The organism is Pseudomonas lundensis, from assembly GCF_002269125.1.
In the GTDB taxonomy this organism is placed as follows: Bacteria; Pseudomonadota; Gammaproteobacteria; order Pseudomonadales; family Pseudomonadaceae; genus Aquipseudomonas; species Aquipseudomonas lundensis_A.
On sequence record NZ_NQKI01000030.1, the window covers coordinates 1 to 57,671 of the forward strand.

General features: G+C 57.6%; 49 protein-coding genes, 2 pseudogenes and 1 riboswitch. Of the genes and pseudogenes, 22 read left to right on the plus strand and 29 right to left on the minus strand.

Annotated elements, in window-relative coordinates; all coding sequences use genetic code 11:
- Both CJF39_RS23185 and CJF39_RS17005 read right to left on the minus strand, forming a co-directional pair.
- Positions 1-243 (minus strand): annotated as a pseudogene (locus CJF39_RS23185) (hypothetical protein); the annotation flags it as partial.
- 62 nt (positions 244-305) lie between these two features.
- A complete protein-coding gene (locus CJF39_RS17005; RefSeq protein ID WP_094994478.1) occupies positions 306-638 on the minus strand; it encodes a hypothetical protein in 333 nt (110 codons plus the stop codon).
- A gap of 290 nt (positions 639-928) precedes the next feature.
- On the opposite strand from CJF39_RS17005, the gene CJF39_RS17010 reads away from it, so the two are divergent.
- Positions 929-3,403, plus strand: coding sequence for an autotransporter outer membrane beta-barrel domain-containing protein (locus tag CJF39_RS17010; RefSeq protein WP_094994479.1), 2,475 nt, complete (start codon positions 929-931; stop codon positions 3,401-3,403).
- On the opposite strand, the gene CJF39_RS17015 is transcribed toward CJF39_RS17010, so the two are convergent.
- The 5 genes from CJF39_RS17015 to CJF39_RS17035 all read right to left on the minus strand — a co-directional run bounded on the left by CJF39_RS17015 (position 3,386) and on the right by CJF39_RS17035 (position 6,608).
- A complete protein-coding gene (locus CJF39_RS17015) occupies positions 3,386-3,922 on the minus strand; it encodes a hypothetical protein (protein WP_047274694.1) in 537 nt (178 codons plus the stop codon). The two genes, CJF39_RS17010 and CJF39_RS17015, sit on opposite strands and share 18 nt — an antisense overlap.
- Before the next feature lie 191 nt (positions 3,923-4,113).
- A complete protein-coding gene (hdeA, locus tag CJF39_RS17020) occupies positions 4,114-4,431 on the minus strand; it encodes an acid-activated periplasmic chaperone HdeA (protein ID WP_094994480.1) in 318 nt (105 codons plus the stop codon).
- Between the two features lie 319 nt (positions 4,432-4,750).
- Positions 4,751-5,788, minus strand: coding sequence for a zinc-dependent alcohol dehydrogenase family protein (locus CJF39_RS17025; protein WP_094994481.1), 1,038 nt, complete (start codon positions 5,786-5,788; stop codon positions 4,751-4,753).
- Between the two features lie 147 nt (positions 5,789-5,935).
- Positions 5,936-6,283: a hypothetical protein gene (locus CJF39_RS17030; protein WP_249275386.1), complete on the minus strand. Its 348-nt coding sequence runs from the start codon at positions 6,281-6,283 to the stop codon at positions 5,936-5,938.
- Positions 6,284-6,332: 49 nt separating this feature from the next.
- The gene (locus CJF39_RS17035) at positions 6,333-6,608 is read right to left on the minus strand and encodes a DUF2798 domain-containing protein (RefSeq protein ID WP_094994482.1); all 276 of its coding nucleotides are present in this window, start codon (positions 6,606-6,608) and stop codon (positions 6,333-6,335) included.
- A gap of 129 nt (positions 6,609-6,737) precedes the next feature.
- Between CJF39_RS17035 and CJF39_RS17040 the strand changes: the two genes are divergently transcribed.
- The 3 genes from CJF39_RS17040 (at position 6,738) to CJF39_RS17050 (ending at position 11,687) form a co-directional block, all read left to right on the plus strand.
- Complete coding sequence (locus tag CJF39_RS17040) at positions 6,738-7,670, plus strand: LysR family transcriptional regulator (RefSeq protein ID WP_094994483.1); 933 nt, start codon at positions 6,738-6,740, stop codon at positions 7,668-7,670.
- A gap of 149 nt (positions 7,671-7,819) precedes the next feature.
- A complete protein-coding gene (locus CJF39_RS17045; protein ID WP_094994484.1) occupies positions 7,820-9,628 on the plus strand; it encodes a sensor domain-containing phosphodiesterase in 1,809 nt (602 codons plus the stop codon).
- Positions 9,629-10,100: 472 nt separating this feature from the next.
- On the plus strand, positions 10,101-11,687 hold the full coding sequence (locus CJF39_RS17050) for an ABC-F family ATPase (protein ID WP_094994485.1): 1,587 nt from the start codon (positions 10,101-10,103) through the stop codon (positions 11,685-11,687).
- 93 nt (positions 11,688-11,780) lie between these two features.
- Here CJF39_RS17050 and CJF39_RS17055 read toward each other — a convergent pair whose 3' ends face one another.
- Positions 11,781-12,812, minus strand: coding sequence for an alpha/beta hydrolase family protein (locus tag CJF39_RS17055; protein ID WP_094994486.1), 1,032 nt, complete (start codon positions 12,810-12,812; stop codon positions 11,781-11,783).
- A gap of 173 nt (positions 12,813-12,985) precedes the next feature.
- Entirely contained in the window at positions 12,986-13,597 is a 612-nt protein-coding gene (locus CJF39_RS17060) for an FMN-dependent NADH-azoreductase (protein WP_094994487.1), read from the minus strand.
- Positions 13,598-13,724: 127 nt separating this feature from the next.
- Between CJF39_RS17060 and CJF39_RS17065 the strand changes: the two genes are divergently transcribed.
- Together CJF39_RS17065 and CJF39_RS17070 are read left to right on the plus strand one after the other, a co-directional pair.
- Positions 13,725-14,633, plus strand: a complete 909-nt coding sequence (locus CJF39_RS17065) for a LysR substrate-binding domain-containing protein (RefSeq protein ID WP_094994488.1) — start codon at positions 13,725-13,727, stop codon at positions 14,631-14,633.
- Positions 14,630-14,989: an MmcQ/YjbR family DNA-binding protein gene (locus CJF39_RS17070; protein WP_249275387.1), complete on the plus strand. Its 360-nt coding sequence runs from the start codon at positions 14,630-14,632 to the stop codon at positions 14,987-14,989. Before CJF39_RS17065 ends, CJF39_RS17070 begins: the two co-directional genes overlap by 4 nt.
- Positions 14,990-15,006: 17 nt before the next feature.
- Here the strand turns inward: CJF39_RS17070 and CJF39_RS17075 are convergent, their stop codons facing one another.
- Together CJF39_RS17075 and CJF39_RS17080 are read right to left on the minus strand one after the other, a co-directional pair.
- On the minus strand, positions 15,007-15,405 hold the full coding sequence (locus CJF39_RS17075; protein WP_094994527.1) for a DUF1294 domain-containing protein: 399 nt from the start codon (positions 15,403-15,405) through the stop codon (positions 15,007-15,009).
- A 35-nt stretch (positions 15,406-15,440) separates the two neighbouring features.
- Positions 15,441-16,271, minus strand: coding sequence for an undecaprenyl-diphosphate phosphatase (locus CJF39_RS17080; protein ID WP_094994489.1), 831 nt, complete (start codon positions 16,269-16,271; stop codon positions 15,441-15,443).
- A 380-nt stretch (positions 16,272-16,651) separates the two neighbouring features.
- On the opposite strand from CJF39_RS17080, the pseudogene CJF39_RS23725 reads away from it, so the two are divergent.
- Positions 16,652-17,338: pseudogene (locus CJF39_RS23725) on the plus strand (cache domain-containing protein); the annotation flags it as partial.
- Between the two features lie 123 nt (positions 17,339-17,461).
- Positions 17,462-18,196, plus strand: coding sequence for a methyl-accepting chemotaxis protein (locus tag CJF39_RS23730; RefSeq protein WP_432760251.1), 735 nt, complete (start codon positions 17,462-17,464; stop codon positions 18,194-18,196).
- Positions 18,197-18,266: 70 nt separating this feature from the next.
- On the opposite strand, the gene CJF39_RS17090 is transcribed toward CJF39_RS23730, so the two are convergent.
- The 5 genes from CJF39_RS17090 to CJF39_RS17110 all read right to left on the minus strand — a co-directional run bounded on the left by CJF39_RS17090 (position 18,267) and on the right by CJF39_RS17110 (position 24,787).
- The gene (locus CJF39_RS17090; protein ID WP_094994491.1) at positions 18,267-19,631 is read right to left on the minus strand and encodes a TolC family outer membrane protein; all 1,365 of its coding nucleotides are present in this window, start codon (positions 19,629-19,631) and stop codon (positions 18,267-18,269) included.
- Positions 19,632-19,644: 13 nt separating this feature from the next.
- Positions 19,645-20,976, minus strand: coding sequence for an HlyD family type I secretion periplasmic adaptor subunit (locus tag CJF39_RS17095; RefSeq protein ID WP_094994492.1), 1,332 nt, complete (start codon positions 20,974-20,976; stop codon positions 19,645-19,647).
- Positions 20,973-22,727: a type I secretion system permease/ATPase gene (locus CJF39_RS17100; protein WP_094994493.1), complete on the minus strand. Its 1,755-nt coding sequence runs from the start codon at positions 22,725-22,727 to the stop codon at positions 20,973-20,975. Before CJF39_RS17100 ends, CJF39_RS17095 begins: the two co-directional genes overlap by 4 nt.
- Positions 22,728-22,881: 154 nt before the next feature.
- Positions 22,882-23,202, minus strand: a complete 321-nt coding sequence (locus tag CJF39_RS17105; protein WP_170942698.1) for an AprI/Inh family metalloprotease inhibitor — start codon at positions 23,200-23,202, stop codon at positions 22,882-22,884.
- Positions 23,203-23,335: 133 nt separating this feature from the next.
- On the minus strand, positions 23,336-24,787 hold the full coding sequence (locus tag CJF39_RS17110; protein WP_094994495.1) for a serralysin family metalloprotease: 1,452 nt from the start codon (positions 24,785-24,787) through the stop codon (positions 23,336-23,338).
- An 818-nt stretch (positions 24,788-25,605) separates the two neighbouring features.
- Here CJF39_RS17110 and CJF39_RS17115 point away from each other — a divergent pair.
- The 5 genes from CJF39_RS17115 to CJF39_RS17135 all read left to right on the plus strand — a co-directional run bounded on the left by CJF39_RS17115 (position 25,606) and on the right by CJF39_RS17135 (position 30,795).
- Positions 25,606-26,631, plus strand: coding sequence for a LacI family DNA-binding transcriptional regulator (locus CJF39_RS17115; RefSeq protein ID WP_094994528.1), 1,026 nt, complete (start codon positions 25,606-25,608; stop codon positions 26,629-26,631).
- 75 nt (positions 26,632-26,706) lie between these two features.
- The gene (locus CJF39_RS17120; RefSeq protein ID WP_094994496.1) at positions 26,707-27,489 is read left to right on the plus strand and encodes a sugar phosphate isomerase/epimerase family protein; all 783 of its coding nucleotides are present in this window, start codon (positions 26,707-26,709) and stop codon (positions 27,487-27,489) included.
- Positions 27,482-28,441 (plus strand): sugar kinase, encoded by a 960-nt coding sequence (locus CJF39_RS17125; RefSeq protein WP_094994497.1) that lies wholly within the window; start codon positions 27,482-27,484, stop codon positions 28,439-28,441. Before CJF39_RS17120 ends, CJF39_RS17125 begins: the two co-directional genes overlap by 8 nt.
- Before the next feature lie 54 nt (positions 28,442-28,495).
- Positions 28,496-29,791 carry an MFS transporter gene (locus tag CJF39_RS17130; RefSeq protein ID WP_094994498.1) on the plus strand — a complete coding sequence of 432 codons (1,296 nt, stop codon included), beginning with the start codon at positions 28,496-28,498 and terminating at the stop codon, positions 29,789-29,791.
- A 20-nt stretch (positions 29,792-29,811) separates the two neighbouring features.
- Positions 29,812-30,795, plus strand: a complete 984-nt coding sequence (locus tag CJF39_RS17135; protein WP_094994529.1) for a 2-hydroxyacid dehydrogenase — start codon at positions 29,812-29,814, stop codon at positions 30,793-30,795.
- Here CJF39_RS17135 and CJF39_RS17140 read toward each other — a convergent pair whose 3' ends face one another.
- From CJF39_RS17140 to CJF39_RS17155, 4 genes are read right to left on the minus strand one after another with little or no spacing between them, the layout of a single operon-like run.
- Positions 30,796-31,875: a polyamine ABC transporter substrate-binding protein gene (locus CJF39_RS17140; RefSeq protein ID WP_094994499.1), complete on the minus strand. Its 1,080-nt coding sequence runs from the start codon at positions 31,873-31,875 to the stop codon at positions 30,796-30,798.
- A gap of 54 nt (positions 31,876-31,929) precedes the next feature.
- Positions 31,930-32,271, minus strand: coding sequence for a cupin domain-containing protein (locus tag CJF39_RS17145; RefSeq protein WP_094994500.1), 342 nt, complete (start codon positions 32,269-32,271; stop codon positions 31,930-31,932).
- Positions 32,272-32,297: 26 nt separating this feature from the next.
- Positions 32,298-33,704, minus strand: coding sequence for an NAD(P)/FAD-dependent oxidoreductase (locus CJF39_RS17150; RefSeq protein ID WP_094994501.1), 1,407 nt, complete (start codon positions 33,702-33,704; stop codon positions 32,298-32,300).
- A gap of 48 nt (positions 33,705-33,752) precedes the next feature.
- Positions 33,753-34,571 carry a helix-turn-helix domain-containing protein gene (locus tag CJF39_RS17155; RefSeq protein ID WP_094994502.1) on the minus strand — a complete coding sequence of 273 codons (819 nt, stop codon included), beginning with the start codon at positions 34,569-34,571 and terminating at the stop codon, positions 33,753-33,755.
- 258 nt (positions 34,572-34,829) lie between these two features.
- On the opposite strand from CJF39_RS17155, the gene CJF39_RS17160 reads away from it, so the two are divergent.
- The gene (locus tag CJF39_RS17160) at positions 34,830-35,108 is read left to right on the plus strand and encodes a DUF1652 domain-containing protein (protein ID WP_094994503.1); all 279 of its coding nucleotides are present in this window, start codon (positions 34,830-34,832) and stop codon (positions 35,106-35,108) included.
- 143 nt (positions 35,109-35,251) lie between these two features.
- Here CJF39_RS17160 and pssA read toward each other — a convergent pair whose 3' ends face one another.
- On the minus strand, positions 35,252-36,595 hold the full coding sequence (gene pssA, locus CJF39_RS17165) for a CDP-diacylglycerol--serine O-phosphatidyltransferase (protein WP_094994504.1): 1,344 nt from the start codon (positions 36,593-36,595) through the stop codon (positions 35,252-35,254).
- 87 nt (positions 36,596-36,682) lie between these two features.
- Positions 36,683-37,819: a glycerate kinase gene (locus CJF39_RS17170; RefSeq protein WP_094994505.1), complete on the minus strand. Its 1,137-nt coding sequence runs from the start codon at positions 37,817-37,819 to the stop codon at positions 36,683-36,685.
- Positions 37,820-38,015: 196 nt separating this feature from the next.
- Between CJF39_RS17170 and CJF39_RS17175 the strand changes: the two genes are divergently transcribed.
- Together CJF39_RS17175 and CJF39_RS17180 are read left to right on the plus strand one after the other, a co-directional pair.
- A complete protein-coding gene (locus tag CJF39_RS17175) occupies positions 38,016-39,071 on the plus strand; it encodes a tetratricopeptide repeat protein (RefSeq protein ID WP_094994506.1) in 1,056 nt (351 codons plus the stop codon).
- A 171-nt stretch (positions 39,072-39,242) separates the two neighbouring features.
- Complete coding sequence (locus CJF39_RS17180) at positions 39,243-40,916, plus strand: response regulator (RefSeq protein WP_094994507.1); 1,674 nt, start codon at positions 39,243-39,245, stop codon at positions 40,914-40,916.
- A 22-nt stretch (positions 40,917-40,938) separates the two neighbouring features.
- Here CJF39_RS17180 and CJF39_RS17185 read toward each other — a convergent pair whose 3' ends face one another.
- From CJF39_RS17185 to CJF39_RS17205, 5 genes are all read right to left on the minus strand, one after another.
- The gene (locus CJF39_RS17185) at positions 40,939-41,316 is read right to left on the minus strand and encodes a response regulator (protein ID WP_047274461.1); all 378 of its coding nucleotides are present in this window, start codon (positions 41,314-41,316) and stop codon (positions 40,939-40,941) included.
- 68 nt (positions 41,317-41,384) lie between these two features.
- Complete coding sequence (locus tag CJF39_RS17190; protein ID WP_094994508.1) at positions 41,385-42,581, minus strand: hybrid sensor histidine kinase/response regulator; 1,197 nt, start codon at positions 42,579-42,581, stop codon at positions 41,385-41,387.
- A complete protein-coding gene (locus CJF39_RS17195) occupies positions 42,575-43,177 on the minus strand; it encodes a chemotaxis protein CheB (protein WP_094994509.1) in 603 nt (200 codons plus the stop codon). The genes CJF39_RS17190 and CJF39_RS17195 overlap by 7 nt, the downstream gene beginning before the upstream one ends.
- On the minus strand, positions 43,177-43,992 hold the full coding sequence (locus tag CJF39_RS17200; RefSeq protein WP_094994510.1) for a CheR family methyltransferase: 816 nt from the start codon (positions 43,990-43,992) through the stop codon (positions 43,177-43,179). The genes CJF39_RS17195 and CJF39_RS17200 overlap by 1 nt, the downstream gene beginning before the upstream one ends.
- On the minus strand, positions 43,993-47,490 hold the full coding sequence (locus CJF39_RS17205; protein ID WP_094994511.1) for a response regulator: 3,498 nt from the start codon (positions 47,488-47,490) through the stop codon (positions 43,993-43,995). It lies immediately after the preceding gene.
- 257 nt (positions 47,491-47,747) lie between these two features.
- On the opposite strand from CJF39_RS17205, the gene CJF39_RS17210 reads away from it, so the two are divergent.
- The 5 genes from CJF39_RS17210 (at position 47,748) to cobM (ending at position 50,586) form a co-directional block, all read left to right on the plus strand.
- Positions 47,748-48,107 carry a response regulator gene (locus tag CJF39_RS17210; protein ID WP_094994512.1) on the plus strand — a complete coding sequence of 120 codons (360 nt, stop codon included), beginning with the start codon at positions 47,748-47,750 and terminating at the stop codon, positions 48,105-48,107.
- Positions 48,108-48,142: 35 nt separating this feature from the next.
- A riboswitch (cobalamin riboswitch) is annotated at positions 48,143-48,357 on the plus strand.
- Positions 48,358-48,452: 95 nt separating this feature from the next.
- Positions 48,453-48,641 carry a CbtB domain-containing protein gene (locus CJF39_RS17215; protein WP_094994513.1) on the plus strand — a complete coding sequence of 63 codons (189 nt, stop codon included), beginning with the start codon at positions 48,453-48,455 and terminating at the stop codon, positions 48,639-48,641.
- A gap of 11 nt (positions 48,642-48,652) precedes the next feature.
- Positions 48,653-49,354 (plus strand): CbtA family protein, encoded by a 702-nt coding sequence (locus CJF39_RS17220; RefSeq protein ID WP_094994514.1) that lies wholly within the window; start codon positions 48,653-48,655, stop codon positions 49,352-49,354.
- Positions 49,351-49,764 (plus strand): cobalamin biosynthesis protein, encoded by a 414-nt coding sequence (locus CJF39_RS17225; protein ID WP_094994515.1) that lies wholly within the window; start codon positions 49,351-49,353, stop codon positions 49,762-49,764. Before CJF39_RS17220 ends, CJF39_RS17225 begins: the two co-directional genes overlap by 4 nt.
- A gap of 75 nt (positions 49,765-49,839) precedes the next feature.
- Entirely contained in the window at positions 49,840-50,586 is a 747-nt protein-coding gene (gene cobM, locus CJF39_RS17230; RefSeq protein WP_094994516.1) for a precorrin-4 C(11)-methyltransferase, read from the plus strand.
- Positions 50,587-50,679: 93 nt separating this feature from the next.
- Here the strand turns inward: cobM and nfuA are convergent, their stop codons facing one another.
- Together nfuA and CJF39_RS17240 are read right to left on the minus strand one after the other, a co-directional pair.
- Entirely contained in the window at positions 50,680-51,264 is a 585-nt protein-coding gene (gene nfuA, locus CJF39_RS17235) for a Fe-S biogenesis protein NfuA (protein WP_094994517.1), read from the minus strand.
- A gap of 110 nt (positions 51,265-51,374) precedes the next feature.
- Positions 51,375-53,672 carry a fatty acid cis/trans isomerase gene (locus CJF39_RS17240; protein ID WP_094994518.1) on the minus strand — a complete coding sequence of 766 codons (2,298 nt, stop codon included), beginning with the start codon at positions 53,670-53,672 and terminating at the stop codon, positions 51,375-51,377.
- Between the two features lie 153 nt (positions 53,673-53,825).
- Here CJF39_RS17240 and metH point away from each other — a divergent pair, with 153 nt between their 5' ends.
- The gene (gene metH / locus CJF39_RS17245; protein ID WP_094994519.1) at positions 53,826-57,536 is read left to right on the plus strand and encodes a methionine synthase; all 3,711 of its coding nucleotides are present in this window, start codon (positions 53,826-53,828) and stop codon (positions 57,534-57,536) included.
- Positions 57,537-57,671 lie beyond the last annotated feature (135 nt).

The window sequence follows — 57,671 nt, forward strand, 5'->3', positions numbered from 1 at the left end:
CGTTTTGAGCAAATAGCGCTGCGTGCCGTGCAAATTACGACTTGCCGCCGCCGCGCAGCAAGTTGATCGGAGCATCCCTAGAGGCATGCCTTCGTGTTCGAAAAAACAGGTTATACGCTCTTCCTCAATCTCAGTCGCGATACGGACGCCATTGTAAAACCGTTGAGACGAGTGAGCACCTGTCAAACGGTCCAGCGGGTCATACAGGTAACGGTTAGCGATGTATTTGCGTGAACTGTTCATCTGTCTCGCTCCAAATAGGTTACCAGCAGGGTTTTCTTCAGCATCTGCCAACCCTTGTGTGATTAACGCGCGTTTTGCCGTTGCAGTGACGGCGCCGTGGGCTTGAGTGTCGCGGGCGGTGTCGTGGGGCGCGGATAACCGTTGCGGATCTGGCCATTTTCGAGGCTTGGCACAGGGTACGTTGGCAAGGTAGTGGCTCCGCGCACGGGGGGAGCGCTGGAGGTGCTGCCCTGGCGGCTATTGGGGTTGATACGTCGTAGGGTGTTGTCAGGGGGCGCCAGGGTGGTCTGTACCGTGTTCTGCGCAAATACCGGGGCGCGACTGCCAGATTCGGCCTGTGCTGTGACGCCACAGCTGGTCAACAACAGCAAAAGACCGTAGACGAGGGGTTTCATGAGGCGCTCCTTTAGCCGTGAACCGATGACACTTGGATCATCCCCAAGCAAGAGGGTTCCTTTTAAACGCCTTAGCACAGCCCGATAGCCTCGTCAATCTGGCCTGCTATCGCTGATGGTTGAGCAGGTTGATCGAGCCTGCCAGTAAACAGCGCAAACATGAGCACCACAAGCTGTCACTTTTGACAGCTTATCCGGGACATTCATTGGGTTTATAACCCCATTAAATTCGACCATCCGCAGAGATGGTGCGTTTCGATGGAACCTTGAATCGTTTCAGGACGGTGCCCATGACCCGCAGCCTAAAATGCCAGCTTTTCACCCTCTCGCTGCTCAGCCTTGCTGTGCATGACGCCCATGCCGCCTGCACGTTCAGCCCCACGGCCGGTGACGACAGCTTCGTCTGTGACAGTGGCACGGCGCCTTCGCTGATCGATTTGTCGGGTAACAACGCGCTGGTACTGCCCGCCAACAGCACGGGCAGCATCAATGGCCCGGTGACCTTCGGGGCGGGGGCTGACAGCATCACGGTGCATGGCGGGCTGATCACCGGCGTCGTCAATCAAGGCGATGGCATTGATGACTTTGTGATGAGCGGCGGGCAGATCCAGTCGGTTGCCCAGGGCGACGGCCGGGATACCTTCCTGATGACCGGCGGCACCATCGTGGGGGCGTTTGAAGATGGGGATGTGGCCAAAATGATCGGCGGCAGTATCGGCCGGGTCGACATGAAGCTCGACAACAACATTTTCAACATGTCTGGCGGTCAAATCATCGGCAACCTGGTCACCGGGTTTGGTCGAGATTCGATCATCCTGTCGGGGGGCAGCATCGGGGGCAATATCAGCGTCAGCGGTGGCGAAGATGACGTCACCGTGACGGGCGGCACAGTCGGCGGGGAAATTCGCCTGAGTTTCGGCAATGACCGCTTCGTCTGGCGTGACGCAGGCCTGATCAAGGGCGCCGTCTTGATGGGCGAGGATAACGACACAGCGTTACTGGCCAACCTCAGCGAAACGCTCCTGTCTTCCACCCCCGCCCTTGATGGCGGGCTCGGTACCGACAGCCTGAGTTTTGAGAACAGCGCCCCTGAGACCGGCGCCCGTTATATCAATTGGGAAACCATCAACCTCACCCGCGATTCGCGCCTGACACTTAACGACACCCTGACGCTGGGCGACAGCATGAGTGGCACGGGCGTGTTCAACCTTGATGCCTCCAGCCGGGTCGAGTCCAGCCAGGGCGTGATAAAAGCGTTTGCCAGCGGGCAAAACGTTACGGTGAACAGCGCCGGATTGATTGACCTGACAACCAATGGCACATCGACATCGGACCGTTTGACGATTGTAGGCAACTACACCGGCAACGGCGCGCGACTCAATCTGCACAGCGTGTTGGCCGGCGACAACGCAGCCTCGGACGCACTGGTCGTCTCCTCAGGCACCCTTAGCGGCACCACGTCGATCAACGTGACCAATGTGGGCGGTACGGGCGCGTTGACGGCAGCCAATGGCATTCAGGTTGTAGAAGCCAATCAAGGCGCCGTGAGCAGTGCGAGGGCGTTCACCTTGGGCCAACCCCTGTCGGCAGGCGCCTATCAGTACTACCTGTTCAAGGGTGGAGTTACGGCGGGCAGTGAAAACAGTTGGTTCCTGCGTTCTTCAGTCGTCACTCCGCCTGCTGTGGCCGCCGTGCCGGAGCAACCGGTGCCTGGACAACCGACCCCACAACCCCCTTTACCGCCTGTGGCGCCAACCCCCGCGATGGGCACCCCGCCCCTGCCGGTTGCGGCACCCGGTGAAAGCATCGTCTTGTACCGGCAGGAAGTGCCGCTGTATGCCGTGGTGCCCCCTGTGGCTGCTTTATTGGCCCAAACTACGCTGGGCACGTTTCATGAGCGTCAGGGTGATCAGAACCTGCTGAGGGAGGACGGTGCCCTGCCCGGCGGATGGGTGCGTGCCTTTGGTAACTCAATGCGCCAGAGCTGGTCAGGTACTGTTACACCCAGTTTCGACGGCTCAATCAATGGCTATCAGGTCGGTCATGACCTTTATGGCTATAGCCATGCCAACGGCTACCGGCAGCGCGCTGGCCTGTTCGTCAGCCATGCACGGCTAGACGGCGATGTTCGAGGGTTCAATCTGGGCTTTAAGGACAACAAGGCCGGCGATGTTCGACTGGACGGCGACAGCCTTGGCGCTTACTGGACATTGATCGGTCCGCAGTCCGCCTACCTAGACGTAGTGGCCTTGGGTACCCGTTTTGATGGACGCAGCCGTTCAGAACGAGGCGTCAAACTGGATCTGGACGGCCATGGTGTCAGTCTGTCGGTAGAAGCCGGTTACCCCCTCGCCCTTACTGATCGCTGGAAAATCGAACCTCAAGCTCAAATCATCGGCCAACGGGTGAAGATGGACAGCGCGCAAGATGGCATTTCAAACGTGGGTTTCGACACCCAGGACTATCTGAAAGGCCGTGTAGGAGCACGTCTAAAAGGCGCCTATGAAATCGCCAACGTGCCCGTCGAACCTTACGTACGCACCAACCTGTGGCGCAGCTTCGGCGGCAATGACACCACCCGTTACGACGCGCAACCGGTAACCCGCACGGACCACACCTCCAGCACCATGGACATTGGTGCTGGCATCGTCGCCCGGCTTCATCCCGGCGTCAGCGTGTATGCAAGTACCGATTACAGCGCCAACATCGACAGCCGTAACCAAGAAGGACTCAGCGGGTCCCTGGGTTTACGGGTGAGTTGGTGAATCAACGTGGCGGTAATCCTCGGGGCCGATTTCAATCACCGTGGATTGCTTGGCCTCGTCAAGCAGCGCCTGACGACAGACTTGATAGCAATCCTCAATGTGGTCGTTGCCGACCATTTTCATGACCCCAAAGCTGATGGTAGCTGCCACGGCCTGTCCAACCAAGGGAATGAAGCGAGTGATGGACTTGGTGGCGACTTTGACGCCCATCTTGCGCAGCAGCGACATCACCAGGGTCCGGCTGACAAACTTGCCGATAATCTCGCTGCCGATGCCCGAAGCCGCTACGACGATCAGTCGTTTGGAGCGCGTATCCAGTTGCTCGATTTGCTGGGGTGTAAGCCCGAACTTGCTGTTAATGGCGGGTAGCATTTCCACCAGCAAAGCCACATCGGTGCCGATGTCGAGCCCGGGGATGGGGACGGCCGCAGCACCCGCAGAGACCGCAGAGCGCTTGGTGACCATGGACTTGCATTCGTCCCGAATGCGATCAAGCTCGGCCAATGACCTGATTAACATAAGATTCCCCTGACAAATAAAAACGCATGCGGGCAGTCTACTACGGGCTGAACCCGCTGAAGACCGGCTGCAAGGATGTAGAACGTCAGCAGCCAGAGAAATTCAAAGAAGATTGAGTGCGCGGGGCGCGAATGCTACGGGCAGGCACAAGAGGGAAAGCCTGTACTCACAGCAAGTACAGGCCGGGACTGTTACATGTCTTTTTTAACTTTCGACCATTCTTCCTTAAGTTTTTGCACGAAGCTGGCTTTCTTGTCCTTCTCGCAAGCCGTGACGATCAGTGGGGTAATTTTCTCGACACCTGCAACGTCGAGCACTGCATCTTCAACCTTGCCGGACTTATTGACTGCTTCGCCCAACCCCACTGCGGTGGGTCGGAAGCTTTCATCAACGGCCAGGAAACTTTCACACGTCCACTGAGAAACAGGTTGTTTGGTATCAGCAGCCTGCGCCAGTGTCGACAGTGCAACCAGGCTTGCAGTACCGAGAATCAGGAGGTGCTTTTTCATATGAATAATTCCCTATTATCAAATTGGCAATGACGTTAGTTCCGCCGCATGGAACATAGTTGTGGTTGGGGAACCTGTCAAAAAAGCGCGTCACAAAACCCGCCTTCTAACACTGTTTTGAATTAAATAAGCGCTGTAAATCAACAACTTAAAGAAATAACCAAAACTGTATAAATCACGTCTTTCATCTGACTTGGCCGGACTTTTCGAAAGCGCACACATGCCATGCCGTGAGCCTGATTTACACAGGCTCACGGCGCTGCCTCATTCACCCAAACAGCCCTGCTTATTAACGGCAACAGGCACCTGAAGGTTTAAATTATTGCGAAAGAATGACTTTCATGGCTTTTTCCTTGGCGGCGTTACCGAAGACTTCGTAGGCGTGAAGAATGTCGTTAAGTGCAAAGCGGTGAGTAATCAGTTTCCCCGCGTCAACTTTGCCGGACTGCACCGTTTTCATCAGCAGTGGTGTGGTGTTGGTATTCACCAGTCCCGTTGAAATAGTGATGTTCTGAATCCATAACTTTTCAAGGTGCAACTCAACACTTTTACCGTGCACCCCGACATTGGCTATATTGCCTCCCGGCGCGATCACTGACTGACACGTGTCAAAAGATGCCGGGATGCCGACAGCCTCGATGGCGACATCCACCCCCACCCCGCCGGTCAATTCAAAAATCCGCTCAACGGCGTTTTCCGTCTTGATATCGATGACGTGGGTTGCGCCAAACCGCTTGGCCACTTCAAGGCGGTTACTGTCTGCGTCGACCATGATTAATTGGCCGGGGGAGTAAAACTGGGCCGTTAATAACGCTGCCATGCCCACTGGGCCCGCCCCGACAATCACCACGCTGTCGCCCGGTTTGACCTTGCCAGCAATCACGCCGATTTCAAAGCCGGTCGGCAGAATGTCACTCAACATCACCAGCGCTTCTTCATCGGCGCCTTCAGGCACGGGATACAGGCTGTTATCGGCATGGGGGATTCGCACGTATTCGGCCTGCGTGCCGTCGATCAGGTGCCCGAGGATCCAGCCACCGTTGGCGCAATGGGAATACATCTGACGCCGGCAGTTCGGGCAACTGCCGCAGGACGTTACACAGGAAATCAGCACATGGTCGCCGGGTTTGAAATTACGGATGGCCGGACCAACGGCTTCGACTACCCCGACCCCTTCATGCCCGAGCACGCGGCCGGGGGTCACTGCCGGCACATCGCCTTTAAGGATGTGCAGGTCTGTGCCGCAGATGGTGGTGTGCAAAATTCGCACAATGGCGTCGGTGGGTTTATCGATAATGGGCTTGGGGATGTCGGCCCAGGCTTTTTCGCCGGGGCCTTGATAGGTGAGCGCTTTCATAGTGGCCTTCCTTTATCCGAATTGAAATCTGTTGCACCCGTCCTGACGGGCAGGAGGACCGGGTGCCCAAACGTCATGCGGACCAGTAAAGCAGTCTTTGGCCGTTATGCCGTTGCCGCAGGTCATAAAACCTTGGCGCCATAGCGATCAACGCTGTGGCAACACCGAAAAGTCTGTTTCGCCTCTGGCATCCGAGCGCATCTCAACCGTGTAGGCCTTGGACACCCCGCACCCGGTCACGTCCCAGGTTTCGCTGGCGCGCTCCACTGCCCCTGATGGCAATTGATGGATCCCTGTAATGGAGGTGTTTACCGCGTCAATAGAGCGGCATTGCGTCATGGCCGAAAATAGCAGCTCGACGTTTTTCATCACATCCTGGCGCAGCACTGGATCGGTAACGGATTGCCCCGAAAATTGCGGATTATGGGCACAGCCTGTTAAAGCAACCGCCGCGAAAGCGCAATGAAGGATGGCGAAGCGATGTTTGCCCTGCATGTTCACTCCTTGAAACGGCTCCATGCCGTGCGTCAAGCAATAGCACATATCAGCGCTGGGGATGAACCGTGAGGGCCACCAACTTCCCCACCACGGGGCGAACCACCAGAATGCACAGGAAGGCCACGGGCATGGCCAATCGATACGCGTGCAAAGCATTACTAAGGTAGTTCGGCCCTATTCCGGAATTGGCCGCCGTAATCACCAACGACATCAAGAACGCCATGATAGACGACATGTAAAAGGCGAACACGTACGGCGTGGCGCGAGCCGTCAACCGTGAGGGTTTAAACATAAGGGTGTAGGAGCGGGATTTTGAATTCATGGTGTGCCTCTGAGGATTCTGTACCGGAGCAGTGACGCACCTTACCAACACACCCGCCTGTTCAGTAGACGGTCTGGCGTGCATGCTTTATAAACAAAAACTTACGAATCGATACGCAGGGATGTGCACATGAACCTGTTGGCTGCCATCGACAGCTTTATCAAAGTGGTTGAGACAGGCTCGGTGGTAGGCGCAGCCAAGCGACTGGGCGTGAGCGCTGCTGCCGTGAGTCAAACCCTCAATCGGCTTGAAGCCCACCTCGGCACACGGCTTTTGCAGCGCACCACCCGCAGCATGGCGCTGACCGAACGTGGTGCACTGTATTACGCAAAGGTGCAGCGCATTGCCTTTGATCTTGAGTCGGCTCAAGCCGCTATCACCCAGGCTGACGAAGACTTACAAGGACGTCTGTGCGTTGCCTCTACATCGGCGTTCGGCCGTCATGTATTGGCCCCGCTGATTGCAGAGTTCGCCACCCGCTACCCGCGCCTTACCCTCGAACTGTGCACCACGGACGGCAAAATCAATCACATTCAAAGCGGTTTTGACGTGAGCCTGCGCATCAGGCCCCAACTGGAAGATGGCATCGTGGCGCGCAAGTTGGTCTGCGTTCCGTTTATTGTGTGCGCGGCCCCGGCCTATCTGGAGCGTGCAGGCTGGCCAGAGTCGTTCAATGCGCTGGCCCATCATGCCTGCCTGGGCTTTCGGTATCCCCTGGATGGGCGTTTTCTGCGCTGGGGATTTTTCAGCGAGGGTCAGCATCAGTACGCAGCACTAAATATCACGGCCATCAGTGACGACATTGATGCACTCGCGCAAATGGCCATTCACGGCGCTGGCATTGCGCGCCTCGCTGAATTCGTGGCCAGACCTTACATCGACGCTGGCCAGTTGATCCCGTTGCTGCAACGCACGCATGCCCCCAGCGAGTCCTACGCCGAGCCATTGGACATTTATGCCTGCGTGCAAAGCCGAGAAGCCATGACCCCTAAAGTCAGGGCCTTTCTGAGCTACCTGGATGAAGCCCTCACACACCGATGGCCGTCACTTACAGCGCCCTGACGGGCAACCACTGGATGACGCGAGAACGGCAGCCGCCACTGTCCCTTGCGCCCAGCCAACGGCGCGTTATTGACAAAAGTCATCGCCTTTGCTCTGGGGTCACGGTAATTTATGAACCTTGTACAAGTCGCGGGTACGGAGCGAACGTGATGGATGAGCATGCAGGGCTGGATCCGTATGAACTCAGGCGTCTCAGGCGTGTAGCCGAGCTTTGTCCTCCTCAGGAAGCGGCAGACGAGGTGTTCGACAAAATAGTCGCCATGACCTCTGCTTACTTCCACGTGCCCATTGCATTGATCTCCATCGTAGAAGAACACCGGCAATGGTTCAGGGCGTATGTCGGGCTCGACAGGCGCGAAACCCCGCGAGACTTGTCTTTTTGTGCCCATACCCTTACGCACAACACGCTCTTTGAGGTCCTCGATGCCACCCAAGATCCCCGTTTCGACGCTAACGAGCTGGTCTCAGGCAGCCCATATATTCGTTATTACGCCAGCGCCCCGCTGATAACGGCTGAAGGGTTTAACCTGGGAAGCCTTTGCATTATCGACACGTGCCCCCGAGCGCCAATGAGCTCGGCCCAGAAGGCCATGTTGTTGGATTTTGCAGAGCTGACCATGATGCGAATTCTGAGCGTCCGTTCGCGCAATTTTGTTGATCAACCCACCGGGCTCTTCAATCGCCTGCGCTTTGAAGAAGATATTCGGCAATCCATCGCCAGTGATAAAAAGTGCCAGGTGTATTCAGTCGACGTGATCGCCCCCCAATCACTCAACGATGTGGTCAAAGCGCTGGGGTATAGCTTTGCGCAGGACCTGATACTGGCCATCAAAGCACGGTTGCAACACCTCATACCGGCCGGCACGCTGCTTTATAAAATTAGCCCGACCCGTTTCGGTTTCATTCTTGGCGAACACACCTGCATAGACAGTGTGTGCCAAAAAATCATTGACGACTTCAAAACGCCAGTTGAGTGCCAGCATATCCCCATCCTGATGCAAATCGGGATGGGGGTGCTGCCCATCGTTGACGCATCGCAAAAAGATCAAGACTGGTTACGGCTCGTTGTCAGTGCTGCGGATCTTGCCAGGGACCAGAACACAGGCTGGTCGCTCTATGAGCCTAAACTGGACGCAGCGCAACGCCGTGCTTTCATGATTTTGAGCTCGCTTAATGAAGCCCTTTGTAGCGATCATCAGCTCAGCCTGGTGTATCACCCAAAAATAAAACTGCCCGATTTGGCCTGTGACAGTGTTGAAGCCCTCATAAGGTGGAACCATCCCACGCTAGGCGCGATCGGTCCTGCGGAGTTCATTGCGCTGGCTGAAAAGACCGCTTTGATGCAGTCCATCACTTTTTGGGTTTTAGACGCACTCATCCAGCAAGCACGCGCATGGGCGTCTGAAGGTTTACAGATACGCATTGCGATGAACGTGACGGTGAGCGACTTACAAGACACCAAGTTTGTCGACACGATAGAAGACGCCATCACAACAGGACGCCTCGCGCCCCACATGATCGAGCTGGAACTGACTGAAAGCATTTTGATGTCAAAACCCGCGTCCGTCATGCACGAACTGGAGCGCGCGCGAACGTTGGGCCTGCACATCGCCATTGATGACTTTGGCACGGGCTACAGCAATTGGGCGTACCTGCGAAAACTGCCTGCGCAGACGGTCAAACTTGACCAGTCGCTGGTCAGGACACTTCTGACCAGCCCTCAAGACCGACGCTTGGTTAAAACACTGATCGAGCTGGCCAAAGGATTGAATTACCGCGTGGTGGCTGAAGGCGTTGAAAATCACGATATTTTGCGCCTGATCACCGAGTGGGGTTGCTCAGAAGCTCAGGGGTATTTGATCACCCACCCCCTAACCGCCAGTGAACTTGCACAGTGGTTAGGCTTGGGAGGATTCAACCCCAGCCATGCCCTAGCCGTGCGGGCCAGCCCCGGTTGAACCGGGCGCAGCACGAAATCGGTGGGTAATAAACACGCGCTGAAGTGTCAGGCTTTCAAGCCCTGCGCGCCCTACCAATAAACCCCTAAACTGCCACGGCATCAGAAGGCTGAACGGGACACAACAGGCGTGCCAATGCTTATCCCCTGTTCAGCCACCTTCCCCCGTTGTAAAACCTGAACGATCGCGTTTTCCAGGCAATCAACGATTGCCCCTTGAAAACTGGGTCTTGCGCGACCGGCCGCAGTGCATCTGGCGTCCCACCTATGCGACAATGCGCGGCATGTCTGGCATGAAACCCCGCATTCATTTCTCAGCAGCTTGGCCACAGTGTCCCAATGTTGCTGTCGACTTATGCGCGTTGGATCGACTCAAGCCCCGACCGGCGTGAGCCTGAGTCACTCCAAATGGGTACCACTTGTTGGGCCCCAGCCCAAATACGCGCTCTCTAAGCTATTGATAGGTAAAGTAATTGATCTCCACAGCTAACATCACGATGCAATTCGGCGCCAAACCGCTTTTCGAGAACGTTTCAGTCAAGTTCGGCGCAGGCAACCGTTATGGTTTGATCGGTGCCAATGGTTGCGGCAAGTCCACTTTCATGAAAATCCTCGGTGGCGATCTTGAACCGTCGGGCGGCCAGGTGATGCTCGAGCCGAATGTGCGCCTGGGTAAGTTGCGTCAGGATCAGTTCGCGTACGAAGAATTCACCGTGATCGATACCGTGATCATGGGCCACGAAGAGCTGTGGAAGGTCAAGGCTGAGCGTGACCGTATCTACTCGCTGCCTGAGATGACTGAAGAAGACGGCATGGCGGTCGCGGAACTCGAAACCGAGTTTGCTGAAATGGACGGTTACACCGCTGAATCCCGTGCGGGCGAATTGCTGCTCGGTCTGGGCATTGGCATCGAACAGCACAACGGTCCGATGAGCGAAGTCTCGCCGGGCTGGAAACTGCGCGTTTTGTTGGCTCAGGCACTGTTTTCCGATCCCGAAGTGCTGCTGCTCGACGAACCGACCAACCACCTGGACATCAACACCATCCGCTGGCTGGAAAACGTGCTTACCCAGCGCAACAGCCTGATGATCATCATCTCCCACGATAGACACTTCCTGAACAGTGTTTGTACCCATATGGCCGACCTGGATTACGGCGAGCTGCGCCTGTTCCCGGGCAACTACGATGAGTACATGACGGTTGCCACGCAGTCCCGTGAGCAACTGCTGTCGGACAACGCCAAGAAGAAAGCCCAGATCAACGAACTGCAATCGTTCGTGAGCCGCTTCTCGGCCAACGCCTCCAAAGCCAAGCAGGCAACCTCCCGTGCCAAGCAGATCGACAAGATCCAGCTGGCCGAGGTCAAGCCTTCCAGCCGTGTGAGCCCGTTTATCCGCTTTGAGCAGACCAAAAAGCTGCACCGTCAGGCGGTCATCGTTGAGCACATGGCCAAAGGCTTTGACGGCAAAACGCTGTTCAAAGATTTCAGTTTCACCATTGAAGCCGGCGAGCGCGTCGCGATCATTGGGCCGAACGGTATTGGTAAAACCACGCTGCTGCGCACACTGGTTAACGAACTTACTCCGGATGCGGGCACTGTGAAGTGGACCGAAGCCGCTGAGTTGGGTTACTACGCCCAGGACCATGCCCACGACTTTGAAGATGACATGACCCTGTTCGACTGGATGGGTCAGTGGACACAAGGCGAGCAAATGGTGCGTGGCACCTTGGGCCGCATGCTGTTCTCCAACGACGAGATCCTCAAGTCGGTCAAAGTGATTTCCGGTGGTGAGCAAGGCCGCATGCTTTTCGGCAAGCTGATCCTGCAAAAGCCTAACGTTCTGGTGATGGACGAGCCGACCAACCACTTGGACATGGAATCCATCGAAGCCTTGAACCTCGCCCTGGAAAACTACCCGGGTACGCTGGTCTTCGTCAGCCACGACCGTGAGTTCGTGTCCTCGCTGGCCACGCGCATTATCGAGCTGAGCCCAAGCGGCGTGATCGATTTCAGCGGTACATACGATGACTACCTGCGCAGCCAGGGTGTGGTGTTCTGATTTCAGGCCTCCCCTGATTGAACCGCGTCGTGCAGAAAACCCGTCCCCGTGACGGGTTTTCTACGTCTGAGGCCCTCGCGGGCGCTCACCTCATCACGGGTCTGCCGTGCGCAATCCAGTGTAGGAGCGGCTCGTTAATGACTGGCGAAAAAAACGCCCGGCTTCATAGATAAGATCACGGTGAACGTCTTCGCGGTCGACACCCTCGGCATCGGTACACAAACCGGGCATGGTCGCCATCTGCTCATCCGTGCAGGGCGCCATAAACACAAAGTGCCCGGCGCCCGGTATGATTTTGAACTCGGGCGCAGTGGGTAATTTACGGGCAAGTGCATCAGAATTTTTGTCCGGAAAGACCAGTTTGTCGCCATCCCCGCTGTAAAGCAGCACGGGCACATGGACCTCGGACAGGGTGTCTCTCCCGAACATCAAGCTCAGCGGTGCCAGCAACAACAGCGCCTGAACGCGAGCATCCGCCACCGGAACAAGATCATCCCGGTCTGCAATCAATTCACCCTGCCTGGTACACGCATCGCGATCCTCCGGCCGTTCCTGGCAATAGCGCCGTAGACGCTCCAGATCAGGCTGCGCACCGCCCAGGATCAGCGCCGTCTCCCCCCCGGCTGAATAGCCAATCACCCCGACTTCATCAGGCACTGCATACCGCGACAGGCGCCTGTCACGCAGCGTCGCGTCGATCGCGGCGGATATCTGCATCGGCCTGCCATACAAGTTACTCAACGTGCCCAGGCGGCTGTGGTCCTTATAGTTGTCACCGGGGTGCAGCACCGCCACCACGACAAACCCTTTGCGCGCCAATGCCGTGGCCACGTCATGCAACGCCAGCGGCGTACCGGTGTTGCCATGGGAGAGCATCAACAATGGATAACGGCCCGTCGCTATGCGGGCGTTTTGGGTTGCATCAATTTGATAAGTGCCAATCCTGCTGCGCCCTTCTTTACCCGTTGATGGATAGAAGGCGATGGCATGCATCGGCCGTTCATCCAGCGGATCGAGAAACGTAAGTCGATGAAACCCGACACTCCAGTGGAGGGACGGCTCGGCCTGCACCGCCCAAGGGCTGCAAAACAAGAAAAGCATGAGAAGTGCACGCGCACGCACCATGATCGCTCACCGTTGAAGGCGTTTCGCCGGTATGCCTCAGGCCTGAACCCGAGTAGGTGTGGAATGCACGGTTCAGGCCAGGTTTTTGGCTCAACATGCAAAAAACTCCGTACCCGGGCCATTTGCTGACAGCCAGAATACAGAGTTTAGGGGGTGGCGCCGTGCCCGAAAGCTTACGCTGCGCTGAACAAGTCTTCAGTAATGTGCGCCTGAGCATCGTTCATGGCTTTGTTGCGAACGTCATCGCCATAAGCCAGCCCGTGGGCACGAACGAACTGAACATCGGTGATGCCCATAAAACCGAGCATGACCTTCAAGTAGTCTTCATGCGCAAGCCCGGTAGGCTGACCGGCGTGCAAACCGCCAGAAGTCGACACCACAATCACTTTTTTATTGCCGCACAGGCCTTCAGGGCCGGCGTCGGTGTAGCGAAATGTCTGACCGGCGACAGCGATGCGGTCAATCCATGCCTTGAGTTGGGTCGGAATAGTGAAGTTGTACATGGGCGCTGCAATGACCACGGCATCAGCGGCCAGAAACTGTGTCAGGGTATCGGCGCTCAGTTGCGCTTCGTGCGACTGCGCAGCATCGCGAAGTTCAGCCGGAGTACCGGCAGCCACCAGCGTAGCGGCTGAAAAGTGCCCGATGGCTTCGGCCGCCAGGTCGCGATAGCTCACTTCAATGCTCGGATCAGCCGCTTTCCAGGCATTGACCACGGCACGACTCAGCTGTCGCGAAGCCGAGTTGTCGCCCAAGATGCTCGAATCGATATGCAAAACGTTCATGGTGATCTCCAGAGGTGAGGACCGCCGCCCGGCGATCAAGTGGTGTGGATGCTACCCATGAAAGCAATCGACGATAAGTCGCGCCTCATGCGATAGTTCGTCCCACCTGTAGGACAGTGAGCACTTCATGCAAGACCTGAACGATCTGTATTACTTCGCCAAAGTGGTGGAGGCCGGTGGATTTGCTGCGGCGGGACGCGTATTAGGGATTCCGAAATCCCGGTTGTCGAGGCGCGTGGCCGAACTTGAAGAACGCCTTGGCGCGCGCCTGCTGCAACGCACCACCCGTCAGCTCAAACTGACAGCCGTAGGAGAGCGTTACCTGCGCCACTGTCAGGCGATGCTGCTGGAAGCGGAAATGGCAGACGAAGCTGTGGCCAGCATGTCGAGCGAACCGCGTGGCCCGCTGCGGGTTTCATGCCCTGTCGGGCTTGCCCATGAGTTCATGCCTGAAGTCATCAGCTCCTTTTTACACACCTATCCTCATGTGCAGCTAGAAATGATGCTGCTCAACCGCCGTGTGGACCTGATCACAGAGGGCATTGACGTGGCCCTGCGTGTGCGTGAGCTGGGGGACGAAGACCCGCTGCTGGCCACCCGCCGTCTGCGGCAGGCGCAAACCGTGATGGTCGCCAGCCCTGCATTTGCCCGGCAATGGCCAATCGAACACCCGGACGACTTGAAGGCAGTACCCGTGCTGGGCGCGCTTGAAGCCGACCGCATGGTCCACTTGCGCATGCTCGATGAGCTGGGCAGCCGCTGTGACCTGGTACTGGAGGCGCGCTTGGGCATTGATGATTTTATCGTGCGCAAAGCCTGCACCCTGTCGGGCCTGGGCTTTACCGTACTGCCCATGATGTATTGCGAGCAGGAGTTGCAATCCGGCCAACTTGTACAGCTGCTGCCCAACTGGTCATTACCGGGGGGTTGGTTACATGCCGTCTACCCGCATCGTCGTGGGGTGATGCCCGCCGTTCGCGCCTGGATGGAACACTTGGTTGAATCGTTCGAACGCTGTGGAGATAAGCTGCTATGAGCACCGACAGGATGAACAGGGAAGAGATTGCTGATTTTTGCCGTGGCTTGCCTGGTGTCAAGGAAGACATCAAGTGGGGAGGTGTGCAGGTGTTCTACGTTGACCAGAGCAAGATGTTTGCGCTGTTCAACCTGAATAAGGACGGGCTGTCGTTCAAGGTCGATCACACATTGTTTCTGGGCTATGTCGATCGGCCCGGCATACGCCCCTCCCCGTATTTGGCACGGGCGTACTGGATCAACATGCAGCCCCCCTACCCCATGGGCGCCGAGGAACTGCAAGACGCGCTGCGCCGCTCCCACCAACTGGTGGTGGCCAAACTGCCGAAAAAGCGCCAGATCGGGTTACTGCTCTGACGCGTTTTCACTCGGAGCTAAAGGTCCAGCAGGGTCATTTTCAAAAACAGCACATCGATCCAGATCGCCTGATGCACTGCCACAATCAGCCAGAACCAGAGTTGAAAGGAGACCTTGCGCGTCTTGTGCCGCAACAGTTGCTGCGCCACACACGCGCCGGGCCAGCCACCCAACAGTTCAACGCCGTGCAATACCTTCTCCGGTGTGCGCCACTGGCCGGCTTTGGCCTGCTGCTTGTCATACCAGTACAACCCGAAGGCCAGCATACTCATGACCAGATAAATCAGTAACGGTACGCGGCTGACACCGGTAACGAATAACGTTGCCGCGCCGCCCACCGGCAAGGCGCACAGCGCTGCAAAGAGGACCAGTTTTACCTTCAACCCACGGATCGGGCCGTTGCCACGCTCAGGCATGCCCACGTATTCGCGACGCTCTCGGACTGATTTGTTCACGCAGAAGCCGCCGTCCAGTTAATCCAGCCAAACTGCCAGGTGGCGAGAATCAACATCCCGAACGCGATGCGGTACCAGGCAAATGCCGCGTAACTGTGGTTGGAAATAAACTTCAACAACGCACGCACTGCAATCATTGCGAACACAAAAGAGGTCACAAAGCCAATCGCGAACACGGGCACGTCGTCAGGCTGAAACAAATGGCGGTATTTGTAACCCGAATACACCGCCGCGCCGACCATCGTCGGCATTGCCAGAAAGAATGAAAACTCTGTGGCCGCCTTGCGCGATAACCCGAACAGCAAGCCGCCAATAATCGTAGAACCCGACCGCGAGGTGCCGGGGATCATGGCCAGACACTGCGCAAAACCGATCTTCACCGCGTCTTTCCACGTCATGTCATCGACCGTTTCGGCGTGAATAACGTGCGGGCGACGTTCGGCCCAGAGCATGATCACCCCGCCAATCACCAGCGCCGCAGCCACAGTGATGGGGTTGAACAGGTACTCGTGAATCGTGTCGGCAAAGATGATGCCCAGCACCACCGCAGGCAACACAGCGATCATCAGGTTGACGGTAAAGCGGCGTGCATTGGGTTGGGTGGGCAACCCGGTGATGACATCCAGAATTTTGCGCCGGAACTCCCAGACCACGGCCAGGATGGCACCGAGCTGAATGATGATGTTGAACGCCATGGCTCGCTCACCACCGAAATTGAGCAAGCCTGCGACGATGATCTGGTGGCCTGTACTGGAGATTGGCAAAAATTCCGTCAGGCCTTCTACCACGCCGAGTATCAACGCCTGTGCGGCAGTCCAAAGATCCATTGTTCCCCCATAAAGCCCCGCATCGTGCCGGGCTGATTATTGAAAAGTAAGTGTCTGCAACCGCTGCCGCGGGGTGGGTTACAACTGTGGATTTTCGCCAGTGCGATGTGAAAAAAGTGTCGGAAATCAAGAAACTTACAGGTTTTCCCGTTTCGGCCGAGATCCTATCAGACACATTCGCTTTTCGCTGCTATGACATTAGACCCAAGTCGCATGGGCCGAGTCGTTAAAGCATGCTTGGATGCCAGTCAGTGTCGACTACAAGAAGAAAAACAAGGAGTGACCGTTCTATGAATACCTTACGCAAGTTGTCTATCAGCCGTCGGTTGTGGCTGATTTTGCTCGTGGCCATGGCCATGCTTCTGGCGTTGGGTTTGTTGATGCTCAAGCAGATCCATGACGACCTCTATCAGGGCAAAGTGCAGAAGACCCAACACGTCGTACAGACCGCCAGCGGCATCCTGAACTACTACCATGGGCTCGAAACCGCTGGCAGCCTGAGCCGCGACGCCGCTCAGCAGCAGGCGTTAGGTGTCATCAGCCAACTGCGTTACGACCACGACGACTACTTCTGGATCAACGACCTGCGGCCTTACATGGTCATGCACCCCACCAACCCCAAGCTCGATGGCAAAGACCTCACCGCGATCAAGGACCCGGACGGCTTTGCGATTTTCAGCGAGATGGCGTCACTGGCTAAAGCCAAAGGCGCGGGCATGGTGGATTACCGCTGGCCTAAACCGGGCTCTGAAGCCCCGGTGCAGAAAACCTCCTACGTGCAATTGTTTGAACCTTGGGGCTGGGTCCTCGGCTCCGGTGTGTACATCGATGACATGCAGGCCGAGTTCTGGGGCCAGGTCTGGAAAGCCTGCGGGGTCGGGCTGGGCATTGCGCTGATCATGGCCGTGCTGGTAACTGTGATCGCCCGCAGTATCGTGCGCCCTCTGGATGAAGCCGTTCAGGCCATGGCCAACATTGCCAGCGGCGAGAGCGACCTGACCCGCAGCCTGGACACCCATGGTCAGGATGAAGTCACCGCACTGGCTCAACACTTCAACGGGTTTGTTGCCAAATTGCGCAATGTGGTGAGTCATTTGCAGTCAACGGCTACGGCGCTGGATCAGTCGTCCACACAAATGGGACACGATGCCAGCGAGGCCCAGCAGCGTAGCCTGCAACAGGCCTTGCAGATGGATCAGGTCGCCACGGCGATCAACGAAGTCACTTATGCCGTGCAGGATGTGGCCAAAAACGCAGAGCATGCGGCCAGTGAAATGCGCGGGGCGCAGGATCAGGCCCAACAGGGCCAGCACAACATTGACAGCAGCTTGCAGCAAATCGACGACCTGTCCGGCACGATCAATCAGGCCGTGGACGTGATCCGAACGCTGGCCTCGCAAACCAGTGACATCAGCACAGTGCTGGAAGTGATCCGCTCGATTGCCGAGCAAACCAACCTGCTGGCCCTGAACGCGGCCATTGAAGCCGCGCGTGCGGGTGAGCAGGGTCGCGGTTTTGCGGTGGTGGCGGACGAAGTGCGTTTGCTGGCGCAGCGCACACAAAAGTCGACCGCCGATATTCAGGCCATGATCGAGGGGCTGCAAAAGCACTCTGAAGCGGCCGTCAACGTCATCGCCAGCAGCAGCCGTGCGTCTCAATTGACCATCGAACAAGCGACGCAGGCCGGGCAAAGCTTGAGCAGTATCGGTCAGGCGCTTAACAACCTGAACGGCCTTAACGCGTCGATTGCCAGTGCAACGCTGCAACAAGCCCATGTGGTAGAAGACATCAACCAAAACGTGACACAAGCTGCGGGCTTGTCGCAAAGCACTGCGCAGGCAGCCGAGCAATCAAGTATCGCCAGCCTGCACCTCAAGGAGCTGAGCGTGCAACTGGGTCAGTTATTGCGCCAGTTCAAGGTGTAGACACCAGCGCGGCGCAGGGTGTCCCTGCGCCGCTTTCCACACGCGTTGGCCCTTGAGCCGCTCATCGTCATTAGTGCGCCTGCCGCATGTCCCCACGGGGCACAAAGGCCTCATCGACCCGTGCCAGGTCCTGCTCACGCAACGTGCCCGCGTAAAAATGCAATTTGGTCCACGCCAGCAAGTAGTCATAGCGCGTCTGCGCCAGATCGCGTCGCGTGCTGTAAAGCTGCTGCTCTGCGTTCAGGGCATCGAGGTTGACCCGCTCTCCCCCAAGAATGCTTTGCCGGGTTGAGACCACGAGTGCCTCGGCCGAGGTCAGGGCTTTCTGATACGCCCGTAATTTGCTGACCCCCGACTGACACGCGTTGAACTGGCGCCGCAACTCGATCAGCGTCTCCCGGGTTTTACCTTCTAGCTCGTATTCGACCTGGGACAGGTTGCTGCTGGCTTGACGCACGGACGCCGATACACCACCGCCTGAATACAGGGGCAGGCTAATTTCAATGCCAATGGTGTTGGTGTCATAGCGCTGGTTGTAGGTGTTGCCGCTTTCAGACTCCATTTTGCGCACGCTGGCGTAGGCATTGAGTTTTGGCAAGTGTCCGGCACGGTTGCGTTCAACCTCGTAACGCGCAACGTCCAGTGCTTCGCGCTGGGAGGCCAGCACGGGGTTATTGGCCAGCGCTATGTCGTGCCAAGTCGAAAACTGAGCGGGCTCCAGCGCGAAGGTGCTGAAGCTGTGGGCTAAAGGGGTTAACTGATCGATGTCCACGGTTGGCTGACCAATCAGGGCGCCCAGCTCGCGCAACGCAGCGTCCTGCTCATCCTGAGCCTGAATTTCTTCGGCGGTGGCCAGTTCGTAGCGTGATTCTGCTTCAAGAATGTCGGTACGAGTGCCTTCACCCTGTCGAAACATGTGCTCGTTTTGTCGGAATTGTTGCTCGTAGGCTTTTTTCTTTGCGCGAGCATTCTCGATTTGGTCCTGCGCAAACAAAGCCTGGGTGTAGTGGGTCAAGACGCGCACCAAAAGTGCCTGACTCTTGCTGCGAAACGTCTCGTTGGCGAACAGCGATTGCGCGACCCCCTTGCGGTAGTTGGCGTAAGCCTCGTAGTCAATCAAGGGCTGCTGGAGCATGAACGTCGAACCATAGCTGTTGTAGTTGCGGTCCTCGTGGCGGTTACCCTTGTCATTCAAGTACGTGGCTTTGGAGTTGTTACGCCCCTTATTGTAGTTGTACGACAACTTGGGCAGGAGCCCCGCGCGACCGATGATGCGGTTTTCCAGCCCAGCGTCGCGTTCCTGAATCGCCCCGAGAAACTCGGGATCGTTGCGCAACGCTTGTTCATACACCTGAAACGGACCCATTGCCTGCGCGCTGGCAACCATTGCCGCCCATAACGCCCACCCCAGGCACACTTTTGAAGCTGCTTTCATACGTCGCAATTTCCTATCGCTCAGTCAACGCAGAACCTGCGCGATCCAACAGTGGTTTGAACAGGTAATTGAGCAGCGAACGCTCGCCCGTGCGTACAAACATTTCAGCCGGCATGCCAGGTTTGATCACCAGGCCGTTGAGTTTTTCCAGCGCCTGGTTGCTCACTGAACTGCGCAGCACGTAATACGGCATGCCGGTTTTCTCATCCAGCAACTGGTCGGCCGAGACCAGGCTGACTTCGCCCGAGACCCGGGGCGTACTGCTCTGATTGAATGCGGTGAACAGAATGTCCACCGGCAGCTCACTGCCCACCCGATCCACCAGATTCACTGGCAGGCGCCCTTCGACTTCCAGCCGCGTCCCTTGAGGCACGATTTCCAGCAAGGTTTCACCGGCACGGACCACCGCGCCTTCGGTATGCACCCCCAAATTCACCGCAATACCGTCAGCCGGCGCGGTAATTTCACTGTGCTGAAGGTCAAACCCGGCGGACGCCAATTGCTGTTCAAGGGTCAGGCTCTTGAGCTGCGCGTCGGCCAGTTGGGTGCGAACTTCCTTTTGATATTCGTCGATGTGTTGCGCCAGTTTGAGACGCGACTCAAGGATGCCTTGCTCGATGCGCCCGCTTTCCCCGGTGTTTTGCGCCATGTCTTGTTGTACTTGTGACAACTGACGTTCGTACTCCATCAGGCGGTTGCGCGGGATGTAGCCATTTTCAGCCAGCGGCCGCAGGTTGATCAACTGCTGACGCAGGGAGTCGGCTTGGGCTGCCAGATCTCCCCGCGCACGGCGCATGCCGGCCAATTGTTGGGTGGCGCCTTCGATGCTGGCCTTGAGCCCGGACTGTTCGCGGGCGAAGGCTTCGCGACGGCTACTGAACAGCTGCTGCTGACCTTCCAGCACCAGCGCCAGCCGTGGGTCCGGGTCGCGGCTCAACTCGGGCGGGAAACTCACATGCTGCAAGTTGTCACGCTCACTTTGCCAACGTGCCGTGCTGGCCCACGCCATGCGGTACTGCGCGCGTAACGATTGCACATCGGCTTCGACCTGGGTCCGGTCCAGCCGAAAAAGCGGTTCACCCTGATGCACCGCCTGGCCCTCGCGCACCAGAATTTGACTGACCACGCCCGCGCCCAATGACTGTACGGCCTTGCGTTTACCTGACACCACGACTGTGCCCTGCACCGGGATACCTTCATCCAGCGGCGCAAGGCTGGCCCAGGCAAAGAAACTGCCGGCGCCGACCAGGGTCAGGATCCAGCCGATGCGCACGTAAAACCCGGCGCCACGTTCCGCTGGTTGCGGCTGTTGTTGATTGTTCATGGTGCGTGCGTCCTTGCTCATGCGCCGCTGCTGCGCGCTTGTGCCTGATTCGGGGGTTGGATGCTGGTGGCGGCAGCCTGTTGTTGCTGAGCGCCAGTCAGAGCCTTGAGCACCTCGGCGCTCGGCCCGAACACCTGCGTGCGGCCTTCGTTGAGCACCAGCAATTTGTCGGCCTGCGCCAACGACGCAGAACGATGCGTCACCAGCACCACGGTGCAGCCTTGCGCCTTGAGCTGGGCAATGGCACGGGTCAGCGCCGCGTCGCCCACGGCATCCAGGTTGGAATTGGGTTCATCGAGCACCACCAGACGCGGACCGCCATACAACGCGCGGGCCAGCGCCACCCGCTGCTTCTGGCCGCCGGACAAGCCGCTGCCGTCGTCTCCCAGCAGGGTGTCGTAGCCTTGCGGCAGGCGCAGGATCATCTCGTGCACCCCGGCTTGCTGTGCGGCCGCCACCACCTGTTGCGGGTCGGCGTCACGGAACCGCGCAATGTTGTCAGCGATGGAGCCGCTGAACAGTTCAATGTCTTGGGGCAAATAGCCGATATAGGGCCCCAGCTGGTCGCGGTTCCATTGGTGGATATCCGCGCCGTCCAGACGCACCGTGCCCGCCAAGGTCGGCCATACACCGACGAGCACCCGGGCCAGTGTCGACTTGCCAGAACCCGAGGCCCCGAGCACACCCAACACCTCGCCCGCCTGCAGACTGAAACTGACCTGATGTAAGGTCGGCAGGCGGACGCCGGGAGGCGCCGCGCTGACCTGTTCAAAACTCAGGTGCCCGTTGGGCGCAGGCAACGCCATGTTCTCTTGCACAGCGGGATGCTCGCGCAACAAATTGTCCAGCCGCTGATAGGCCAGCTTGGCGGAACTCCACTGTTTCCAGACCGCAATCAGTTGATCGATAGGGCTAAGCACACGGCCCATGAGAATTGAACCGGCGATCATCATGCCTGCGCTCATGTCGCCTTGAATCACCAACAAAGCCCCCAGCCCCAACACCAGCGATTGCAGGCACAAGCGCAAGGTTTTACTCACCGAGCCAATGACTGCGCCCGTGTCGCTGGCGTTGTTCTGCTCGGTCAGGAAACGTGAGTGCACGTTGAACCAACGTTTGCGTAAAACACCCAGCATGCCCATCGCCTGAATGGTCTCGGCATTGTGCAGATGGCTGGTGGCCAACTGACTGGATTGTTGCGAATACACGCTGGCCTGGCTGAGAGACTTACGGGTCATGACTTCATTGACACAGGCCAGCGCGATCAACACGGCTGCACCCGCCGTGGCGAACACACCCAGCCAGGTGTTGAACAGATAGATGACAAACAGGTACACCGGAAACCACGGCGCATCGAAAAAAGCGAATAATGCCGGGCCGGTGACAAATTGACGAATCAGGGTCAGGTCGCCCAACGCCTGACCGGCATGGGCCTGACCGCTGAACAGGTTGCGCTCAAACGCTGCACGGTATACCTGCTGGTTGAAACGGCGTTCCAATTGGCTGCCGATGCGTATGACGATAAAACTGCGAACGGTTTCCAGCGTGCCGATAAAGATAAAAAAACCCACCACCATCAAGGACAGCATCGCCAGCGTGGTGGTGTTCTGTGATGACAACACCCGGTCATACACCTGAAGCATATAAATAGAAGGCACGAGCATCAGGATATTAATCAGGGCCGTAAAACACCCGACACTGATGAGAATTTTTTTATAGTCGGCCAATACATGTATCAGGGGCGCGACGGGACTGCTTTTCAGCCGCTTCATGAATCTTCCTTGATCAATAAACCACGTCCACAGGCACGGGCGAGTGTCTGTCAGCAGCCCTCGTTGCCGCTCACTGTTTTTATGTGTTCAAGCCTGATCCGGTCTTTACAGGAATAACTGATCCGGCCTGAATAACTTCATTCGCGTGATCGCATTAATTCACACTTTGTATGTGCGCCCTTTTCATTATCAGGGTCTTTGCACCGTCCACTGCACCTTCATAGAGACCCGCTTCACGCAACGCCAAGAACAATGACTGTGTTCCGTCCTTTGCGATTAACAAGATGCCGTCAGGCGTGGGCGACCAGGTGGTCGGCGTTCGGCCCAACCAGGCATGTAAACAACGCGCCTGCGCACTGAAGGTGCGGTCTTTTTTCAATTTAACCGTGCACGCGTCCTGCTCGGCCCCTTGCAGATAAAACGTCCAATTGCCCGCCACTTGCGCGGGGCTTAATAACATCAGCGAACTGGCCATGGCGCTCTCTGTGGTTGTAAACAGCACTGCAACTACGCAGGCCATTGCTTTTATGAAGCGGTTTGCAGTGTTCATGAGACCTCGGCGTAGTGCCAGAAGGCAGCGCTTGCGCGCTGCCCGTTTACCGACAGCCTTACGCAACGATGTCGTAAGTTGCCACCTGCCCGACCGTGGTAATCAGGAAGTCGGCTACGCCGTGCCCGCTAAAGTCCACCTGCAGCGAGCCGGCATTGCTGGCCTGGTTATAGCTGACGACCGCATCACCCGCCTGACCGGTGAACGCATTGACGAAATTCAAACCACTGAGATGAGTAATCCCTGTGAGATCGATTTTGTCGAGACCGGTCTGGAAATCCATGAGGGTGTCGGCCGCCTTAGGGGTCGAATCAGACACTTCACGGTACACAAACGTGTCCGAACCGCTGCCGCCCCACAGCTTGTCAGCCCCGCCACCGCCGTAGAGGATGTCGTTGCCGGCACCGCCCTTGAGGATGTTGGAGACGGCGTTGCCCAGCAACAAGTCGTTGCCCGAACCGCCAATGGCGTTTTCGATGGTCACACCTTGAGCGATGGATACGTTACCGGTCATGCCGCCAACGTCAGAGAACGAACCTGCGGCCAGGTTGATTTTCTGATTCTGGCTGAAACCCGAGAAGTCCAGGGTGTCATTCCCACCGCCATCCCACACCGAAAAAATCAGCTTGTCAGTGGCCGATGTGGCCGATGTGGCGCTGTAGTAGTCGCGGTCAGCCGTGGCGTTGAACCCGTAAACGGTGTCACCGGCGCGGGTTTCCATGTTCGCGCCGTACAGCTTTTGCACCGCGGCAATGTCATCGAGCAGTGGCGCCGAGGCGTAGGCACCTTCACCGGTCTTGGTGAACACTTGGCCGGTGTTCTTCTCACTCCAATAGCTCATCACGCTGTAAGCACGGGTATCTTCGCCATACACAGCATCGCGGTAGCTGGGGTTGCCATTACCCGCGTTGTAGTCGCCAGGGTGTGACAGGCCCAGGGTGTGGCCGATCTCGTGGGTCAGGGTCTGGCGACCGTAGTTGCCTTCACCCGGAGTTTTATTGACCTCGTAGTCCTTGTTGATCAAGTACCACGACTCGCCTTTGCGCGAGCTGTTCGGCAGGTAGGCAAACGCAGCCCCACCGTTACTGGCGCTGAAGTTGGCGAAGGTCATGTGACCATCGTCACCCCGGGCGGCAGGACCTTCAGTGAAGGTCACTTTGGCCACATCGGCCCATGATTCCAGCGACAGCTTGGCCTGTTCTTTTTGCAACGCGGAAAACGTACTGAATGTACCCAAACCGCGGGAGGCATAGCCCGGAGGTGGAGACGTGAGGAAGGTGTACGACAGATTGATCACACCGTCACCATTGAGGTCGTACCAGCTGGCGCCACTGCGGGTCAGTTGGTCAGCGGCTTGATCGACCGTAAACGATGGTTTGCCATTGACCAGGTGATTACCGCGGTCATAGAAATGACTGAAATTATCCACCTGGGTGAAGGCAGAACTGGTGCCGTTGGCCGCAAACGTCTGGTTGACGGACAGCGCTGCTTTCTCTTTAAGTTTCGACATGTAAACAGTTCCTTGTTTAGCAGTAGAAAAGTTTTAAACAGACAGAGACGATCCCATGGCGAGATCGTCCTATCACTCGCCGTATAAAGGCCGGGCGAAATTGACACACTTCGAAATATTCAGTCCAGCACTTTTTTGACGTCAATTAACGACTTTTCTGTAAGTAGCCGAAAACATTGAGTGTTTTGCTGAAAGGCTTTTCCTTAAACATGCAAAGACTATGGCTATATTCGCAGTAGGAATATCGCTACAAACAAAATGGTGCATTAAAGTTCATGGTATGACCAGCCGGTCACTTCAGGTTTATATAAACTTTTCGTCCACTCGTTCGTCTTACAAAGTTGGCCAGACGTTAACCCGCAACCGTGTAAGTGTTTGCCGATCAAAAGTCACTCGTCATATCACAACACACTCCCGGACGGAGTAAACGCTCGGGTGGCCATCCTGAACTCCACGCGTCGCTTTCTTATATACGTCGCTTATTTGAAAGTTTCAGACGCATCCACTGTTAACGATCGTCCACACATCTGGCCAATGTCAGCCCTGCATTTCATCAATAATTGTAAGCCGTCATTTAAATGCGATTAAGCCCGCCTGTTGGCCATTGACTGACGTGCGACGGCCAAGGAACTGATGCAGAACGGGTTGACTGAAGACGATGTGAGCCGTAGTCGCTTTGCCGTCACATGACGTGACCCGCCGACGCGTTCTCCTACAAACGGCACTTGACGATCAGAGGTGATTTGAGTTTTCCTGAAACCGGTTTCAGGCCCAGTGCCGAGATCGCCTGCGATAACACCAATAAAAGGTTTCAGGCCGTGAACAGTTTTTCAGCCGCTCAACGCTCCCGTGTCACCATGCTTGATGTTGCCCTGCACGCCGGGGTGTCCAAGGCCAGCGTTTCCCGCTTCATCGGCGAGGACCGTGCATTGCTCTCCGAAGCCACCGCGCAACGGATCGAGCGCTCGATCGAGGCGCTGGGCTACCGTCCCAATCAAATGGCGCGCGGCCTGAAACGCGGGCGTACGCGCCTGATCGGCATGCTGGTCGCGGACATTCGTAACCCCTACTCCATCGCGGTCATGCACGGCGTCGAAACCGCCTGCCGTGAGCACGGTTACAACCTGGTGGTGTGCAACACCGACCGCAGTGATGAGCAGGAAAGCCAGCACCTGGCCGCTCTGCGGGCTTACAACATCGAAGGTCTGATTCTTAACACCCTTGGTCATCAGCCTGACGTTCTGCAGGCGCTGCACCAGGAAATGCCCATCGTACTCATCGACCGTAAGGTCGAGCAGTTGTATGCGGATCTGGTGGGGCTCGATAACGCCGGAGCCGTGCGCACCGCGCTAGAGCACCTGCAAGCGCAAGGTTACCGCGACCTGCTAATGGTCAGCGAACCGGTTGATGGCACCAGCTCGCGTCTGGAGCGCATCGCCAGTTTTAATGCGCAACTCAACGACCGCCCTTCACTGCAAGGCACGCGGGTGGAAACCGGCCCCCATCTGCAGTCTCGCATCCAACACTTTCTGGATACCCCCGGCAGTGGCCCCAAGGCGCTGTTTTGCGCCAATGGCGTGGCCGCGCTGGCAGCCACTCAGGTGCTGCGTGACTTGAACCGCCATCTGTTTGAAGACATTGGCCTGATTGCTTTGGATGACCTTGACTGGTTCCCGTTGGTGGGCACCGGCATTAGCGCCTTGGCGCAACCGACCCAAGCCATCGGCGCCAGCGCCTTTGAGTGCCTGCTAAAGCGCTTGCGGGGCGACACCGCAGAACCTCTAGTCCTGGATTTTCCTGCGCAACTCATCGTGCGTGGTTCGACCCGACGCATTAACCCCTGACAGTTGTGCCATGACGCAATCCGATTGGCAGTCCTTAACGAATAAAAATGAAACCGGTTTCAGAGGTTAATAACAATGAACACATTCCCCGTTTCCATCAGCCTGTCGAGCTACGGAGCTGACCTGGTTCGCCAGCGTGGCCAAGGCAGTTTTATTGACTTACTGGCCAATGCCGGTGCCCGGCGCATTGAGCTGCGCGAAGAACTGCTGACCGACGAAGACCCGGCGTCCTTCGCTGCAGCGGTGGTGAGACAGGGGCTGGAATGCGTGTACTCATCGCCGCTCGAACTGTGGGAGGCAGGACAATCTCGGCCTAATCCTCAATTGCTGGCGACCTTGCGCAAGGCCCATGCGTTCGGTGCGGCCTGGCTTAAGGTCTCTCTTGGCTACTACACCGAACATTGCGATTTGTCGAACCTGGCAGCCTGCCTGAGCCAGCAATCGGTCAACCTGTTGGTGGAGAACGACCAAACGTCCCAGGGCGGACGTATCGAGCCTCTGCTGCGCTTCTTCGACGCAGTGGATCAACTGCAAGCCCCCATCAGCATGACCTTTGATATCGGCAACTGGCAGTGGCAGGACCAGTCCGCCAGTACCGCTGCCCGCTTACTGGGCCGTCATGTCACCTATTTGCACTGCAAAGGCGTCGCCCGGCGTCCGGATGGCAAGTTGATTGCTACGCCGCCAACGGCCACCGACCTGCAGATGTGGGAGCAATTTCTACCGCATATGCAGCCCGGGCTGACGCGCGCGGTGGAATACCCCCTGCAGGGCAGTGACCTGCAATGGCTGACGAAAGTCCATGTCGACACACTCGCTACGCTAGGCGCAGCGCAACGGGAGCTGAGCCATGTCTAAAGTCGATGTGTTGTCGTTTGGTGAAACCATGGCCATGTGGGTGGCTGAAGAGACCGGCGATCTGGCGCAAGTCGAACACTTTCACAAGCGTATTGCCGGGGCCGACAGTAACGTCGCCATCGGGCTGGCGCGACTGGGGTTCAATGTGGCGTGGCTCAGCCGGGTAGGCGCTGACTCGCTTGGGCGGTTTGTGCGTGCCACCTTGCAAGCCGAAGGCCTGAATTGCCAGCATGTGGAAACCGACCCGCAGCACCCGACGGGCTTTCAGCTGAAGTCCCGGGTGGACGATGGCAGTGATCCGCAAGTGGAATACTTTCGCCGCGGCTCGGCGGCCAGTCATTTGAACCGCAGCGCCATCACCGCGCAACTGCTCAGCGCAGGCCACTTGCACGCCACGGGCATTCCCCCTGCCCTGTCAGCCAGTTGCCGCGAATTGTCGTTCGCGCTGATGCAATCGATGCGCGCGGCCGGGCGCACGGTGTCGTTCGACCCCAACCTGCGCCCGTCTCTGTGGGCCAGCGAACAGCAGATGATCCGCGACATCAACGCACTCGCCGCCCATGCCGACTGGGTGTTGCCGGGCTTGAGTGAAGGCCGCTTGCTCACCGGTCGCGATGACCCGGCAGACATTGCCCGGTTTTATCTGGATCAAGGCGCAGAGGCGGTCATCATCAAGCTGGGCCCTAAAGGTGCCTATTACCGCACCACGGACACCGAAGGCTTCGTGCCAGCAGTGCCGGTGGACGTGGTGATCGATACCGTCGGCGCCGGCGATGGTTTTGCAGTGGGCGTGATCAGTGCCCTGCTGGAAAACCTCGGCTTTGAACAGGCGGTGCAACGTGGCAACTGGATTGGCAGCCGCGCCGTGCAAAGCCGTGGCGACATGGAAGGACTGCCGACCCGCGCCGAGTTGGAGGGCCGTGGCCTGACCGAATCTGTATTACCTGCCTAACGTGCTGCACCCGTGACCTGCTGCGACAAAAACAACAAGCTCAGGAGCTACGCCATGCAATCGCTAACACTCGCTGCCCGCCGGTGGTGGTACATCATGCCGATCGTATTCATCACCTACAGCCTGGCCTATCTGGACCGCGCCAATTACGGGTTTGCCGCCGCCTCCGGGATGGCCGAAGACCTGCACATCACCCCCGGCCTGTCGTCGTTGCTGGGGGCGCTGTTTTTCCTCGGTTACTTCTTTTTTCAGGTGCCGGGGGCCATTTACGCGCAGAAGAACAGCGTCAAAAAGTTGATTTTTGTCAGCTTGATCCTCTGGGGCGGACTCGCCACGCTCACAGGTGTTGTGTCCAACGCCTACAGCCTGATCGCCATTCGCTTCATGCTCGGTGTGGTGGAAGCCGCCGTCATGCCCGCCATGCTGGTCTATCTGTGCCACTGGTTTACCCGCGCCGAACGCTCCCGGGCCAATACGTTTCTAATTCTCGGCAATCCGGTGACCATGCTCTGGATGTCAGTGGTGTCAGGCTACTTGGTGCAGCATTACAGCTGGCGCTGGATGTTCATCGTTGAAGGTTTGCCCGCAGTAATCTGGGCGTTCATCTGGTGGCGACTGGCCGATGACCGCCCTGGCGAAGCCAAGTGGCTCAGCACTCAGGAAAAACAGGACCTGCAAAGCGCGCTCGATGCCGAGCAAGTCGGCATGACCCCGGTGAAGAACTACGCCGCGGCCTTCCGCTCGCCCAAAGTCATCCTGCTGGCCTTGCAGTTCTTCTGCTGGAGCATCGGCGTCTACGGGTTTGTCCTGTGGCTGCCGTCGATTCTCAAGCAAGGCGCGCACATGGACATGATCGAAGCGGGCTGGCTTTCGGCCCTGCCGTATCTGGCCGCCGTCATCGCCATGCTCGGCGTGTCGTGGGGGTCGGACAAACTGCAAAAACGTAAGCGTTTTGTCTGGCCGCCGCTGTTGATTGCCTCTTTTGCGTTCTACGGTTCCTACGCATTGGGTGCAGAGCACTTCTGGTTGTCCTACACGCTGCTGGTGATTGCCGGGGCATGCATGTACGCACCCTACGGCCCTTTCTTCGCGATCATCCCGGAAATCCTGCCATCCAACGTAGCGGGCGGGGCCATGGCCCTGATTAACAGCATGGGCGCGCTCGGGTCTTTTTCCGGCTCCTACCTGGTGGGTTACCTGAACAGCGAAACCGGCTCACCGGGGGCGTCTTACCTGTTGATGAGCGGCGCGCTGCTGATCTCGGTCGTGCTGACGTTAATGCTGAAACCCACGGCCAAAGACCCACTCGCGCCGACAGTCAGCACCACGTCGCGTCTGGCTCATTCTTGAATTTAACGTTGGTGATTACTTTGAAAAAACATGTCGTGCTCTACAAAACGCTGTCCGCGCCCTTGATGCAGCGCCTGCAAGATCGCGCCGAGGTCACGCTGATTGAACGGCTGGACGCTCAAGGGCTGGACCAATTGCGCGCCGCTTTACCCCAGGCTCACGGGTTACTGGGGGCCAGCCTGAAACTGGACGCGCACTTACTGGCCCTGGCGCCCAGGCTTGAAGCCATTGCCAGTGTGTCCGTGGGGATCGACAACTACGACCTGGACTACCTCAACGCGCGCCACATTCTATTGACCAACACCCCGGACGTGTTGACCGAAACCACAGCCGATACGGGGTTTGCACTTATTCTGGCCAGTGCCCGCCGCGTGGTGGAGTTAGCAATTCGTGTGCGCAATGGGCAATGGCAAAGAAACATTGGGCCGGAACATTTCGGCACCGACGTGCATGGCAAAACCCTGGGCATCATCGGCATGGGCCGCATTGGCGAGGCGTTGGCACAGCGGGGACATTTTGGCTTCGGCATGCCGGTGATCTACCACAGTCACTCGCCAAAACCGGCTGTCGAGGCTCGATTTGGCGCCCGCTACCGCAGCCTCAATGCGCTGCTGCACGAGGCGGACTTCATTTGCCTGACGCTGCCACTGACCGCAGAAACCCAGGGCCTGATCGGCGCAGAGCAATTCGCACTGATGCGTCCAGACAGTATTTTTATCAATATTTCACGGGGCAAAGTGGTTGATGAAGCCGCGCTCATCCACGCATTGCAACGGGGGCAGATTCGTGGCGCCGGGCTGGATGTGTTTGAGCGCGAACCGTTGGACCCAACTTCGCCTTTACTGACGCTGGAGAACGTTGTGGCCACCCCGCATATCGGGTCGGCCACCATTGAAACCCGTGAAGCCATGGCCCGCTGCGCCGTGGACAACCTGCTGGCAGCTTTGGACGGGCAGCGCCCGCCCAATTTGGTCAACCCGAGCGCATTGCAACCGGCTCGCTGATCATCCCCCAGCCTTGATCCGGGTCCACAGGCGTGTGCGCACCCGGTCAATGTTGAGCGGCATGGCTTCCAGGGCAAACAGCGTTTGCAGCATTTGCGGCGTCGGGTACACCGTGGTGTCAGCCTTGATCTCGGGGTTGACCAGCGCATCGGCCTGCAGGTTACCGTTGGCGTAATGCACGTAATTGCTGATGCCCGCCATTACGTCCGGCTGCAGCAGGTAATTCATGAAGCGGTAGGCCGCTTTTTCATCCGGCGCATCGGCGGGCATGGCCACCATGTCAAACCAGATGGCAGCGCCTTCTCTGGGGATCGAATAGCCGATATCGACGCCATTGTTGGCTTCTTTGGCGCGGGTTTGGGCTTGCAGGATGTCCCCGGAAAACCCCACGGCAACGCAGATATTGCCGTTGGCCAGATCGCTGGTGTACTTGGAGGAATGGAAGTAGCTGATATAAGGACGGACCTTCATCAGCATGGCTTGGGCCTTTTTATAGTCCTGCGCGCTTTTGCTGTGGTGGGGCAGCCCCAAGTAGTTAAGCGCAGCCGGTAAGACTTCCGGGCCATTGTCTAGAATCGCCACCCCGCACGTGCTGAGTTTTTCCATGTTTTCGGGCTTGAAGATCAAATCCCACGAGTCAACAGGCGCGTTGTCGCCCAACACGGCCTTGACCTTCGCGACGTTGTAGCCGATCCCCGTACTGCCCCACAAGTAAGGGAAACCGTGTTCATTGCCGGGGTCATTGACTTGCAGCGCCTTGAGCAACGCCGGGTTAAGGTTCTTCCAGTTCGGTAATTGGTCCTTATCGAGCTTTTTCAGCGCCCCGCCCTGGATCTGACGCGCCATAAAGTGGTTGGACGGAAACACCACGTCATAGCCGGACTTACCCGTCATCAACTTGCCGTCCAATGTTTCATTGCTGTCGTACACGTCATAGCTAAATGCAATGCCTGTCTCACGCGAGAAGTTTTTCAGTGTGTCGGGGGCGATGTAGTCAGACCAGTTGTAAATTTTTACAGTCTCGGCCGCCTGGCACAGCGAGCCAGCCACTATCAGGGGCAACAGGGCGATGCGGATCATGATTCGATTCCTTGCGTATTGTGTGTCGCTGTTTTTATGGGCAGGGTTCGGTGATCAAAGGATCAAAACATACGTTTTGCGCACGGTCTGCTGAATGTCCCAGACCCCCGTGCTGTTGGCAGGCAACATCAAGGCATCGCCCGCTTCTATGTGAATAATTTCCCCGCCATCGGGAGTGAACGTGCAGCGTCCCTGAATGAAGTGACAGAACTCTTGCGCCACGATTTGTCGCCGCCAGCGTCCTGGCGTGCAGGCCCAGATCCCGGTTTCAACGCCGTCGGTGCGCTCGACACACGTCACCGAGGTCTCGGCCACCGGGGTGCCAAGGGGCACGGCCACAGGTGAGGATGCATGCAACGCAACGTGGGCGGTGTTTTTGAAGTGAGTGATGCTCATGGATATATCCTGATGGGGCCAAAGGGTTACTGCATAAAACCTTCCATCACACTGGCCAGGCCACTGGCGAACCTGCGCCGCCAAGGGGCTGCCTCAGGGTTGGCGAGCGTCTGGTCTTCGTAGACAAAACTGCGGATAACGGCGTTGTAACCCAGCCAGCGGCAAGGCTCCGGTTCCCATGCCTTGAGCGCGCCAAGGCCGCCAGCGGTCAGCACCCAGGGCTGCTGCACTTCAAGGGTGTCACGCTGCAAGATCAGGTCCGCGAGGGTGCGCCCGCCCAAATGGCTCGCGCCCACGCCCTCCCCGCCGTAACCACCGGACAACGCGATGCCGTGTTGCCGGTCACAGAGCATGTGCGGTTGAAAACGCCGCGCCATGCCCAAGTTGCCACCCCATACGTGGCTGATGTGCACATCCTTGAGCGCCGGAAAAAGCTCCGCGAAAAGGTAACGGCGCACGTCGATTTCGCCCTGACTGAGGTTAAAGTCATGACGCAAACGACCACCAAACTGATAGCCGCCCCGGGCGCCAAATACCAAGCGGTTGTCTTGGGTGCGTTGCCCGTAGGTCACTTGACGACTGTTTTCGCTGAAAGCCTGACCTGCCGACAACCCGATCTCATCCCAGACCGCCTCGGGCAGGGGGGCCGTGGCGACGATCAGGCTCTGCACTGGCAATTGATAACGCCCCAACGGCGCCAGCGTGTTGGCGTAGCCTTCCACTGCCGGAACGACCCAGCGCGCCTTGACCTGTGCCTTGGCGGTGCGCACACGGCCGGGTTGCCACCCCGTCACCGGGCTTTGCTCGAAGATCTTCACGCCCATGCGCTCAACGGCACGGGCCAATCCGCGCACCAGTTTGGCGGGCTGAATCGTGGCTATGTGCGGCGTAAAAATCGCCCCGTAGGGGCTCGCAATGCGCAGTTGCTGCGCCAGCTCAGCCGGATCCAGCCAACGGTAGTCCCCGTCACTCAGGCCCTGAGCGTGAAGTTTCGTCAAATAGTGACGCAGGGTAACTTCCTGTTCCCGATAGCGTGCGGCACAGAACAGTGCCCCGCCTTTGCGGTAATGGCAGTCGATGCCTTCGCGCTCAATGACCTGGTTGACTTCATCAGGAATGCCATGCAGCAAGGCGTAAGACTGGCGTCGCTGCTCGATGGACAGGTTGGCAAGCAAGCGGTCTTCGCCCAACAGGTTGCCCATCAGCCAACCGCCGTTGCGCCCGGAAGCACCGAAGCCAGCCGTTTGCGCTTCGACAATGGCAATACTCAGTTCAGGTGCGTGGCGCTTGAGGTAATACGCGGTCCACAAGCCGGTGTACCCGGCCCCCACAATCACCACGTCTACGTCCAGATCGTGCTTGAGCGATGGGCGTGCTGTCAGGTCGTCCGCGAGTTGGTCCATCCACAAACTGATTGAGCGCCAGGCTGGCATTGCGGTCTCCACACTGTCTTCAGAATGGAGCGATCCTAGCGCCTGATCTCAAACCGAGTCTTGCGCGCGTGCCCGCAAAGAAATTTGCCGCGCATAAGCCTTGGGTGATTGCCCGGTGTGCTGGCGAAAACAACTGTAGAACGCCGACAGCGAGTTAAAGCCCGCAGCAAAGGCCACCTCATCCACTTTAAGCGGCGAATCGGCGGCGGCCATCGCGGTCAGCACGTGGCGCAGACGTGCCTGATTCACATAGCGATAGAAGCTTTGTCCCAGCACCTGATTGAGCAAATACGACATCTGGTTGCGCGTATAGCCACAGGCTTTGGCGACGTGTTGCAGGTCCAGTGCTGGGTCAAGGTAAGGCTGCTGGCGATCAAAGTAGGTTTGCAGGTCCCGGGCCATGAAACTCAACTGCCGCGCAGACAGGCCAAGACGACTGACCGCAGGTCTGATGGGGGTTTGCCCGGTAGCGTGTTGAGGGGATTCATGCACCAGCGAAGCGTATTCATGGACCTGCCAGATCAACCCGTCGCGCACCGTGATGGCTTCACTGGCCCTGAAGGACACCAGCCCCTGGCTGCCACGCAGCGTGATGCGGTACTGGATGAATGCCGTATTGCCATCCAGGCGAATACGGTCACTGTGCTCCAGCGCCTCATCCGCTTCGCGTGGCATGGAGAGGTGAACGTAGTCACGCAACTCCTTAAAGCCCATCACCCGGTTCTGGAAAAAATCGTGGTAAACGACCGAGGGGTGATACAGCGCCATGACCCCGTCAAGATCGCGGTGTTTCCAGCACAGGTGGTAACGCATTACCGTCTCGCCCGTGGCGCGGGTCTGCTCGGGGCCGTCATCTGGGGCAAACATGGCAAGGCTCGCTGAAATAAAACACAGAGTGCCGAGTTTATGAACGGGCTTCAATGGTCAAGCACAGCCGCGCAGAACACGGCTAAAACGCTTCACTGCATGATTTACATCAAATCCCGGTGAATCAATGTGCCCGCTGGGCACAAAAACCTTATCGTGGCGGGCGCACGGTGCTAGGTTTGAACACGAAACGCTCGCAAATACACACGGTCGGGGCAATTGGCGACCGTACAAACACTGAGCAAAAGGAAGCGCTCGATGAATCCGGTGAGCAATACCGCGAAAGTTACCTTTCCCAACGCGTGTCAGTTGATGCGCTGGCATTTCCATCCCATGGGCTTCGAAGCCACCATGGACGCCCCGCGCAGCATGATCGCGCGTCTGTTTGACCGGGCCAGCGGCGAGACCGTCATCGCCATCGCTGGCATCCCGTGCGCCACCGTCATGACCACCACGGAAGTGGCGCGCATCATTCAGTGCGTCGAAGACGAGCTAGAAAGCTTCGTCCCGCCGCTGGCATGGCAAGCATTGGCCTGATTCAAGCCCCTGTGTGACACGCTTTCGCGAACGTATCTGTTCGCGAACCAGCGCTTTTACTCTCCCCATCCGAACACATATGCCGTCCTTGCACCGCAGCGCTTATGGGCGATCCGGGCAAGGGCCTGGGCGTGCACGAGCGATCAGAGAATCCGGTAGAGCAGCCGCTCGATCCGCACACGGCTAACCCGGCGCAGGAACTTGGCCACTGCTGGCGGGTAATCGGTAAGGGTTTCCAACTGCTTGAACGAATCAATACGCGTGGTATGGGCGAAGATCGCGTCCAGTTCTTTGCGGCGCGGTTCGAGCAACTCGCGGCGTGGATCATCGATCAATAAGCCATTTTCAAGGTCCAGCCTGAACGCACGCGGATTCAGGTTATTGCCGGTGAGCAAGGTGTAGCGATCATCCACCCACATACCCTTGAGGTGGTAAGTGTTGTCGCCGTCGCGCCACAGGTGCAGGTTCAACAAGCCGCTGTCGATCATGGCCTGGTGGCTCTTGGCAAAGCGGCGCAAGCTCAGTTCATACAAATACGGCAACGCCGCAATCACCTTGAAGGGCTCGCTGGGCGGGATGTAAAAGTCGTTGGCCGTCTTGTCGCCCACCACGATATCGATGCGCACGCCGCGCTCCAGCGCGCGATTGATTTCGCGGGTCACGGGCAACGGCAGATTGAAATACGGCGTGCAAATGGTCAGTTGCTGTTGGCTACTGGCGATCAGTTCACAAATAACCCGGCTCAACGGGTTGTTTTTGCCTACGCCCAATAAAGGGCTTACGGACAAACCAAAGTGGCCGACAGTGCCTTGACTGGTGTCGTAGCTGGCTTTTTTCAAGCGACTTCGCAAGTCACCGATAGCCGAGCGCAGGCTGCGCGTGCTCGGTAAAGTCGGCAGGTCCAGACGATGCACCGCCTTGGTTTCAATCAAGTCGTGCTGGATAAAGCGCTGCATCGAATCGGCCAGCGGCTTGTTGTTGAGCACGTGATAGCGATCGAAACGGTACTTGTCGAACTTATGCAGGTAAACGTTATTGAGACTGGCACCGCTGTAGATCACACAGTCATCGATGATGAAGCCCTTGAGGTGCAGCACACCGAACAACTCGCGGGTTTGCACGGGCACACCGTAAATGGGCACCCGGGTCTCATGGGCTTGCGTCTGGGCCTGGTACCAGGCGGCATTACCGGGCTGTTTGCCCGCGCCAATCAGCCCGCGCTGGGCACGCAGCCAATCCACCATGACCACGATTTCAAGTTCGGGACGGGCCGCTTTGGCGGCGTGCAAGGCATCGAGGATTTCCTGACCGGCTTCGTCCTGTTGCAAGTACAACGCCACCAGCGTGATGCGCTGGCGGGCATTGGCGATGTGCTCCAACAGGCAACGACGAAAATCGGCCGCACCGGGCAAAATGCTGAAGGCATCGGCGGACAACGGAAAGCTGCGCAACTTGGGCAGCAGAGAGCGTTTGAAGAGCGACGGCATAGGGCTCGCTAAGGGTCGAATGCGAATAACCGCGAAGCTTACACGATTCTGTGTTTCAACCAGTAACCTCGCATTCAGCCCCGCACCTTATTGGCGACCCAGGCTCCACAAGCGCGCAATGTCCCGCGCCCGATCAGTCAATAACTGCGACGCATGGGCGCAGGCGTACTCCAGTGTCATAGGGCCACTGGCCACGGCAAACGCGGCATGAATACCGTGCGCGTACAACGCCTGATACCCCTCCCCCAATGTCCCGGCCAACACCACAACAGGTACGCCATTGCTGCGGGCGATGCGCGCAACCCCGAAAGGTGTTTTACCGCGCAGGGTTTGCGCGTCAAAGCGGCCCTCGCCCGTAATCACTAGCGCAGCGCCTTGCACCGCCTCATTCAGGCCGACCAGCTCGGCGACCACGTCAACACCGGCCCGAAACTGCGCGCCAAAAAACGCTTTGGCAGCGAACCCCAGACCGCCCGCAGCCCCTGACCCCGGCTCGTCACGCACGTCGTTGGGCAGCACCTTGGCGCAGTGGTCGGCAAAATACCCCAACGCTTGATCCAATTGCTGCACCTGGGCCGGGGATGCCCCTTTTTGCGGCCCGAAAATCGCTGAAGCCCCGTGCTCACCACACAAAGGATTGTTAACGTCCGCGGCGATTTCAAAGCGCACGTCGGCCAGGCGTGGGTCCAGCCCTTGCAGATCGATGCGTGCCACCTGCGCCAGCGCCAGACCGCCTCGCGGCAGCTCACGGCCTTGTGCATCAAACAGCCCCAACCCCAGCGCCTGCAGGGCCCCCGCACCGGCATCATTGGTTGCACTGCCGCCAATGGCCAAGATAATGCGTTGGGCGCCCGCCTCCAGCGCGGCTTTGATCAGTTCACCCGTGCCATAGGTGCTACTGACGCAGGCATTGCGCTGTTCAAGCGCCACCAACTGCAAACCGCTGGCTTGCGCCATTTCGATAATCGCGGTGCGGCTTTCCGGCAACCAGCCCCAGTTGGCATGAGCCGGCTCGCCCAGTGGCCCTTGCACCTGATGACAGCGCAACTGGCCATTACCGGCCGCCACAATGGCATCGACCGTGCCCTCGCCGCCATCGGCCATGGGGCATTTGATCAACTGCGCATCGGGGAGCACGTCGGCCAGACCGGCAGCAATCGCCTCAGCGACTTTTTCGGCACTCAGGCTGTCTTTGAACGAGTCAGGGGCAATGACGATTTTCATTGGGCGAATCTCCAGTTCTTATGTCAACCATGCTGCCAGTATCGGCGTGCAAACACGCCAGGCCGCTGCACAAGGGATTACGGGCTTTGTTGTACATTTTCACAAGCCGGGCGCCTTGAACCGGACAAGGGTTTGACTCGCACGCTGCACTGGCCGAAGCTGGTGTTCACTACGCACGCCTGCTTCTGGAATTTGCATGCTAAAGCCCCACCGCTACTTGTTGCTCAGCCTAGCTTCTGCCGTCGTTGCAACCTGCCTATGGGTCTGGATGCGCCCTGCGGCGACCGTCACCACAACAAGCGTCAATCACAGTTACACGCAAGCCCTGGAGCAAGCACACAATGGCGAGCCTGGCGCTGCCCGTGTGCTCTACCAGCAATTGGCCCGCACCGATTTGTCTGACATCCGCCGCGCCAGCCTGCACGCCGAACTGCCCAACTATCCCAGCCCCCAAGCCCTGAAACTGGCCGATGCCGACTTGCATAACCCTTCCGCACTGGTACGCGAAGCGGCCATCCAGAGCATTGTCGGGCTGGTGCCGGGGGCGCAACGCACGCTGCTGCTTGGCCCGATCCTGGATGATCCGGAGCAAAGCGTACGGTTTGCCGCCGCCAACGCCTTGTTGGGCCTGTCCCCGGACGAGCAAGGGCTGTATTTCGGCCCGCTGCAGCAAGTGATTGACGAATATGAACGCACGCTCAAAACACAGCCTGACAGTGCGCAGGCGCAAGGGCAGCTTGCACGTTTGTACTTGCACGAAGGTCAGTTGGACGAGGCGCAGGCCGCACTGGAAAAAGTCACCCGCCTTGAGCCGGACAACCTGAAAGCCCTGGTCGCACGCGTGGACCTGCTGGATAAACGCGGCCAGAGCGACCGCGCACGCGAGTTGCTGGCCCAGCAGCTTGAGGCCCACCCCGACTCGGCTTACTTGCAGCATGCACTGGGCATCTGGCTGCACAATCACGGGCAAACCGAATACGCCTTGCTCGGATTGGCCAAAGCCGTCGAACTCGAACCTGACAACAGCGACTATCGCTACAAGCTGGCCGTTGCCCTGCACGACTTGAACCAACTCGAAGCGGCGCAGCGCCAGCTTGAAGAGCTGCTGCAACGCCAACCCGCCAATCGCAAGGCACGGGTGCTGTTGATCCGTTATTGGAAGGAGTCGGGGCAATTGCAAAACGTGCAGGTGCTGCTGGCCCAACTTGAACAGCAAAACCCCGATGACCCGGCTTTGCAGCAGGGGTTATGACCCCTCTTATAACGCCCGACACCGTTTTATCAACCTCATTTGCACTTCAAATAGATGCATTTGAATATAAATTTCAAAACGTTGAACCGCCACGGTAGCGCAGGGTCAAGACCATATAGCCGCTCAAAAGCGGGTAATTTATGAGTCGAGTATCAAGAGGCGGGAAATTCTGTGATTGCATTGGGACCCACCGAGGAGCGCGCCCTGATTCTCACGTGCCCCGGGCTGGAAAGGTCGGTTGATGTGCAGCAACTGACCTCAGGCGGCGTAAACAGTGTTGAACTGGCGTGCATGGACCACCTCCACCCGGCCTTGGAACAAGGTGCGGGATTGTTGATTTTCGAGGCCAACTCCCAACAGCTCGATGCGTTCGAGCAACTGCGTAATGTGCTGGTGAGACAACCCGATTGGTCGGACCTGCCGATCATCGTACTGACCGCTGAACCTCAATGGCCTGATGTTCAAATGACCCGCCTGAGCGAGCAACTGGGTCATGCCTTGTTCGTCGCCTCGCCCTGGTCAGCGGCACAGTTACTGTGCCTGTCTAAAAACGCCTTGCGCACACGCAAACAGCAATACGCCGCCAGAGACAGCGCACGCGCCCTGACCGAACGTGAAGTATTTATTAAGAACACGCTGCAACAGATTGATTTAGAAGTAGAGAATCGCGTCAAAAAAGCACTGCAGCACAACGATGACATACGCCATGCGCAAAAAATGGAAGCCGTCGGACAACTCACCGGAGGCATTGCCCACGACTTGAATAACATGCTGGCCGGGATCATCGGCAGTATGGAGCTGCTGCGGCGCAAGGTGGCCCGGGGCAAACTCGATGATCTGGATCGTCTTATCGACATGGGCGTCACCTCCGCCAATCGTGCTGCGGGGCTCACCCATCGATTGTTGGCGTTCTCGCGCCGCCAGTCACTGGACTCCAAACCCACCATGATCAGCGAGTGGCTGCTGGCACAACGGGCCCTGGTGGAGCAAAACCTCGCTCCGGCCACCCGGCTCACCCTTGAAGCCGATGACAACCTGTGGATCGCTGACGTTGACCCGCAGCAATTGGAAAACGCATTGCTGCACCTGGTGTCCAATGCCCGCGATGCCATGCCCGAAGACGGTCACCTCACCCTCAAGACCTATAACCTGCAGGTCGATACCACTTTCAGTGAAGCTAACGGGCATTTCACGCCCGGTGATTACATTGTGCTTAGCGCATCTGACAATGGCTGCGGCATGCAAGAAAGCACGCTTAAACGCGCCTTCGACCCGTTTTTCACCACCAAACCCATCGGCCAGGGCACCGGCTTGGGACTGTCGATGATTTACGGGTTCTGCAAACAGTCACGCGGCCATGTACGCATCAATAGCCATGAACGCAGCGGCACCACTGTGGAACTGTTCTTGCCTCGCTGTAACGGCAGCAGCGCAGAGCTGAGCGCCCAAGGCCTGTCACAGGCAGAAACCGCAGCCAATGCCGAAAAAACCCTGCTGGTGGTTGAAGATGACAACGCCGTGCGCAATCTGGTGATCGAAGTGCTGCGTGAACAAGGCTACACGGTGCTCAGCGCCGAGGATGCGAACGCTGCCCTGCCGATTATCGAATCGGCGCAAGCCATTGATTTGTTGATCAGCGATGTGGGGCTACCGGGCATGAACGGCCGCCAACTGGCTGAGATCAGTCGTCAGGCACGCCCGGATCTGCGCGTGCTGTTCATCACCGGTTACGCACAGCATGCGACTGCGCGTGGCGGCTTTCTGGATGAAGGCATGCAGTTGATAACCAAGCCCTTCACCTTTGACCTGCTGACGGCCAAGGTGAATGAGATGTTGCAGGTCTGAATCCGCTTTAATTAAAGAGGATTCAGACCAACTGGTTCTGAATGATTTCTTTGAGCTTATCCAGATCGAACGGCTTGCCCAAAATGGGCGCCTTGCGCGTGATGGGGCTATCAGTCTCGCGTATTTCCTGCGGGTAGCCGCTGATAAAAATCACTTTAAGATCCGGCCGAAGCTTTACCGCAGGCTCAGCGATCTGTACCCCGGAAATACCGCCCGGCAACCGGAAATCCGTGACCATCAGGTCCAGGTGCGGCTTGCTGGCCAGAATTTCAAAGGCTTGTTCACCGTTTTCAGCCTGTAATACGCGATAGCCTTCACCTGACAAATAGGCGGACAAGACCATCAGGATCGAAGGGTCATCTTCGACAATCAGAACCACATCTTGTGCATCTTCACTCATGGGGGAAACCTTAATTGCTGCAAATGCTGCCAATACGACCATGGGGTCGGCCATAGGTTGCGGCTAATTTACGCGTTTTGCGCCAATGGCAGGCTGACCCGGAATACAGCACCCTCACCCAAGGCACTTTGTACGGTGATTTTGCCGCCATGGGCCGCCACAATCTGCTCAGAGATGAACAACCCAAGCCCCAGCCCAGCCACTGCGTGCTTGGCTGAAACCCGCTCAAACTGCTGAAAGATGCGTTGCTGGTTCTCTTCGCTGATGCCAATGCCCTGATCGCGGACTTCCACGATAGCGTTTTGGCCTTCGACATAAACTGAAACATCAATCGGGCTCTTGGCCCCATAGCGCAACGCATTGGTCAGCAGATTCGACACGACCTGCTCAATCCGGAACTCATCCCAAAGACCGACGACCGGACAGTCGACACGAAGATTAACACTCGACTGGGCCGCGCTGATTTGAGGCGCAAAGGTTTCCACCAGCGTATTCACCAGACGCGACAAATCGAACTGGCTTGGGCGGATCGACAATTTGCCGGTGCGAATGCGCGACACGTCGAGCATGTCTTCAATCAGGCGAATCAAGCTCTGGATCTGGCGCTCATCGCGCTCCACCATGGCCTGCATCTTGTCCAGAGTGAACGCCGCTGCGTTATCGCGGGCCAGGTGCATCTTGCGCAACTGGGTTTCCAGGATCAGCCCGTTCAGAGGCGTTCGCACTTCATGGGAGACGATGGACATAAAGTCGTCGCGCATGCGCACAGCGTGTTCAAGTTCGCCTTGCGTGACCTGCAACTGTGCCAACAGGACTTCCTGTTCCCGACGATTTTGCTCAAGGGCTTCAACTTGCTGCTTGACCGCTTTTCGCTGCCGATACAGATCAACGAACACATTGACCTTGCTCTTGACCGCGTGAATATCCAGCGGCTTGTGCAAGAAATCCACTGCGCCGCTTTCATAGCCCTTAAAGGCGTAATTCATTTCACGCCCTGCGGCGCTGACAAAAACAATCGGGATGTTTTTAGTCTTCTCGGTACCGCGCATCATTTCAGCCAGCTCAAAGCCGTTCATGCCAGGCATCTGCACGTCCAGAATGGCCAGCGCAAACTCATGTTGCAGCAGCAACGAAAGCGCTTCGTCAGCGGACAAGGCCTTATAGACCGTGCGGTCTTCACGCTTGATCAACGCTTCCAGTGCCAACAGGTTTTCTGGCAGATCATCGACGATCAGCAGCTTGGCTTGAATATCACTTACTAGCATTCGATTCGTTCCAGCTCGACAAGCAGACGGCCGATGCCGCGCAAAGGGAGGATGTAGTCCGGTTTCATGCGATCCAAAGCCGCTTGCGGCATGGTAGAAACCAAGGCTTCTTCAGGGTCTTGAATGATGGTCAAACCGCCCGACTGCTTGACCGTGGCAATACCCTGAGCACCGTCCTGATTGGCGCCAGTCAGTAAAATCGCAGCCAGACGCTGTTGATACACGTCTGCCGCGGACTCAAACAAATAATCAATGGAAGGCCGCGAATAGTGCACGCGTGCTTCCTGACTCAACGAAAAACTGTAATCGTGCTCAACTGACAGGTGATAGCCGGGCGACGCAAAATAGAGCGTGCCAGGTTCAATCGTGTCCTTGTCGGCCGCTTCTTTGACCTTGATTGCCAAACGACGTGCAAACACGTCAGCCAACTGGCTACGGCGCTCGTCCGGCAAGTGCAGCACCACAATGATCGGCAAACGAAAGCCCGGCTTTAAACCCGCAAAAATCGTCAATAAGGCTTCGACACCCCCCGCCGATGCGCCCACCACGACGGCGTCAACCGGCGGCAGCCCAACGTACTCAACCGGCTCGTTCATCATAGCTTGCGGTAAATCCGCTCTTGCTTGAGCACGGGGGTGAATTGCTTGCTGTAGTCGGAGAAGTCCAGCGTCTCTTTGCTGCCCAGCATCAAAAAGCCGCGATGGCACAGCGATTCGTGAAACAACCCGAATGCCCGATTTTGCAAATTTTTATTGAAATAAATCAGCACGTTACGGCACGAAATCAAGTGAGTTTCCGAGAATACGCTGTCGGTCGCCAGGCTGTGGTCAGCGAACGTCACGTTCTCGCGCAGGCTCTTGTCGAAAATCGCGTAGTCATACGCTGCCGTGTAATACGTTGAAAAGTCACGCTGGCCACCGGCCTTATGGTAGTTGTCGGTGTAGCCCCGAATGTTTTCCAGGGAGAAAATCCCCTGTTTGGCCTTTTCCAGCGAACGCGGGTTGATATCGGTGGCATAGATGATCGTGCGATCAAGCAGCCCCTCTTCGCGCAGCAGGATGGCCATGGAGTAAACCTCTTCGCCCGTGCTGCACCCCGCGATCCAGATTTTCAGTGAAGGGTAGGTTCTGAGGATCGGCACCACTTCCTGACGGATCGCCAAAAAATGCTCGGGGTCACGAAACATTTCACTGACCGGGATCGTCATGTACTGCAATAACTGCATGAACGCGGTGGGGTCGTACAGCACCCGTTCCTGCAACGCCGAGATGGTATTGCAATCGAATTGGCGCATGGCGTGATGCACCCGGCGCTTGACCGAAGCGCCGGAGTAATCACGAAAGTCATAGCTGTATTTGAGATAGATCGCTTCAATCAGCAGACGTATTTCAATATCGGTGTTTCGCGGCACTTAAATACGTTCCATTTTGGGCAACCAGACACGAATCAGCGAAAACAGGCGATCCAGGTCAATCGGCTTGGCCAGGTAGTCATTGGACCCGGCTTGCAGGCAGCGTTCCTGATCGTCTTTCATGGCCTTGGCCGTGACAGCAATGATCGGCAGCTTGCGCCAGCGCGGGTTTTTGCGAATTTCAACAGTGGCTTCGTAACCATCCATCTCGGGCATCATGACGTCCATGAGCACCAGATCGATGTCCTCCACTTCATTCAAGCGCTCAATCGCCTCACGGCCATTTCGGCCGATGATCACAATGGCGCCCTTATGCTCCAGTGCACTGGTGAGTGCAAAGATATTTCGGACATCGTCGTCGACCAGCAAAATTTTGCGCCCTTCAAACACTTTGTCGCGGCTGCGCGCGGTCTTGAGCATTGTCTGGCGTTCATGGGACAACTGGGATTCGACTTTGTGCAGAAATAAAGTCACTTCATCAAGCAGACGCTCGGGCGAGCGGGCACCCTTGATGATGATCGAGCGCGAGTATTTGCGCAGCTCGGCCTCTTCATCACGGGTCAGGTTACGCCCGGTGTACACAATGACCGGCGGGAACGAACAAATATCTTCGGTGGACATGCGCTTGAGCAGATCACCGCCGAGCATGTCCGGTAACTTGAGGTCGATGATCATGCAGTCGTAAATGTTCGAGCGCAGCAAATCCAGCGCTTCCTGTGCATACCCTACTGCGGTGATCTCGATGTCATCGTCGCCGATCAGGCGAGCAATGCTGTCGCGTTGTAAATCGTCGTCCTCTACCAGCAACACCCGTTTAACTTTCTGCGTGAGCTTGGCTTCAAGGCGTGCGAATACGTCTTTGAGCTCTTCGCGGGTGGTGGGCTTGACGGCATACCCCACGGCCCCCATGTGCATGGCCGCTTCGACCCGGTCCTCGACTGAAATCACGTGCACCGGAATGTGCCGGGTAGACGCCTGCTCCTTGAGGCGTTGCAACACCGTCAGGCCGGAGTGGTCGGGCAAGCGCATGTCGAGCAGGATCGCATCAGGGATGAACTCGGCTGCGAGGCTGAAGCCTTCGTCGGCACCATGGGCCACCAGGCACTGATAGCCCAACTCATGCGCCAGATCGAAGAGGATGCGCGCAAAATTTGGCTCATCTTCAATCACCAGAATGCAACGCGTGGTGAAGGGTGCCTTTTCGCGATCATCCATAAAGCGCGGAATTTCGACGTTCGGGACGCTTGCCACGGGTGGCGCGACGGGGGGCGTCACGGCAGTCAGGGTTTTGACCGGCTCGGCCACCAGGGCGGGTGCATACGGCTCATCGTGCTCAACAAACTGTTCAGGCAGAGTCAGCGTGAAAATACTGCCCTGCCCCGGTTCGCTGGTCACGCTGATGGAGCCTCCCAGCAAGTTGGCCAGATCGCGGGAAATGGACAGCCCCAACCCCGTTCCGCCATAGCGGCGGTTGGTGGTGCCGTCGGCCTGGCGGAACGCTTCAAAAATGCTTTCCTGCTGCTCGGCCGCAATGCCGATCCCGGAATCACGCACGGTGAAGGCAATGCCTTCGCTCGGTTGACGCGACACCGTAAGGCTCACTTGGCCTTTTTCGGTGAACTTGATCGCATTGGACAGCAGGTTTTTCAGAATCTGCTCCAGTCGCTGACGGTCTGTGAAGATCATCTGCGGGGTACCGGGTTGCAGTTCGACCTGGAAATCCAGCGCCTTTTCCCCGGCCAGCGGTTGGAACATGCTTCGCAGACCGTCCACCAAACGCGGGACGCTGGTGTTTTCAGGGCGCACTTCGAGCTTGCCGGCTTCGACCTTCGAAATATCCAGAATGTCGTTAATCAAGTTGAGCAAGTCATTGCCCGCCGAGTAGATCGACTCGGCAAATTTCACTTGTTCGGCGGTCAGGTTTTCATGCGGATTTTCCGACAGCAATTTGGCCAGAATCAGCGAGCTATTGAGCGGTGTGCGCAGCTCGTGCGACATGTTGGCCAGGAACTCGGACTTGTACTTGCTGGAGCGCTGCAACTCTTCGGCACGCTCCTCCAATTGCACCTGAGCATGATTCAACTCGGTGTTTTTCTGGTCCATTGCGTCGCGCTGGGCTGCGAGTGCCAATGCCTGATCGGCTAACTGCTCGTTGGTCTGCTCCAGTTCGGCTTGCTGGGTTTCCAAGTGCGTCTGAGATTCCTTGAGGATGCGCGACTGCTCTTCCAGCTCTTCATTCGCGGTTTTGAGTTCTTCTTGCTGCACCTGCAACTCTTCATTGAGTTGCTGGGTTTCAGCCAGCACTTCTTGCAAGCGCTGACGGTAGCGTGCCGCTTCAATCGAGGTGCCAATGTTGTCGGCAATCAACTCGAACAACTCGATGTCGCGCTCAGTCAACGGCCGCAAAAAGCCCAGCTCGATCACGCCATTGACCCGGTCATCGTCACTGGTAGGCACGACCAGCACGCTGCGTGGGCTGCCTTCGCCGAGCCCGGAACTGACCTTGAAGTAACCCTCGGGGACATTGTCCAGACGAATCAATTTATCTTGCTGCGCCGCCTGGCCCACAATCCCTTCGTCGTTGTGAATGAGTTGATCCTGCAACTCGTGCTCGCGGGAAAAACCATAACTGGCCACACGCTTGAGGCCGCCATGGTCTTCACGCACGTAAACTGCTGCGACCACTGAGCCCAAGTACTGAGCGCAGAATTGCAAAATGTTGCGACCCAGCATGTTAAGGGTCAGACGCCCCAACACCTGTTCTGCAAGCTCGGTCTGCCCGTTGCGCAGCCAGGCCTGCTGCTCAAGGCGTTGCGCACTCCTGACCTGCGCTTCGAGGGTATCGCTGTAGCTTTTTGACAGATTGACCAGGTCACGACGCCCGATATACGCCAGGAAGCCGCTCAGACCCAATACGAAAAGCAAGTACAGGCCGATGACCAGAAACGTTGTGCGGCTCACGTCATCATTGCGGTCGACACGCAGCTGTTGCTCCATGGCAATGAATTCGTCGAATTCCTTGCGCACCTGATCGGTCAGACGCTTGCCGCGCCCAGACTGCACTGCGCCCCGGTAATCACCATTACTGCGGCGCAGGTCTATCATCGCTTGAGCGTACTGACTCCAGTCATTTTGCAGCGCTTCAAGACGTTTGAGGCGGTCCACCTGCTGCGGGTTGTCGCTGACCAGCTCCTGCAAACCCCGCAGTTGTGCAAGGACTTGGGGCCTGGCGACTTCGTACGGGTCCAGAAAATGCTCGTCGCCAGTAATCAGGTAGCCGCGCATGCCGGTTTCAAGGTCAACGGTGAGCTTGATCGCCTCGTTCGCGTTATTGATAACGCGATCGGTGTGCTGCAACCACTGTATGACCGACAGCAGATAGCTGATCATCACCACAAACAAGACGGCGCTGAGCACGCCGACACCCAAGGGCAAACCGACGTTGCGACTCAGGAGTTTGCGAAAGCTTTGCTCATCAACCGATGCAGGTGCATTCATTTTTCTGGCCCGTGAACAGTGTAAAAAACCGTAAGTTTGCCGGATTACCGAGCAAACAATCTATTTTCTTCCTCAAATAAGTACATATTCGTACAAAGAGCTGCACTGAAAAGCTACATACAGCTATCCTTGCACACCTTGCACGAAGGAGTTTTTCGTACAACGACGGGAACTTGTGCGCGGTTGCAGCTTACTGATAGTGCAAGCCGATGCTTTTTGGCCTTCACCCGCATTCACATTTTTTCGGGATACCCACTATGTCTGCAACACCCTCCACCATCCTCGTTGTTGAAGACGATGCCATTGTTCGCATGCTGATTGTGGATGTGCTGGAAGAACTCGAATTCAATGTACTGGAAGCTGATGGCAGTGAATGTGCACTGACCTATATAGGCGATGCGAAGCAAGTCATTGATCTGCTGATGACCGATGTCGGACTTCCGGGGATGGATGGCCGAGAACTGGCTAAACAGGCGCAGACATTACGCCCCTCATTGCCAATTCTGTTCGCCAGCGGCTATGCCGAGAGCATAGATACCGTGGGCAACACCTCGGTGATCGCCAAGCCCTTTTCGATCGATCAGTTGCGCGACAAGGTCAAGAGCCTTCTTGCCTGAGACGTGAATTGACGCGTCCACCGCTGTCATGCTCTCCTACACATCTTGTATCAGGTGCCCTTCACAGGGTGAAACGGGAAACCGGTGCGTCAGGCGTTCATCGCCTTGATCAGTCCGGTGCTGCCCCCGCAACGGTAAACAAGCGGAACATCGAAGCCACTGTGCTCATGCATGGGAAGGTGATGTTCGCAGGTTCAGATGACTTGAACCCCTTGTGAGCCCGGAGACCGGCCTGCTCATATCGAATAACAAACCCGCGGTGGGCGGGCGCTGTTAAACCCTGCGAGCACCGTTCGCGGGGTTTTCTTGCGCTTTTTCGCCCGCTGCTCACCAGAGGGAAGCGCCATGTCAGTCAGCACCAGCCGTACACAATCCGCAGCCACCACCGCCACTCACAGCCAGCGTATCGTAGCGGCTGTCGGCGCAACCGTGCTTGGGGCGTTTCTCGTTTACTTTGCGGGCTTTTCCCATATTGACGCGGTGCACAATGCCGCACACGACACGCGTCACAGCGCTGCCTTCCCGTGCCATTGAGAGGCGAGCCCATGATGAAGCGCATCATTCAAACCGCCGGTTTTACCGGTTTGCTGGCTGCCCTGTTATTGACGCTGTTGCAAAGCTTTTGGGTGGCGCCACTGATCCTTGAAGCAGAAACCTTCGAGACGCCTGCTGCGGGTCACACGCATGAACACGCTGACTCCGCCCTGCCCGGCCACACCCATGCCGCTGAAGCCTGGGAACCCGAGGATGGCTGGCAGCGCCTGGTGTCGACCACCGGTGCCAATTTGGTGGTCGCCGTGGGATTCGCGTTGATGCTCGCAGGCCTCTACACACTGCGAACGCCGACCCGTACCTCTCAAGGGGTGCTGTGGGGGCTGGCTGGGTATGCCACATTTTGTCTCGCCCCGACACTGGGACTGCCGCCGGAACTACCCGGCACGGCTGCGGCTGATTTGCTGCAACGCCAGATCTGGTGGGTCAGTACCGCCGCCTCGACAGCCGTTGCGATTGCACTCGTGGTATTTGGCAGGCACTGGGCGCTAAAAGTGCTTGGGGTGGTGATTCTGGTCATGCCTCATGTCATGGGCGCGCCACAGCCGCTGGTCCACGCCAGCCTGGCACCGCAAGCACTTGAAACGCAGTTCAAGGTGGCTTCGCAATTGACCAACGCTGCCTTTTGGCTGGCGCTGGGGGTTATCAGCGCGTGGTTGTTCCGGCGCAAGACTGATGGCCAGTACGCTGCATGACGCCGCCGCCCACCCCGCAAACCCTCGTGGCCGGGCTGGGCTGTCGGCGCGGCTGCAGTGCTGAAGAACTGTTGACGCTCATGAATGAGTCTCTGAACCATGCCGGGATCGCGCTCAGTGCAATACGGGCCTTGGCCAGTATTGATTCAAAACGGGACGAGCCCGGCCTGATCCAGTTGGCGCAGCAGTTGAAACTGCCCTTCGAGGTATTCAGTGCACAGCAGCTTGCCGTGTTTGCCCCCCGGCTCAGTCACCAGTCACCGGTCTCGTACGCCCACACGGGCTGTTTTGGGGTGGCTGAAAGTGCTGCACTGGCCCTCTGCGAGCGAGTGACCGGTCAACGCGCGACGCTGCGGGTCACTCGCCAAACCTCTGATAACGCGACGTTTGCGTTAGCGACCGGGCTGTAATCAGGCGATACTCCACCGCCTCACTATGAGCGTTGTTCAAGCGGCGCTCTGTTTTGTATCGTTCAAGAGACTGCCATGACTGTTTATTTCATCGGGGCCGGCCCCGGCGATCCAGAGCTGATCACGGTCAAAGGCCAGCGCTTGATCCGCAGCTGTCCGGTGATCATTTATGCCGGTTCACTGGTGCCCGCCGCAGTGCTGGAAGGCCATCAGGCCGAACGGGTGATTAATAGCGCCCAATTGCATCTGGAACAAATCATCGCGCACATCACCGCTGCCGACGCTCAAGGCCAGGACGTGGCCCGCGTGCATTCAGGCGACCCCAGCCTGTATGGCGCAATCGGCGAGCAAATCCGCTGCCTGCGGGCGCTGGGCATTGCGTTTGAAATCATCCCAGGGGTCACGGCGACCGCCGCCTGCGCCGCTCTGCTGGAAGCCGAACTGACGTTGCCAGACATCTCGCAGACGGTGATTCTGACCCGATACGCGGAAAAAACCGTGATGCCTGCTGGCGAAGAGCTGGCGAGTCTGGCCAGCCATAAAGCAACCATGGCCATTCACCTGGGGGTTAAAAACCTGGACAGCATCGTGGCCGAGTTGACCCCACATTACGGCAGTGACTGCCCGATTGCGGTGATCCACCGTGCCAGTTGGCCTGATCAAGATGCAGTCACCGGCACCCTCGCTGACATTGTGCAGCGGGTTCAGGCCAAAGGGTTCAGGCGCACGGCATTGATTCTGGTCGGTCGTGTGCTGGCCAACGACAGCTTCAGCGAGTCTTCGCTTTACCGGGCTGGGCACGCGCACGTGTATCGCCCCTGACAGTCGCCCGCGTAAAACACAGGCATAAAAAAACGGTGCTCACGGGGCACCGTTTTTTATGCTGCTCGCAGCGAACACCTTGCGACTGTTAACTCAGTAGTAGGCGTTTTCTTTCTGCGAGTGATCGGTCACGTCACGCACACCCTTGAGCTCGGGAATACGCTCCAGCAACGTGCGTTCGATACCTTCGCGCAGCGTCACGTCGGCCTGGCCGCATCCCTGACAACCGCCGCCGAACTTGAGGACCGCAATACCGTCTTCAACCACTTCAATCAGGCTGACCTGACCGCCGTGACTGGCCAGGCCGGGATTGATCTCGGTTTGCAGGTAGTAATTGATGCGCTCGTTGATCGGGCTGTCAGCGTTGACCATGGGCACTTTGGCGTTGGGCGCCTTGATGGTCAGTTGGCCGCCCATGCGATCGGTCGCGTAGTCCACCACGGCGTCTTCAAGAAACGGCTCGCTGACCGAATCGATCCAGGCGGTGAAGCTTTTCAGGCCCAGGGCGGTATCTTCAGGTTTGACTTCGTCTGGCTTGCAATACGCAATGCAGGTTTCAGCGTATTGCGTACCCGGTTGGGTGATGAAGACGCGGATGCCGATACCCGTGGTGTTCTGCTTGGACAGCAGATCAGCCAGGTAATCGTGGGCGGCGTCGGTAATCGTTATGGCGCTCATGGAATCTCCTCGCAGACATGGGGCGCAGTTTACGCCAATCGGCGCGCCTGACAAAGTCCTAGTATTTTTGTCAGGAAAGCCACACCCCATGTGGGTGAAACAAATGACCCTTACAGGTTCTCGTAGCGGTTCATGTCCAGCACGCCGGCCTCTACCGGATCGGTTTCGTTGATGTATTCGCCGATGTCATGAAAGTACGCCCAAAATTGCGGATGACTGCGGCGAATCCCCCAGCGCTGGACGATGGCATCAAACGAGGCTTGATCCTGGCTTTTCTCCATCGCAACGACAAACGCCTCAACCTCACCGGCCGGGATGTTGAACATGAAGTTCGGATAACTGCTAAGCACACCCGGGTAGATCGTCAGCGTGTCCAGCCCAGGCTGCAGACGATATTCCTCACCCAGCATAAACGCCACATTGGTGTGCGCGCGATTGCGCAACAGGCTGTACATCTCACGCGCGCCATCAGCACTTTCGATGCGCAGCATACTGGCTTCGGGCAGTCGATTGATAACGGGCAACCCGGCTGCGGGACGCGACGTCAGGCGGCTGAGCGATTGCTCCGCATACTGGAAGGCCTGTGCAATGTTGGGCCGCGAACAGTAGGCTCCCGAACAACGGTTAATCGGGTCAGGCCGTGCATTGAGGGTTCCGGTGCGCTCAATCAGCTTGAGGGCAAAATCGCGTTTCGGGTCTGCCGGGTCGAGCTTCATGCCCGTCGCAGTGCCGGTGTCGATCTTGCGATAATCCATCCACATCTTGAGCTTGCCACTGTTCTGATACCAGTCGCCCAAAATGGCCGCACGCGAATCAGCTGGCATCAGACGCAGGAAGTTAACCTCAGCGCCGTTACGGATCAGGTCAAAGTACAGGCGCGTCTGCGCCTGGTGCGAGACGCTACCGAACACATCAAAGTTGACCGCCAGTTGATAGTAGGTGCGTTCCAGTAGCGGGTAGTCGAAAAGCCACAAGGTCTGCGGGACTTCACCGATCAACCCTTTGCTGACACTGGCACTGTCGAAGTGACGGAAGATGGTCAGCAGCGCGTTGTCATTTCCTGCCCACAAGGTCGACCAGCTAGGCGGCGGCATTTCAGCGTATGCACTTTGGCGCAACTCTTCATACTCGTTACGTTTGTCGCGGTAGTTGTGCCACAGCGAGATGATGCTGCCCACGTCGTCGATCTGACCTGGCATCGCCAGCAACGGCGTGGCTTTGCCGCGGTAAACGGCGTCAGTCACGTAGCGATCACGGGCAGGTTCCTGGAACACGGCCCAGAAGTTGTCGCGAATCACGTCCGTGGCAATCTGGCCGCGGCAGACAGGCCCGCGAATAAAGGTGCGCACAAAGTATTCGGCGTTATCCAGCATGAACTGGTAACGGGCGACGGCAGGGATGGCTTCAAAGGTCTCGAACGGGTTGGCACGCCCTCGTGGCCCATACCCCGGTAGCTTGGCCGCATGCCAGTCACCGCTGTAAAACAGTTGTTTGACCCGCTCCAGCTTGCGCTGCCCCATAGGGTAGGTGATGTGTGTTTTGTGAACGATCACCCCCTGGACCGGCATGATCCGGTAATAAAAAGTGGTGCCCGGGTCGTCGTTGGGGCGCCGCGTAGCGATCAGGTCAATCGGCTGCCCGCTTGGCGTGCGCGAACGCACCCACTGGAAGTAATGCCCCGGCACGCCGTTGTCGAAATAGGCATGGGCCAGGAACAAATGCTCATACAACCAGCGAGCGACCAGGGCTTCGGTGGAGCCCGGGCGATTGAGCAACTCTTCCCATTCAGCGATCTGAGTGGCTTCAATTGCCGTCGGCTGAATGGCATGTTGATCGACCGGCGCGCCCTGCGCCAACCAGGTCTGCACCGTTATGTATTGCTGATCGGTCAGGCCAGTGACGGCTAACGGCATGCCTTCCTTGGGATGTTTTTGCGCGTAATTGTTGAACTCGCCGGGTGCCGGGCAACTGTTTTCACGGTTGAGCCCCAACACGATCTCTTCAGGGAGTTTGGCGTTTGGCGTCAACGGAGCGCTGTGGCCCAGTTCCAGCATGCGCGCCATGAGTGCCGCTTGTGCGCCCTGGGCGTCCAGCACGGAGTAAAAACCTTTGTTGCGCCACTCTTGCGGGCCCTTGGCGTCGTAGAAAATCCGTGTTGGCGCCACAGCAGTGGTCCGATCACCCTGATAGACAGGTACTTTGCTCGCCCCCCGGGTTGCGCCCTCCGCGCTCCCCAGGTTGAGCTGGCAGGCCGCATCGTTACAGGCGTGGCAAGCGACGCACTTTTCGGTAAGGATCGGCTGGATATCCCGGGTGTATGAAATAGCCGGGCTAACGAGCGGGGTTTGGCCCAACGCTGTACTGCACACCACCAGCGTCACGGCGCCGGTGAGTAGGCGAAAAAACATGTGCCATTGTCCTGATATTAAAAATTGTCGCGATTCTACCCGTCGAAGACTCGCCTCAACATGAATGAAATTCATGAAAAATGGCGAACGATCAAATCCCACGCAGGTTTGTTATGCTTTGCCATCTTTTGCATGGCTCTAACAGGTAGTCCTATGTCTGACCGCAGCGCTCGTCTCCAAGCACTTCAGCACGCCCTCAAAGAGCGCATTCTGATTCTCGATGGCGGCATGGGCACTATGATCCAAAGCTACCGTCTAGAGGAACACGACTATCGTGGCACACGCTTTGCCGACTGGCCGAGTGACGTAAAGGGCAATAACGACCTGCTGGTCATCACTCGCCCGGATGTCATCGGTTCGATTGAGAAAGCGTACCTGGATGCCGGTGCCGACATTCTCGAAACCAACACCTTCAACGCCACTCAAGTCTCCCAGGCTGACTACGGCATGCAGGCACTTGCCTACGAACTCAACGTAGAAGGTGCTCGGCTGGCGCGCAAGGTGGCCGATGCCAAAACGCTTGAAACGCCGGACAAACCGCGTTTCGTGGCGGGCGTGTTGGGCCCGACCAGCCGTACTTGCTCGTTGTCGCCAGATGTCAACAACCCCGGCTACCGCAACGTGACCTTCGATGAATTGGTCGAAAACTACACCGAGGCCACCAAGGGCCTGATCGAGGGTGGCGCGGACCTGATCCTGATCGAGACCATTTTCGACACGCTTAACGCCAAGGCAGCAATCTTTGCCGTGCAAGGCGTGTTCGAAACGCTGGGCATCGAGTTGCCGATCATGATTTCCGGCACCATTACCGACGCCTCCGGCCGTACCCTGTCTGGCCAGACCACCGAAGCCTTCTGGAACTCGGTGAGTCACGCCAAGCCGATTTCGGTGGGCTTGAACTGCGCGCTGGGTGCCAGCGAGTTGCGCCCGTACCTTGAAGAGCTGTCGAACAAAGCCAGCACCTACGTCTCGGCACACCCTAACGCCGGTCTGCCGAATGAGTTCGGGGAATACGACGAACTGCCCGCGCAGACGGCCAAGGTGATTGAAGAGTTCGCCCAAAGCGGCTTTTTGAACATTGTCGGCGGCTGCTGCGGCACCACGCCGGGCCATATCGAGGCCATCGCCAAGGCAGTGGCCGGTTATGCACCGCGCCAGATCCCCGACATTCCCAAGGCGTGCCGACTGTCAGGCCTTGAGCCGTTTACCATTGACCGCAGCTCGCTGTTCGTCAACGTAGGCGAACGCACCAACATCACCGGTTCGGCGCGCTTTGCCCGGCTGATCCGTGAAGACAACTACACCGAAGCCCTGGAAGTGGCCCTGCAACAAGTTGAAGCCGGTGCGCAAATCATCGACATCAACATGGACGAAGGCATGCTGGATTCGAAGAAGGCCATGGTGACCTTCCTCAACCTCATCGCTGGCGAACCGGACATCTCCCGCGTGCCGATCATGATTGACTCTTCCAAATGGGAGGTCATCGAAGCAGGGCTCAAGTGCATTCAGGGCAAAGGCATCGTCAACTCGATCAGCATGAAAGAAGGCGTCGAGCAGTTTATTCACCACGCCAAACTGTGTAAGCGCTATGGCGCAGCGGTGGTGGTGATGGCGTTCGACGAAGCCGGCCAGGCCGACACCGAAGCGCGCAAGAAAGAAATCTGCAAACGCTCCTACGACATTCTGGTGAATGATGTTGGCTTCCCGCCGGAAGACATCATCTTCGACCCGAACATCTTCGCCGTGGCCACCGGCATTGAAGAGCACAACAACTACGCAGTGGACTTCATCAACGCCTGCGCCTACATCCGTGACGAACTGCCGTATGCCCTGACGTCGGGGGGCGTGTCGAACGTGTCCTTCTCGTTCCGCGGCAACAACCCGGTACGCGAGGCGATCCATTCGGTGTTCCTGCTGTACGCCATTCGGGCGGGCCTGACCATGGGCATCGTCAATGCCGGGCAACTGGAAATCTACGACCAGATCCCGACCGAACTGCGTGACGCCGTTGAAGACGTCGTGCTCAACCGCACCCCTGACGCCACCGACAACCTGCTGGCAATCGCGGACAAGTACAAAGGCGACGGCAGTGTCAAAGAAGCCGAAACCGAAGAGTGGCGCGGCTGGGACGTCAACAAGCGGCTTGAGCATGCATTGGTTAAAGGCATCACCACCCACATTGTCGAGGACACCGAAGAGTCGCGCCTGTCATTCAAGCGTCCGATTGAGGTCATCGAAGGCCCGCTGATGTCGGGCATGAACATCGTTGGCGACCTGTTCGGTGCAGGCAAAATGTTCCTGCCGCAGGTGGTCAAGTCTGCCCGCGTCATGAAACAGGCCGTGGCGCACCTGATCCCGTTCATTGAACTGGAGAAAGGCGACAAACCGGAAGCCAAGGGCAAGATCCTGATGGCCACCGTCAAGGGTGATGTGCACGACATTGGCAAGAACATCGTCGGCGTGGTGCTGGGCTGCAACGGCTATGACATCGTCGACCTCGGCGTGATGGTGCCTGCCGAGAAAATCCTGCAAGTGGCCAAAGAGCAAAAGTGCGACATCATCGGTTTGTCCGGCCTGATCACACCGTCGCTGGATGAAATGGTCCACGTCGCGCGTGAAATGCAACGTCAGGACTTCCACTTGCCCCTGATGATCGGCGGCGCGACCACCTCCAAGGCGCACACTGCGGTCAAGATCGAACCCAAGTACCAGAACGACGCCGTGATTTATGTCACCGACGCCTCCCGTGCCGTGGGTGTGGCCACGCAGTTGCTGTCCAAAGAACTGAAAGCCGGCTTCGTCAGCAAGACCCGCGACGAGTACATCGAGGTCCGCGAGCGCACCGCCAACCGCAGTGCGCGCACCGAGCGCCTGAGCTATGCCGCGTCCATAGCCAAAAAGCCGCCGTTCGACTGGGCCGGATACCAGCCGGTGAAACCGACGTTTACCGGCGCCAAGGTATTGGACAACATCGACCTCAAGGTGCTTGCCGAATACATCGACTGGACACCGTTCTTCATTTCCTGGGATCTGGCAGGTAAATTCCCGCGCATTCTGACAGACGAGGTCGTGGGCGAAGCCGCCACCGCGCTGTACGCCGATGCTCAGGAAATGCTCAAGAAACTGATCGATGAAAAACTCATCAGCGCCCGTGCCGTCTTCGGCTTCTGGCCGGCCAATCAGGTAAACGATGATGACCTGGAGTTGTATGACGAAAACGGCCAGCCATTGGCCACACTGCACCACTTGCGCCAGCAAATCATCAAGACCGATGGCAAGCCCAACTTCTCCTTGGCCGACTTTGTGGCGCCTAAAGACAGTGGCGTGACCGATTACGTGGGCGGCTTTATCACCACGGCGGGGATTGGCGCAGAAGAAGTGGCCAAGGCTTATCAGGACGCTGGCGACGACTACAACTCAATCATGGTCAAGGCCTTGGCCGACCGTCTGGCCGAAGCATGCGCCGAATGGTTGCACCAGCAGGTACGCACGAATTACTGGGGGTATGCCAAGGACGAAGAACTGAGCAACGACGCGCTGATCAAAGAGCAATACAGCGGTATCCGCCCTGCCCCTGGCTACCCGGCTTGCCCGGATCACACGGAAAAGGCCACGTTGTTCAAATTGCTTGATCCTGAAGCCGAAGAAATGCGGGCGGGCAAAAGCGGCGTGTTCCTGACTGAGCACTACGCCATGTTCCCGGCTGCGGCTGTCAGCGGCTGGTACTTCGCACACCCGCAGGCGCAATACTTCGCCGTGGGCAAGGTCGACAAAGACCAGATCGACAGTTACACCGCGCGTAAAGGTCAGGACCTGGCCGTTACGGAACGCTGGTTGGCGCCGAACCTGGGTTACGACAACTAACGCTGAAAAAACCTCCCGTTGTTCCCGGTGTTGCCACTTTATACAGTGGCAGCACCGCGGCTGAGTACCTGAGCGCTGCTGCACCACATACGTATCGCGCCCTCACCTGCTGAGCGTTGACTATCCTCAAGACAG

Coding starts and splice junctions, on each gene's coding strand:
- CJF39_RS17005 (WP_094994478.1), bottom strand. CDS start 638: ATGAAACCCCTCGTCTACGGTCTTTTGCTGTTGTTGACCAGCTGTGGC.
- CJF39_RS17010 (WP_094994479.1), top strand. CDS start 929: ATGACCCGCAGCCTAAAATGCCAGCTTTTCACCCTCTCGCTGCTCAGC.
- CJF39_RS17015 (WP_047274694.1), bottom strand. CDS start 3,922: ATGTTAATCAGGTCATTGGCCGAGCTTGATCGCATTCGGGACGAATGC.
- hdeA (WP_094994480.1), bottom strand. CDS start 4,431: ATGAAAAAGCACCTCCTGATTCTCGGTACTGCAAGCCTGGTTGCACTG.
- CJF39_RS17025 (WP_094994481.1), bottom strand. CDS start 5,788: ATGAAAGCGCTCACCTATCAAGGCCCCGGCGAAAAAGCCTGGGCCGAC.
- CJF39_RS17030 (WP_249275386.1), bottom strand. CDS start 6,283: ATGCAGGGCAAACATCGCTTCGCCATCCTTCATTGCGCTTTCGCGGCG.
- CJF39_RS17035 (WP_094994482.1), bottom strand. CDS start 6,608: ATGAATTCAAAATCCCGCTCCTACACCCTTATGTTTAAACCCTCACGG.
- CJF39_RS17040 (WP_094994483.1), top strand. CDS start 6,738: ATGAACCTGTTGGCTGCCATCGACAGCTTTATCAAAGTGGTTGAGACA.
- CJF39_RS17045 (WP_094994484.1), top strand. CDS start 7,820: ATGGATGAGCATGCAGGGCTGGATCCGTATGAACTCAGGCGTCTCAGG.
- CJF39_RS17055 (WP_094994486.1), bottom strand. CDS start 12,812: ATGGTGCGTGCGCGTGCACTTCTCATGCTTTTCTTGTTTTGCAGCCCT.
- CJF39_RS17060 (WP_094994487.1), bottom strand. CDS start 13,597: ATGAACGTTTTGCATATCGATTCGAGCATCTTGGGCGACAACTCGGCT.
- CJF39_RS17065 (WP_094994488.1), top strand. CDS start 13,725: ATGCAAGACCTGAACGATCTGTATTACTTCGCCAAAGTGGTGGAGGCC.
- CJF39_RS17070 (WP_249275387.1), top strand. CDS start 14,630: ATGAGCACCGACAGGATGAACAGGGAAGAGATTGCTGATTTTTGCCGT.
- CJF39_RS17075 (WP_094994527.1), bottom strand. CDS start 15,405: ATGCCTGAGCGTGGCAACGGCCCGATCCGTGGGTTGAAGGTAAAACTG.
- CJF39_RS17080 (WP_094994489.1), bottom strand. CDS start 16,271: ATGGATCTTTGGACTGCCGCACAGGCGTTGATACTCGGCGTGGTAGAA.
- CJF39_RS23730 (WP_432760251.1), top strand. CDS start 17,462: ATGGATCAGGTCGCCACGGCGATCAACGAAGTCACTTATGCCGTGCAG.
- CJF39_RS17090 (WP_094994491.1), bottom strand. CDS start 19,631: ATGAAAGCAGCTTCAAAAGTGTGCCTGGGGTGGGCGTTATGGGCGGCA.
- CJF39_RS17095 (WP_094994492.1), bottom strand. CDS start 20,976: ATGAGCAAGGACGCACGCACCATGAACAATCAACAACAGCCGCAACCA.
- CJF39_RS17100 (WP_094994493.1), bottom strand. CDS start 22,727: ATGAAGCGGCTGAAAAGCAGTCCCGTCGCGCCCCTGATACATGTATTG.
- CJF39_RS17105 (WP_170942698.1), bottom strand. CDS start 23,202: ATGGCCAGTTCGCTGATGTTATTAAGCCCCGCGCAAGTGGCGGGCAAT.
- CJF39_RS17110 (WP_094994495.1), bottom strand. CDS start 24,787: ATGTCGAAACTTAAAGAGAAAGCAGCGCTGTCCGTCAACCAGACGTTT.
- CJF39_RS17120 (WP_094994496.1), top strand. CDS start 26,707: ATGAACACATTCCCCGTTTCCATCAGCCTGTCGAGCTACGGAGCTGAC.
- CJF39_RS17125 (WP_094994497.1), top strand. CDS start 27,482: ATGTCTAAAGTCGATGTGTTGTCGTTTGGTGAAACCATGGCCATGTGG.
- CJF39_RS17130 (WP_094994498.1), top strand. CDS start 28,496: ATGCAATCGCTAACACTCGCTGCCCGCCGGTGGTGGTACATCATGCCG.
- CJF39_RS17140 (WP_094994499.1), bottom strand. CDS start 31,875: ATGATCCGCATCGCCCTGTTGCCCCTGATAGTGGCTGGCTCGCTGTGC.
- CJF39_RS17145 (WP_094994500.1), bottom strand. CDS start 32,271: ATGAGCATCACTCACTTCAAAAACACCGCCCACGTTGCGTTGCATGCA.
- CJF39_RS17150 (WP_094994501.1), bottom strand. CDS start 33,704: ATGCCAGCCTGGCGCTCAATCAGTTTGTGGATGGACCAACTCGCGGAC.
- CJF39_RS17155 (WP_094994502.1), bottom strand. CDS start 34,571: ATGTTTGCCCCAGATGACGGCCCCGAGCAGACCCGCGCCACGGGCGAG.
- CJF39_RS17160 (WP_094994503.1), top strand. CDS start 34,830: ATGAATCCGGTGAGCAATACCGCGAAAGTTACCTTTCCCAACGCGTGT.
- pssA (WP_094994504.1), bottom strand. CDS start 36,595: ATGCCGTCGCTCTTCAAACGCTCTCTGCTGCCCAAGTTGCGCAGCTTT.
- CJF39_RS17170 (WP_094994505.1), bottom strand. CDS start 37,819: ATGAAAATCGTCATTGCCCCTGACTCGTTCAAAGACAGCCTGAGTGCC.
- CJF39_RS17175 (WP_094994506.1), top strand. CDS start 38,016: ATGCTAAAGCCCCACCGCTACTTGTTGCTCAGCCTAGCTTCTGCCGTC.
- CJF39_RS17185 (WP_047274461.1), bottom strand. CDS start 41,316: ATGAGTGAAGATGCACAAGATGTGGTTCTGATTGTCGAAGATGACCCT.
- CJF39_RS17190 (WP_094994508.1), bottom strand. CDS start 42,581: ATGCTAGTAAGTGATATTCAAGCCAAGCTGCTGATCGTCGATGATCTG.
- CJF39_RS17195 (WP_094994509.1), bottom strand. CDS start 43,177: ATGAACGAGCCGGTTGAGTACGTTGGGCTGCCGCCGGTTGACGCCGTC.
- CJF39_RS17205 (WP_094994511.1), bottom strand. CDS start 47,490: ATGAATGCACCTGCATCGGTTGATGAGCAAAGCTTTCGCAAACTCCTG.
- CJF39_RS17210 (WP_094994512.1), top strand. CDS start 47,748: ATGTCTGCAACACCCTCCACCATCCTCGTTGTTGAAGACGATGCCATT.
- CJF39_RS17215 (WP_094994513.1), top strand. CDS start 48,453: ATGTCAGTCAGCACCAGCCGTACACAATCCGCAGCCACCACCGCCACT.
- CJF39_RS17220 (WP_094994514.1), top strand. CDS start 48,653: ATGATGAAGCGCATCATTCAAACCGCCGGTTTTACCGGTTTGCTGGCT.
- CJF39_RS17225 (WP_094994515.1), top strand. CDS start 49,351: ATGACGCCGCCGCCCACCCCGCAAACCCTCGTGGCCGGGCTGGGCTGT.
- cobM (WP_094994516.1), top strand. CDS start 49,840: ATGACTGTTTATTTCATCGGGGCCGGCCCCGGCGATCCAGAGCTGATC.
- nfuA (WP_094994517.1), bottom strand. CDS start 51,264: ATGAGCGCCATAACGATTACCGACGCCGCCCACGATTACCTGGCTGAT.
- CJF39_RS17240 (WP_094994518.1), bottom strand. CDS start 53,672: ATGTTTTTTCGCCTACTCACCGGCGCCGTGACGCTGGTGGTGTGCAGT.
- metH (WP_094994519.1), top strand. CDS start 53,826: ATGTCTGACCGCAGCGCTCGTCTCCAAGCACTTCAGCACGCCCTCAAA.